Origin of the sequence: Thauera linaloolentis 47Lol = DSM 12138 (genome assembly GCF_000310205.1) — a bacterium.
Taxonomy (GTDB): Bacteria; Pseudomonadota; Gammaproteobacteria; order Burkholderiales; family Rhodocyclaceae; genus Thauera; species Thauera linaloolentis.
This window is the reverse complement of sequence record NZ_AMXE01000001.1, coordinates 1-57,671: the sequence shown is the minus strand read 5'-3', so window position 1 is coordinate 57,671 and position 57,671 is coordinate 1. Positions and strand designations below refer to the sequence as shown.

Here is a 57,671-nt window from a genome sequence, read left to right as displayed (position 1 = left end):
CGATGGAACTCGATTACACCGTCCTGCTCGTGGATGCCGACGTGTCGCGCCCCTCCGTGCTCAGGCAGCTCGGACTGCCGCCGGAAAAAGGGCTGATGGACGTGCTTGCGGGCGACGTGACCGACCTCAGCGAGGTTCTGCTGCGGACCAATATCGAGAAGCTCTCTATCCTGCCCGCAGGTATGCCGCATCAGCGGGCGACGGAACTGCTGGCCTCCGAGAGCATGACGCGCCTGCTCGAGCAGATGGCGAGCCGCTATCCGGACCGCATCATCATCTTCGACTCGCCGCCTTTGCTGGTGACCACCGAGTCCCGCGTCGTGGCCACCCACATGGGGCAGATCGTCATGGTCGTGGAGGCCGAGCGCACGACGCACGCCATCGTCAGGCAGGCGCTTGCCACCATCGAGAGTTGCCCCATCAAGCTCATGGTGCTGAACAAATCCCGCGGACAAGGTCCAGGCTCGTATTACGGCTATGGCTATGGTTATGGCGACGCCCCGCGCGAACAGGCGGCCTGAGGTGTACGTACGCATGAGGACGATGCCGGCGCTGTCGCTGCTCGCGCTCGCCGTGCTTACGGCCGCGCCGGTGGCTGCGCAGACGGTGATCGTGACGCCCAGGCTGGATACCCGTCTGACATGGACGGACAATGTCGATACCTCGGATGACGATCCCCAGAAGGACTGGGTCGCCGAAATATCGCCTGGAATCGGAGTGTCGCGGGAGTCCGGACGGTTTCGCGGCTACTTGAATGCCAGTCTGCGCAACCTGGTTCATGCCCAGGAAACCGACGAGAACGAGACGTATCTGGCCTTTCGCGGCAATGGTGAATTCGAGGCCATCGAGGACGCGGTGTTCATCGCGCTGGCGGGCTCGATCAGCCGTACCGATACTTCGGCATTCAGCCGCCGCGGCGGAGGCGACTCGCTCAGCGCGGACAAGGCTGACGAAACGCGCATGTGGTCGATTGCGCCGCGTTACCAGTTCAGGTTCGGCGATGGGGGTACAGGCAGCCTGGGCTACGAATCCCGCTGGCTGCAGGGCGGCAGCGGAACGCTGGCAGATACTCGGCAGGGACGCTGGACGCTGGCGGTATCCGATCCGGGTGCCTTGCGTCTTTTCGGATGGGGCATCGATCTGGCACGCACCGACACGACCTTCGAACAAGGTTTGGGTCGGGAGGTCACCCAGGAAATCGGCCGTGCCACGCTGTTCGTTAACGTCGATCCGCAGTTCCGGGTGAGGCTGATCGGCGGTTATGAATCCAACGATTACAGCCTGGTTGATGGAGAAGAAGGGGCGATCTGGGGGGCGGGTTTCGACTGGTATCCGACCGAACGCACCAGCATTTCCGCCACAGGTGAGGACCGGGTGTTTGGTACCGGTTACGACGTCCTGTTCCGTCACCGTATGGCCAGGTCGACATGGAGTTTCTCCGCTAGCCGTGACATCTCTTCCAACCTCGATGAGTTTGGCAACGATGGAATGGATTGGCTGGGAGGGTTGTATGACCTCTATAAGACCATTTATCCGGGCGGCACGGAGTCGGAGTGGAGACGGCTGGCGCAGGAGGCATATGACCGCGCCGGAGGTTTCGGTATCCGAACCAACGAATATTATCTGCAGCGAGCGATTAGTGCCGGCCTTACTCTGACTGGCGCCCGTAACACGTTGACGTTCCTCTTGAGGAATACCGAACGTGAGCGCCTCAATACGATGTCGGGTGTCCTGGTAGGCGATTTCGCTGAGTTCGATTACACCGAGACCCGCTCGGCATCGGTCGCGTTTACCCATCGGCTTTCGGGTCTGTCGACGCTGAACAGTACGGTCATGCGATCGAAGTCCGAGGGGCGGGGGACCAGCAGCCGCGACATAGACCGCACGGTTTTCAGCATCGGAGTGACCCGCAGGCTCAGCCCGGACACGACTGCCGGTCTCAACTACCGGTACCAGAAGGCCGAGGGGTCGGACGACTACACCGAAAACGCCGTCAGCGCCACGCTCGGCATGCGTTTCTGAGCGGACCCGAGATGTACGAATCATTCTTCAAGTTCAAGGGCAAGCCCTTCCAGCTCAATCCCGATCCGACCTTCTTCTACGGTAGCCGCGGGCACAAGCGCGCGATGGCCTACCTGGAATACGGCCTGCATCAGAGCGAAGGTTTCATCGTCATCACCGGCGAAATCGGTGCCGGCAAGACCACGATCGTACGCAGCCTGCTCGAGCAGCTCGATCCCAGCCACGTCATCGCGGCCAACCTCGTCAGTACCCAGATCGACGCCAGCGACATGCTGCGCATGGTCGCCGCGGCATTCGGCGTGCCGGGCCGCAACCTCGACAAGGCTGGGCTGCTGCTCGCGCTGGAGACCTTCCTCGTTTCGGTCGCTGCGTCCGGCAAGCGTGCGCTGCTGATCGTCGACGAGGCGCAGAACCTGACGCCGGCCGCGGTCGAGGAACTGCGCATGCTGTCCAACTTCCAGCTCGAAGACCACGCCCTGCTGCAGAGCTTTCTCGTGGGCCAGCCCGAGTTCCGCGACATCATGCAGCGCGGCGAGATGCAGCAGTTGCGCCAGCGCGTGATTGCGTCCTACCATCTTGGTCCGCTCGATTCGCAGGAAACGCGCGGCTATATCGAGCACCGCCTCGGCCATGTCGGCTGGAACGGCGATCCGATCTTCGAGCCTGGGGCCTACACGGCCATCTATGGTCATACCGGCGGCATTCCGCGCAAGATCAACACCTTGTGCGACAGGCTGCTGCTCGGGGCTTACCTGTCCGAGCGCTACACCGTCAGCGAGACGGACGTGCGCGAGACCATCGACGAACTGAAGGAAGAGTTCGCGACGTCGCGTTCGGTGAATGGGGAGGGGCGCGTGCAGCCCGCCAGTGGACTGGTGCTCGACCAGCTTGCGCTGGAGCGCCTGCAGGTCTCGCCCGAACTTGCGAACCAGGTTGCCGGGCTGGCGGCTGGAGTCGATGTCCAGCGCATCGAGGCGCGGCTGACCAGCCTGGAGCAATCCGTTTCCGCGACCTTGAACGTACTCAATCAATTACTGCAGGCGGCGCGCCGCGATGCGCCCGCCGAAGAGAAAGCTCCATGACCGTTCCGGCCCCCTCCGCCGTGCTCCTCATCCGTGCCGCGGCCCTTCCTCTGCATGGTGAGCCGGCGGGGCGGAACATCGTCACGCCATCCTTCCGGAATGCCTGACATGAACACCCGCATCACCAACGCCTTTACTTGTGACGTCGAAGACTATTTCCAGGTCTCCGCGCTGGCGCCCCACTTCCCGCGCGAAGGCTGGGATGCCGTGCCCTGCAGGATCGAGCGCAACGTGGACCGCATCCTCGAAATGCTGGATGGCCATGATGCGTGCGGGACTTTCTTCACGCTGGGATGGATCGCCGAGCGTTTTCCGCAACTCATCCGACGCATTGCCGACAACGGGCACGAGGTGGCCAGCCACGGCTATGGCCACGAGCGTGCCAGCGCGATGACCCCTGAGGCTTTCCTGGCCGACATCCGTCTGGCCAAGGCGGTGCTCGAGGACATCACGGGCAAGAACGTCAGCGGCTACCGCGCGCCGAGCTTTTCCATCGGCACCGCCAACCTGTGGGCGCACGACTGCATCGCCGAGGCTGGCTATGGCTACAGTTCCAGTGTCTACCCGGTCAAGCACGACCACTATGGCATTCCCGACGCACCGCGCTTTCCGTGGCGGCTCGACAATGGTTTGGTGGAAGTGCCCGTGACCACGGTGCGAGCGTTCGGCCGCAACTGGCCGGCGGGCGGCGGCGGCTTCTTCCGCCTGCTGCCGTACTCGGTGTCGCGCTGGCAGATCGCACGCGTCAATGCCGACGACAAGCGCCCGGCGATCTTCTATTTCCATCCGTGGGAAATCGATCCCGAGCAGCCTCGTGTTCAGGAAGCCAGCGCCAAGACCCGCTTCCGCCACTACGTGAATCTCGAGCGCACGGCCGAGCGTCTCGATCGTTTGTTGTCCGACTTCGCCTGGGGGCGCGCGGACGAAGTTTTCCGTGACGCGGCCTGATGGCCCGCACCAGGACCGATGCATCGCATGCCAATCAAGATCAAGCCGCTTTCGCCTGAACACGCCACCCGCTGGGATGCCTTCGTGCGTGCCTGTCCGCAGGCGACCTTCTTCCACCTGTCGGCGTGGCAGGACATCGTGCGCACGGTGTTTCGCCATCGCACCTTCTTCCTGTTCGCCGAGCGCGACGGACAGATCGTCGCCGTGCTGCCGTTGGCCGAGGTCAAGAGCCGCCTGTTCGGCCACGCGCTGACGTCGTTGCCGTTCTGTGTGTATGGCGGCATTGCCGCGGACGAGGGCGCGGGCGAAGAGGTCATTGCGCTGCTCGAGCAGGAGGCCGACACGCTGGCGCGGCAACTTGGTGTGCAGCACCTGGAGTATCGCAACCTCGAACTCCGGCATGAAGACTGGCCACGGCAGGATCTCTACGTGACCTTCCGCAAGGAAATCCTGCCCGATGCCGAAGCCAACATGCTTGCCATTCCGCGCAAGCAGCGCGCCATGGTGCGCAAGGGCATCAAGAACGGACTCGTCAGCCACATCGATCCGGGCGTCGATCGTTTCTTTGCGTTGTATGCCGATAACGTATTGCGCCATGGCACGCCTGCGATGCCGAAGAAGTTCTTCCAGCGCCTGAAGGACACTTTCGGCGACGACTGCGAGGTGCTGACGGTGACCGATGCCGACGGCAGGCTGCTGTCGAGCGTGCTCAGTTTCTACTTCCGTGACGAAGTGCTGCCTTATTACGCTGGCGACGACACCGCCGCACGGGATCTCGCCGCCAACGATTTCAAGTACTGGGAGCTGATGCGCCGTGCCTGCGAACGAGGTTGCAAGGTGTTCGACTATGGCCGCAGCAAGATCGGTACCGGCCCGTACAGCTTCAAGAAGAACTGGGGTTTCGAGCCGCAGTCCTTGTCCTACGAGTACCGTCTCTACAAGCGTGACAGCGTGCCGCAGAACAATCCGATGAACCCCAAGTACCGTGCCTTCATCGCTCTGTGGAAGCGTCTGCCGGTGGGTGTGGCAAACGCCATCGGCCCGCACATCGTGCGCAACCTGGGGTAGGCGCGTGGCGGATTCGAAGGCGCTTCTGCCACCCGTCCTGTATTTGGCGCACCGTATTCCATATCCGCCCAACAAGGGCGACAAGGTGCGCTCGTTCAACATTCTGCGTCATCTCGCGCGTACTCATCGGGTGTTCCTGGGCACTTTCGTGGATCATCCGGACGACCGCCAGCATGTGGGCGGGCTCGCCGAATGGTGCGAGGACGTCTGCGCCATCGATCTCGATCCGCGCCGTGGCCGCATTGGAAGCCTGCGCGGTCTGCTGAGCGGTGAGGCGCTGAGCCTGCCGTATTACCGCAGTACCCGGCTTGCGAGCTGGGTACGTTCCACCGTCGCGGACCAGGGCATCACCCGGGCGCTTGCGTTCTCCGGTCCGATGGCCCAATACCTCGATGCCCCGGGACTGCAGAATCGGGTCATCGATTTCTGCGACGTCGATTCGGCCAAATGGACGCAGTATGCAGCCGACCGTCGCTGGCCGATGTCCTGGCTTTATCGAAGGGAAGGCGAGCGCCTGCTGGCTTTCGAGCGCAAGGCGGCGATGGCGAGTGATGCCAGTCTGTTCGTCACCGAGGCCGAAGCGGCTTTGTTTACGCGTGCCGCACCCGAGGCGGTCGGGCGCACGCATGTCATGCAGAACGGCGTCGATGCCGGCTTCTTCGCGCCCGAGAATGCGCCGGATTCGCCCTATCCTGCGGGGGGGCCGGTCGTGGTCTTCAGCGGGGCGATGGACTACTGGCCGAACATCGATGCGGTGACCTGGTTTGCAGAAGAACTCCTGCCGCAGATCCGGCGCCATGTTCCGGAACTGCGCTTCTGGATCGTCGGCATGAATCCGGCTCCGGCTGTTCTTGCGCTGGCGGGGGAGCGCATCCATGTCACCGGCACGGTGCCGGACGTGCGGCCCTACCTTGCGCACGCCGATGTGGTCGTGGCGCCATTGCGCATCGCGCGCGGCATCCAGAACAAGGTTCTCGAAGCCATGGCGATGGCGCGGCCCGTCGTGGTGTCGGCCGACTCTGCCGCCGGGCTCAAGGCCGAGCCCGGCCACGAGTGTGAGATCACGCGCGATGGTGCCGAGGTCGTCCACGTGGTGACGGACCTGCTGCGCGATCCGCAGCGCCGTGCCGCAATGAGCGTGGCGGCGCGTGCGCGGGTCGTGAATGAATATAGTTGGGAGGCCCACTTGCGTCAGCTTGACCGCTTGCTGGCACCTGCCCGAGGATTGGATGGGGGCGCAGCATGAGTACGAGTGTTTCCGTGAGCCCCCGTTCGGGTTTCCCGGCCGTGATGCTGACGATCTTCCTGGGCTTGGTCTGGACCGTCGGGTGGTATTGGCAGACAGCACAGGAAATGGCCGGCATCTGGTGGCGGTCCGATACCTATGCGCATGGCCTTGCCGTACTGCCGATCTTTGTCTGGCTCATCTGGCGTGCCCGTGATCGCATGGGCGGCCTGCAACCGCAGCCGGTGGCCTGGCTGGCCTTGCCGGCGGCAATGGCCGGGCTGCTCTGGCTGGTCGGCGGTCTGGTGAGCGTTGCCGCCGCTCAGCATTTCGCGCTCGTGGCGATGCTGTTCTGCGTCCTCGTCGGATGCCTGGGCTGGAAGCTGGGGCGGATCCTGTTGTTCCCTCTGCTCTTCCTGTTCTTTGGCGTGCCGATCGGCGACTTCATGCTGCCGACGCTGATGCACTACACGGCGGAGTTCACCGTCTGGGCGCTGCGCCTATCCGGTGTCCCGGTGTACCAGGAGGGGCTGCATTTCGTGGTGCCGAACGGACGGTGGTCGGTCGTCGAGGCATGCAGTGGCAGCCGCTATCTGATTGCCTCGTTGATGGTCGGAGCGCTTTACGCCTATCTCAACTACCGCAGCTTGCGGCGGCGACTGCTTTTCATGCTGGTTGCGGCCATCGTACCCATCCTCGCCAACTGGCTGCGGGCCTACATGATCGTGATGATCGGCTATCTCTCCGACAATACGCTGGCGGTCGGCGTCGATCACCTGCTCTATGGGTGGGTGTTCTTCGGTGTGGTCATCTTCCTGCTGTTCTGGATCGGGGCCCGCTGGCACGAGGAGCCGTTCCATCCTGCGCCGGCCGCGGTGGTGGAGGCTGCGCCCGCACGGGCCAGGGCGCTGGGGGCGGGGCTGGTCCTGGCCTTCGCCGTGCTTCCGTTTCCTCCGCTTCTGCGGGCGCTGGACGTACCGGTTGCTGCCTTCCCCGTCTCGCTTGCGATGCCGGCGCCTGCGCAAGGCTGGGATGCGGTGGACAGGGCGGCCATCGCCTATCGGCCGGTCTATGCCGGGGCTCGGGCGGAAGCCTTCGAAGCGTATGCGGAAGGGGGCGGGACGCCGCCCGTCGGACTGTTCGCTGCTTGGTATTACGCGCAGCGCGACGACAGCGAGATGCTGAGCTGGGGCAATGGCCCGGTGCCGCTACGGGAGCAGGGCATCGATGTCCTTCGTCGCGAGGTGCATACGGCATCGAGCGGCGTCACGCTGGTGCAGTCGCTGATGACTTCGCCACAGGGGCAATTGCTGGTGTGGCATGTCTATCGCCTGGATGGCCGCAACGTTTACCGCGACAGCGAAGTGAAGATCCAGCTCGCCATCGAGCGGCTTTTCGGCAGGGAAGATGCCTCGGCCGCCATCGTCCTGATGACGCCGGCGGGGGACGATGCCGCCCGCGCGGCGCGGCGGCTTGACGATTTTCTCCGCGCCCACTTGTCCGCCATCGAACAGGGGGTCGATCGGGCGTCGCAGAGCATTCCGCAATGATCATGGGGTCTGATTCGAAACCGCCGGGGGGAGATCCGCGTCCATTGGTGATGCACGTGCTGTACAGCTTCGACGTTGGCGGGCTCGAGAATGGGGTGGTGAACATCATTAACTGTATGCCGGCGGAGCGTTTCCGGCATGCGGTCGTCGCACTGAGCCATTGCGCAGACGGCTTCTGCAAGCGTGTGCAGCGCGACGACGTCCCGTTCATCTCCCTGCACAAATCGCCCGGTCATGGCATCAAGCTGTATCCGCGTCTCTACCGGCTGTTTCGCGAGTACCGGCCGGCGATCGTGCATACGAGAAACCTTGCAGCGCTGGAGGCTGCGGCCCCCGCGTGGGCGGCGGGCGTGCCGGGGCGAGTGCATGGCGAGCATGGCTGGGACGTCTCGGATCCCGGCGGCATGTCGCGCAAGTATCAGCTCATACGCCGCGCTTACAGTCCCTTCGTCGCGCGCTACGTTGCCTTGTCAGGGCAGATCGAGCGCTACCTGGTCGAGCGTGTCGGTGTGTCGTCGCGGCGCGTGGAGCGTATCTGCAACGGTGTGGACACGACGCGGTTCCACCCCGATGCGCGACGGTCCCTCCCCGGCTCTCCGTTCAATGCCGCCGAGATGCTCGTGGTGGGCACCGTTGGCCGTCTGCAGGCGGTCAAGGACCAGATCAATCTCGTCCGTGCTTTCGGCATTGCGCGCCGGAATGGGGGGGAGGCCGCTTCGTGCCTTCGCCTCGTCATCGCCGGCGACGGCCCGCTCAGGCCCATGGTCGAAGACGAAATCCGGCGGCTCGAACTGGAAGATGTGGCATGGCTGGCGGGTGAGCGCAAGGACGTGCCCGAAGTGATGCGCAGCCTCGATGTCTTTGTGCTGCCGTCCAGGGCGGAAGGCATCTCCAACACCATCCTGGAAGCGATGGCCACCGGGCTACCGGTCGTGGCGACCGATGTCGGCGGCAACGGAGAACTGGTCGAGGCGGGCAGAACGGGCGTTCTGGTGCCGTCCGAGAACCCTGCCGCGATGGCGGAGGCGCTGATGTGCTACGCTTCCAATGCTGCGCTGCGGCATTCGCACGGGCTGGCCGGCCGCCACAGGGTCGAGCAGGGTTTCAGCCTCGGTGGCATGGTGGCGCGCTACACCGACCTGTACGAGCGCTTGCTGCGGCAGGGCTCAAACTGATCAAGGATTATTGACCATGTGCGGCATTGCCGGCCTTTTTGATACCCGTGGCAAGCGTGACTTCGACCGTATGCTGATGCAGCGCATGAACGACATCCAGCACCACCGCGGTCCGGACGAGGGGGGCTACCACTTCGAACCGGGCGTCGCGCTCGCGCATCGCCGCCTGTCCATCATCGATATCGCCACCGGCCAGCAGCCGCTGTTCAACGAGGACGGCTCGGTCGGCGTCGTGTTCAACGGTGAAATCTACAATTTCCAGGAACTCGTGCCCGAGCTTGAAGCGCTCGGCTACGTGTTCCGCACCCGCAGCGATACCGAGGTCATCGTCCATGCCTGGCAGGCTTGGGGCGAGGATTGCGTGCAGCGCTTTCGCGGCATGTTCGCCTTCGGTTTGCACGACCGCAAGCGTGACACATTCTTCATGGCACGTGACCGCCTGGCGGTTAAGCCGATGTTCTATGCGCTACTGGATGACGGCACCCTTGCCTTCGGCTCGGAACTGAAGGTGCTGATGCAGCACCCCGGGCTCGATCGCCGCATCGATCCACTGGGCGTGGAAGAGTATTTCGCCTTGGGCTATGTCGCCGAACCGCGCACCATCTTCCTGGGGGCGAAGAAGCTCGGGCCGGGTGAATCGCTCTGCATCCGCCGTGGGCAGCCGATTCCCGAGCCCAAGCAGTACTGGGATGTCCGTTTCTCGCTCGACAACGACATCGGCCTGGTCGATGCCACTGCCGAGCTCAACGAGCGCCTGCGCGAATCCGTGCGTCTGCGCATGATCTCCGAGGTGCCGCTGGGGGCCTTCCTGTCGGGCGGGGTCGATTCCAGCGCCGTGGTCGCGACCATGGCCGGTTTGTCGGACGAGCCGGTCAACACCTGTTCCATCGCCTTCGACGATCCCAAGTTCAACGAGTCCGCGTTCGCGAAGATGGTTGCGGACCGTTACCGAACCAATCATTTCGTCGAGACCGTCAAGTCGGACGACTTCGATCTCATCGACACGCTGGCGGCACTGTACGACGAACCCTATGCTGACAGCTCCGCCATCCCGACTTATCGCGTGTGCCAGCTTGCGCGCAAGAAGGTCACGGTGGCGCTGTCAGGGGATGGCGGCGACGAGAGCTTCGGCGGTTACCGCCGCTATCGCATGCACCTGATGGAAGAGCGCATGCGCTCGGCGCTGCCGCAGGGCTTGCGCCAGCCGCTGTTCGGCCTGCTGGGCCGCGTCTATCCGAAGGCCGACTGGGCGCCACGCGTGCTCCGTGCCAAAACAACCTTCCAGGCCATGGCGCGCGATTCGGTCGAGGCCTATTTCCACAGTGTGTCGATCTTGCGCGGCGACATGCGCAGCAAGCTCTTCAGTGCCGATTTCCATCGCAAGCTTGGCGGCTACGATGCGCTCGACGTCTTCCGCCGCCACGCGGCCAAGGCCGACACCGATGATGCGCTGGCGCTGATCCAATACCTGGATCTCAAGACCTATCTCGTCGGCGACATCAACACCAAGGTCGACCGTGCCAGCATGGCCCATTCGCTGGAAGTGCGCGAGCCGTTGATGGACCACAAGCTCGTCGAGTGGCTCGCCACGCTGCCGTCCGGGCTCAAGATCCAGGGCAACGAGGGCAAGTACCTGTTCAAGAAGGCCTTGGAGCCCTTGCTGCCCAATGACGTGCTCTACCGGCCGAAGATGGGGTTTGCCGTGCCGCTTGCGCGCTGGTTCCGCGGCCCGCTCAAGCAGCGCGTCCGTGACGCAGTGCTGGGAGATACGCTGGCATCTACCGGTATATTCAACCGCGAGTACCTGCAGCATCTGGTCGATGCCCACCAGTCCGGTGCGCGTGACTATAGTGCGCCGCTGTGGACATTGCTGATGTTCGAAGCGTTCATGCGGAACCTGAATGGTAATGGAGTGCTTGTGCCATCTGTTGAGCCTGATGCCGCAGCGCTCGTTTGATTGGGTGATATTCATATGGTGAGGGGCTGCTCGGACGATTTGGCCGATGGCCGACAGTTTCCCGCCGGGCTTCTGCATTTCCCCCGGATGTCTGAGACTACTCGATTCGCATCCTCCCGTCCTTGGTCGGCCTAATCCGCCGCATAGCGGCGGTATGTGCTGAATTACGGTATTGCTGTACAGAGCTTGTGCATCATAGAGAGCATTTTCATGAAGCATCAGAACGAATACCAACAACACATCCATGTCTTTCGTGGCGTTGCGATCATCTTCATCGTCTTTGCTCACACCATCCCCTCGCTTGACTGGAGTGGCTGGCCGTTGACCGGCAGAGTGATCGACGCGATCGCAAACCAGAGCTCGATCTTCTTCTTTTTTATTGCAGGCTATCTCTTTCAGCACCTGAGCGCCCGCTTCTCCTTTTCGAAGTACCTCAAGCAGAAATTCAAGACGGTCATCCTTCCCTACATCCTGCTGTCCATTCCGGCGCTTTTTGTGTTTACCGTGCTCACGCAACGCACGGGAATGTGGCACTGGTTCTATGATCTCGAAATCTGGCAGCAACTGGTTCTGTTCATGCTGACAGGGAAGCATCTTGCTCCGCTCTGGTTCGTGCCGACCATTGCTCTTTTCTACTTGTTCGCTCCGCTGCTGATCTGGATGGACCGCAAGCGGCCAGAAGGCTATTGGCTGATCGTTCCGCTTCTCGTCCTTTCGACCTACCTCGGGCGCGATGGACCCTATGGGCCGATCGACAAGGCGATCTACCTTTTTCCTGTCTATCTGATGGGCATGGCGTTTTCACGCTTCAAGCAGCAGGCCATGTCTCTGGTGATGCGATGGTGGTTTGTCCTGCTTGTCGTCGCGTCGGTGTCGATCGCGGGCGTGGTGCTCGGTTGGTCCTCGCCGCCGTACTGGCAGATGCCGATGAAGGCGAGCCTGGCGCTGATCATGACCTGGCAGTTGTACCGCTACCATCACCTCTTCGGCCATCGCCTCGACTACATTGCCGAGGTCAGTTTCGGCATTTTCTTCATTCATGCTTATTTCATTTCGGCCATCAAGGTCGCGACTGTGTATGTGCTTTACGGAAAGGTCTACGACGGCCAGGGGGCTGAAGAAATTCCCGGAAATCTCTTGACTTTCGGTCTTTATGCCGCCCTTGTCATCGTTCTTACCGTTTCTGCGATCTGGCTGGCGAAGCGCATCCTTGGAAAGAATAGCCGTATGTTCATAGGCGCCTGAATGATGCGTATCCTCCATATTCTCGACCATTCCATTCCTCTCCACAGCGGCTACACTTTCCGTACCGCGGCGATTCTGCGTGGGCAGCGGGCGCTGGGCTGGGATACTTTCCACCTCACATCGCCCAAGCAGGGGGCGACCGCGGCCGATATCGAAGATGTCGACGGTCTACGCTTCTACCGTAGCCCGGTGCCTGAAACGGGCCCGGCAGGCATCAACGAACTGAGGTTGATGCGTGCCACCGAAACCCGCCTCGAGCAGCTCGCTCGCGAACTCAAGCCCGACGTCCTGCATGCCCATTCGCCCGTGCTCAACGCCATTCCCGTGATTCGTGTCGGCAGGCGTCTGGGCATTCCGGTGGTGTACGAGATCCGGGCATTCTGGGAAGACGCTGCCGTCGACCACGGCACGACCGCGGAAGGCAGCCTGCGCTATCGCGCCACGCGCGCGATGGAGACCTGGGCACTCAAGCGCATCGACCATGCGTTCACCATCTGCGAGGGCTTGCGCGCGGACATCGTGGCGCGGGGTATTTCCCCGACCAAGGTAACCGTCATTCCCAACGCGGTCGATGTCGACGGGTTTCAGCTGTCCGGCGAAGCCGATACCGGGCTGCGGCATGAACTCGGCCTGGAAGGCTGCACCACGGTAGGCTTCGTCGGCTCCTTCTATGCCTACGAAGGCCTCGATCTGCTGCTGGATGCTTTTCCCGCGCTGTTGCAGAAGCGCCCCGATCTGCGTTTGCTGCTGGTCGGCGGTGGGCCACAGGATGCCAATCTCAAGGCTCAGGCACAGCGGCTCGGTGTGGCCGACAAGGTCGTCTTCACCGGCCGTGTGCCGCATGGTGAAGTCAGCCGCTATTACGATCAGATCGACCTGCTGGCCTATCCGCGCCATTCGATGCGCCTCACCGAACTCGTTACTCCGCTCAAGCCGCTGGAGGCGATGGCGCAGGGGAGGTTGTTCGTGGCGTCCGATGTCGGTGGGCACAAGGAACTTATCAGAGACGGTGAGACCGGCAAGCTGTTCAAGGCCGGCAGTGCCGATGCGCTCGCTTCTGCGATCGACGAAATGCTGGCGCATCGCGAGCGCTGGCCGGAGATGCGCGCCGCGGGGCGGACCTTCGTGGAGAAGGTTCGCAACTGGAAAAACAGTGTTGCCAACTATGTGCCTGTCTATCAGGCACTCACGCAACGGAAAGGCGCATGACATTCGACGGGTTGCGCATCGTGCTTGTCGGCCCCCTGCCGCCGCCCGCTGGCGGCATGGCGAATCAGACGCGCCAGCTTGCCGAACTGTTGCGCGGCGAAGGTGCCACGGTCGAAGTGGTGCAGGTCAACGCACCTTATCGACCTGCCTGGGCGGAGCGGCTCAAAGGAATACGTGCGGTGTTTCGCCTGCTTCCCTATCTGGGCCGGTTGTGGCAGGCGTGCGGGCGTGCGGACATCGTGCATGTGATGGCCAACTCGGGCTGGTCGTGGCATCTTTTCGCCGCGCCAGCCATCCGGATTGCTGCCCTTCGGGGGAAGTCCGCACTCGTCAACTACCGTGGGGGTGAAGCCGGCTCTTTCCTCCGGACGGCGGCTGCCAGTGTGCGCCGTACGATGCGCCTTGGTGCTGGGCTGCTTCTGCCCTCGGGCTTTCTGCTTGAAGTTTTCGCGTCCCACGGCATGAAGGGCAGGGTTGTACCCAATATTGTCGACCTGCAGCGCTTCCATCCTGCGGAGGTCTATCCACCGCGATCCGCTGGCCCGCATATCGTTGTCGCACGCAACCTCGAACCGATCTACGGGATCGATGTCGCTCTGCGCGCCTTCGCCGTGGTGGCCGAGCAGGTGCCTGCGGCGCGTATGTCGGTGGCGGGCAGCGGCCCCTTGCGCGAGGAGCTTGGCGAACTGGCGGTGGCATTGGGCATCGCCGCCAAGGTGAGCTTCACAGGGCGCTTGGACCGTGACCAGATGGCCGCCCTCTATCGCGAAGCGGATCTCAGTCTAAATCCCAGCCATGTCGACAACATGCCCAATTCCGTTCTGGAGTCGTTGGCATGCGGTGTGCCGGTCGTCAGCACCAACGTGGGGGGGGTGCCGTTCATCGTCGACAACGAACGCACGGCGCTGCTGGTTCCTGCGCGCGACCATGTCGCCATGGGGCAGGCTGCGTTGCGTATCCTTACCGATGCCATGTGCGCCACGCGCCTGCGGACGGCCGGGCTTGCCGAAGTGCAGCATTATCGCTGGGAGGCCGTCAGGGATGTGCTACTGGCAGCCTATCGTGATGCGCTACCTGCGTCCGCGCCATTGACCGGCCCTGCGGCCTGATCGAGTACCTTGCCATGTCCGATTTCTACACTCGCATCGTTTCCGATGTTCTGTTTCCCCTGCAGGAGCGGCTGAAGAAACACGATACCGCGCGCGTGCATCGTCAGATGGATGCCTCGCAATGGTGGCCGCGCGAACGTATTCTCGCGTTGCAACTGCAGCGCCTGCAGGCGCTGCTGAAGTATGCAGACGCGCATGTGCCCTATTATCGCGGGCTGTTTGCGCAAACTGGCTTCGATCCGGCCAAGGTGCGAAGCGTGGCCGACCTGCAGTCACTGCCTTTCCTGACCAAGGCCGACATCCGTGCCAACAGCGATGCACTGCGCGCTGACAATGCCGTCGGCCTTGCCCGTTTCAATACGGGCGGGTCGAGCGGCGAACCGTTGATCTTCTTCATCGGCACCGAGCGTGTCAGCCACGACGTTGCCGCCAAATGGCGTGCCACGCGTTGGTGGGATGTCGATATCGGCGACCGTGAGATCGTCGTGTGGGGATCGCCGATCGAACTCGGCACCCAGGACCGCGTCCGGCTGATACGCGATGCGTTGATGCGGACCGAGTTACTGCCAGCCTTCGAAATGTCGGACGAAAAAGTCGATGGCTTCATTGCCCGTATCCGCGAGCGCCGTCCAAGGATGCTTTTCGGTTACCCTTCCGCCATCAGCCACATCGCGCTACGCGCCGAGCAGCGCGGAGTGAGGCTCGACGACCTCGGGATCAAGGTGGTGTTCTGCACGTCCGAGCGGCTCTATGACCACCAGCGCGAGACGATCACCCGCCTGTTCGGCTGCCCGGTGGCCAACGGCTATGGTGGACGGGACGCCGGTTTCATCGCGCATGAGTGCCCGAGCGGCAACATGCACGTCACGGCCGAAGACATCGTCGTCGAAATCATCGACGAGGCAGGCCGCGTGCTGCCGCATGGGCAGTCCGGAGAGATCGTCGTCACCCATCTCGCCACGCGGGACTATCCTTTCATCCGCTACCGGACCGGCGATATTGGCACTCTCGGCGACGAAGCCTGCCCCTGCGGACGCGGGCTCCCCATACTCAAGGACATCCAGGGGCGCAGTACCGATTTCGTCGTCGCCGAGGATGGCACCGTGCTGCATGGTCTATCGCTCATCTACGTGGTGCGTGACCTGACCGGCGTGCGCGCTTTCAAGATCGTGCAGGAAAGCCGCTCCCTTACACGGGTGCTGCTCGTGCCCGAGGCCGGAGCGAATACCGCGGGCATGGATGCCATCGTCATTGAGGGCTTCCGGCGCAGGTTGGGGGCAGGGGTGGACGTGGCGGTGGAGTTCGTCGAGAGCATTCCGGCCGAGAAGTCGGGCAAGTTCCGCTACGTGGTCAGCCATGTAGCGGTGCGTTGAGCGAGGCGTAAGCGATGCGTGATCTGCTGATCCTTGCCATTGTCGGTGTTGCTGCGGTTCTCGCTTTGCGCCGCCCCTGGGTTGGCGTGATGCTGTGGACCTGGCTCAGCCTGATGAATCCACACCGCTTCAGCTGGGGGATTGCCTATTCGGCGCCGCTTGCGGCCATTGCTGCCGGTGTCACGCTGGTCGGCCTGATGACGACGAAGGAGCGCCAGAGTCCGTTTCAGGGGCCACCGATCGTCTGGTTCTTCCTGTTTGCCTGCTGGATTACCCTTTCCTGGTTCTTCGGGATGGATCCTGGTGGGGATTACACGCAATGGAACAAGGTCATGAAGATCTATTTCATGACCTTCGTTGCGGGAATGCTGATCATCAACAAGATGCACATCATGGCCTTTGCCTGGGTCACGGTGGGGTCGATGGCCATCCTGGGCGTGAAGGGGGGCATATTCACTGTGCTTACCGGGGGCAATTTTCGGGTATGGGGGCCACCGGGGTCGTTCATCTACGACAACAATGAGTTCGCGCTGTCCCTGATCATGACGATTCCGCTGCTGCACTTCCTGCAATTGCAGGTCAAGTCGGCGTGGATGAAGCATGGCCTTTCAGCTGCCATGCTGTTTTGCGCCGCCGCGGCCATCGGAACGCATTCGCGCGGGGGGTTCCTCGCTATCGGCGCCATGTCGCTCATGTTCTGGTGGCGGAGCAGCCGCAAGGGGCTCATCGGGGGAATGCTGTTGTTTGCCGTGCTGATCGCCCTGCCGATGATGCCCGAGCATTGGTGGGAGCGCATGAACACCATCAGCGATTACCAGGAGGATGGGTCGGCGATGGGCCGCATCAATGCCTGGCATGTCGCCTATGGCGTTGCCAAGCACAACTTCTTTGGGGGGGGGATGACCTACCAGCACGAGGTGTTCTTCCTGCTGTACGGCCAGCACGAAACCATCGTGCGCGCTGCGCATAGCATCTATTTCCAGGTGCTTGGCAACCATGGTTTCCCCGGGCTGTTCCTCTTTCTCATGATCTGGTTCTCGACCTACCGGGTGGCAGGATGGCTGCGCAGCAATGCCCGAAGCCAGGAAGAAACGAGATGGGCTGCTGACCTGGGGGCGATGGTCCAGGTCAGCCTGGTCGGCTACGCGGTTGGCGGGGCCTTCCTCAGCCTGTCGTATTTCGATTTGCCCTACAACATGATGATTCTCGTCGTCGCTGCGAAAAAATGGGTCCAGACCCGCGGCTGGGAGCGTGATCCACAGGTACCGTGGCTTGAGTACATCGGCCTGCGGAAGCCTGCCAAAGCGCCGGCTGGGGCGAGGCAGCCGGGCACCGATCCGGCTCACGATGGTGTGAGGTGAATCCAGATGTTGATCCGTACCGTCCTATCCGCAGTGTCGCCCGCCGGTCGGAGAGCACGCCTCTCCATCCTGATCTTCCATCGCGTGCTGACCGAACCGGATCCATTGTTTCCCGGTGAAGTCGACCGCCAGCGTTTCGACGAACTGATGCGTTGGGTTGCCGGCTGGTTCAATGTCCTGCCGCTCGATGAGGCCGTCGGGCGTCTCGAACGGGGAGAACTGCCCGCACGTGCTGCGGCGATTACTTTCGATGACGGTTATGCGGACAACTGGCTCAATGCCGTGCCCATCCTGCAGCAGCACGGTCTGCATGCGACCTTCTTCATCGCTACCGGCTTTCTAGACGGGGGGAGGATGTGGAACGACACCCTGATCGAGTCGGTGCGTCATGCCGCCGTGCAGCAGATCGATCTGTCCTGGCTCGGGCTGGGGCTTCGGCCGCTGGTTTCGGTGGCGGACAAGCGGGCTGTACTCGAGGCATCGATTCCTGCCATCAAACACATGCCGGCTACCCAGCGGGCAGAGTCCGTCGCGTACGTGGCGGAAGCCTGTAAGGCAGCGCTTCCGGACGATCTCATGCTTACCTCCGCACAGTTGCGTGAGCTTCGCGCGGCAGGCATGGGGGTGGGCGCACATACGGTCAGCCACCCGATTCTTGCGCGGCTCGATGCGTCGTCGGCGTGTCGGGAGATGGCCGAGAGTCGTGACATCCTGCAAGGACTGCTCAACGAGCGCATCGGCCTCTTTGCCTATCCCAATGGCAAGCCTGGTCAGGACTATCTTCCGGAGCATGTCGAAATGGCCCGTTCCATCGGCTTCGATGCGGCCGTTTCCACGCATTGGGGGACGAGCAGCATGGGCGCCGACATGTTTCAGCTGCGGCGCTTCACGCCCTGGGATCAAAGGCGGAGCCGGTTCGGGATGAGGTTGGTACGCAATGCTGCCAGCCGTGGATGATGCCGTAGGTGTGTCCCTGCCGCTCGTCAGGAGGCGGATTTGCGCCGGGCCGCAATCAGGGCCCTGATCTTCTCGAGCACATAGGCTTCGGCTCCACGGCCGCGGCCGAACAGGGCCCAGAGTGCCAGGACCGTCAGCGTGTAGACGACGACACCAACCACCAACTTCGTGATCAGCAGCGGTAGAGCGCCCGCGGAGAGAGATTCGTCCAGAAGGTGCAGGGCACCCGCCATTGCTGCTGCGCCAAAGATGGGACGGCTGATCGTTGCGGCCATGTCGATTGCGGACAGACTCTCGAGAGCACGTGTCAGCAGCCAGAAGATCGTGAAAAGTCCAATGGTCACCGTTGCGAGCCTCATCATGGCCAGGGCGGATGCGCCCGCGTCCGGCAGGATTGTGAATGCGCCAATCACGAAAACGCCGATCTGCGCCCAGGAGATCAGGGCAATCTGGCGGACACGGCCGAGTGTGATCAAGACGTAGCCGCCGCTGGTCGTGATGGCCTGGATGGAACCGACCAGAGCGAGAATCTGGACGAATGGCACCGCGGGCAACCATTTTTCGCCGAGGAGCAGGCCGACTATCTCGGGGGCGACCATTGCAAGCCCGATGCCGGCAGGTATGCCGATCAGCGTCTGCACGCCTTGTGCCATCAGGAAGAGGCGCTTCAGTTCGGCGATGTTCTCCTTCGCCGCGACGAAGGCTGGGAACAATGCCCGGTTGATGGGCGCGAGCAACTCCGTGGAGGGCATGGCAGAAATCTCGTCCGCCAGGGTGTAGCCGCCCAGCACCGCGCTGTCCGCGCGCCGTCCGACGAGGATCTTGTGCAGATTGGTGTCCAGATACTGGCCGCTGCTGCGTACCAGCATCCACTGCGATACAGCAAAGATCTCGCCGAACTTCTCCACGCTGATACGCGGCCGCATCGGGTGCATGCGGTAGCTGACCAGCATGCCGATCACTCTGCCTGTCAAGGTGCCGATGACCAGAGCCCAATAGCTTTGCATCAGGAAAGCGGCGCTGATCGTCGCGATGAAGCCGACGATGCGTTTCAGGAACATGAACCGGAAATCCAGTCCGAATTGCATCTTCTTCTGGAACTCGATGATGCCGATGTTCTCCAGGCCGGCGATGATGATGCTTGCCGAAAGAACCTGCATGACGGGAATCACGCGGGCGTCGCCGAAGTACTCGCCCGCCAGGGGGGCACCGAGAAAAATGATGCTGGCGGCGACGGCTGACTGCAGCAACCGGAGCGTCCATGCAGTGTCGTAGTGTGCGGATGTCGCCTTGGGATTCTGGATCAGGGCGACGTTTACGCCGAGATCGAGCAGGACGTCCAGGAGGCCGATGGCCAGGGAGGCCATGGCGATGATCCCGAAATCCTCGGGGGCCAGCAGTCGGGCAAGGATCAGGGTGCTGACCAGGCCAATGAGCCGGTCTGTCCAGCGCATTGCTACGGAGAGCATTGCGCCCTTGAATACGGTTGTCTGGCCGGGTACTGGTGGCATGGTGATGATGGGGTATCTAGGTGATGGGGCAGAGGAGGGCAGCCACTTGCCGGAGGACGATGGGTGATTTCGCCGAAAAAATCATGTCGCCTCTGAACGGGAGGGAGCCTGGAGTCGTATTACCGGGGTTTTGGCGCCATCAGCACTGACGTGGATGTAGGGCGGTGCAGGCAGAAACGAGACTTGCAGCCTGCCGACCACCACGAAAGTGGCAGAACAGAGTTTCGTTATCCCAAGACGCTTGTGCGCGGCAATGGATGCGACATTGAACGAGGAAATGCGGGACAGGCTCCAACGCACGCCTTGCTCGGCGAGATGAGCGTTTGCAGCATCCCAGAGGCGTGCGAAGGTGCGGCCGATTCTGTATCGGGGCTCCACGTAAATATCGTAATCCCATGCGCACGACGCTTGTGGTTCGAGTTCATAACGGCAGCGCACTTCGTCTTCATCGTAAGCGTTGCGTGCTAGCCACAGGAAACCGGAAAACTGTCCGTCATGCTCTGCTGTGAAACAGGTCGCACCGTTTCGGAAGCGCTGGACGATTACATGGGGGGGGCGCGGAAAAGCCTTTACGATGGGGTCATCCAGATTGATCGCACGCACCAGCGACTTCGACGAAGCACGGACGGCAGGCTCCGTATGGGCCCGGACAGGCTGGGCAAAAAAATGATAACGCGCGATGAGCGCGCGGTTGCCGCTGGCTTTCTGAAGAGTACGATTCACCAGATAGAGCAAGCCGTTTGCGACGCCCAGGGTACTCAGCGTCTTGCATACGCTAGATGGGCTCACGCGTTCTTGTCGGATACGTTGCTCGCAGCATGCAGAATGCGAGCCAGTTCCTGTGTACGTCCTTGGCGTGACGCATTGATTATTGCAGCCTCGGATGCATGTGTTCCCGAGTTTGGGTTCTTGTAGAAGCGTGTCAACAGTGCGGCAATGGCATGCCTGTCGTCGAGTGGCGCAATGGCATCGATGCCCGCATTGCGGCAAGTGATCCCGGTATCTCCAGCAGGATCGGTCAGTGCGAGCATTGGTCGTCTAGCCCGCATGTATTCGTAAAGCTTGGCGGGGATCTGCGCGTTGCAATTGCCTGCTTGCAGGATGAGCAGCGCATCGGCCTGCAACATCTCGGCGAGGGCCTCACGATAAGGGATCGCGGGAAAAACTTCGATTGCGTCTTCCACGCCGTGGTGACGTGCGAGCTCATGCAGAAGAGCATCGTGCACTGGGGCGCGGAAGCGGATTCGCAGCTGGGCATAGGTTTCAAGGTCGGATTGCTTGAGCCATTCAAGCGCAGCAAAAAGCGTTCTGGGATCACGTTCGCTGGGATAGACGATCCCGCTGTGAAGCAGGGTGAGCCTGCCTGGGTTCAGCACACCGCTAGCTTGCCCACTTGTTGCCGAGAAGGTTTCCTCGTCGTAACCGTTCTCGAGCAGATGTGTGCTGTTGACGAGTTGTGGATAGCGCTGCCTATAAAGAGCAAGGGCGGAAGGTGTCGTAAACGTGCTGGCTGTGGCCGCGGTGAGAGCCTGCGATTCGATCCGTGCGAAGCTGTGCCACGTGGCGGGGTCTTTCGGATAGCCGTCCTGGGCCATCGGGTCGCGAAAATCGGCCACCCAGGGCAGGCCGCTGCGCCGATGAAGCGCGAGGCCGATGAGATGGGCGGTTGCGATCGGGTAGGTGGACCAGATGGCGTCCGGCCGCAGTTCGCGGATGAGGCGCATGCCTTGGCGTACGGCGTCGTACTTCCAGCTCAGCCAGCGATCGGGGCGGGCGAGGGCGCCGATGTAGCGGCCGCCGATGGCGAAGTGGCGGGCGGTATCCCAGGCTTGGGCGCGTACCACTCGCAGGCCTGGCGCCATGTCCTGGAGCTGGTCGTCGCTGGTGCGCTCATAGGCGCGCGGATGGGCGCTGAGGATGATGGGCTCCCAGCCATTGTCGGGCAGGTAGCGGGCGAAGCGCAGGGTGCGTTGGATGCCGCTGCTTCCCGCAAGAGGGGGAAAGTGGAAGGCGATCATCAACAAGCGCTTCATCGTGTGACATCCGTAATAAAGTATGGCCCCGGTGGTGGCTTAGACTTTCGCCCACCGTGGATTAGGGGTAAGCCCCTATAATAGCAATCCGTTGAGGGGCGGTGATGTCGATTCCGTCACCCTCGTCGCCTATGAGGCATATGGCAGGAGAGAGTTTTGGATATCAGTAAAGAGGTTCTGGCAGTCATCGACGAAGTCTTGAGTCTCGGCGGGCGGGCGCTCGCGTACGATCGCGACACCCCTCTGCTGGGGGCAGTGCCCGAGCTCGACTCGATGGCGGTGGTCGGGGTCATCAACATGCTCGAGGAGCGTTTTGGCTTCATCGTCGAGGATGACGAGATCGATGGTTCGTCGTTTGCCACCGTTGGCACCCTGGTGGATTTCGTCGAGGGCAAGCTGGCTTGACGGGGCTTGCTGCGCTTCGGCGCGATGCATTCTTCATGCCCGCTCCGGGCGGTGGCCGTTTCTGCTTGCTGACCATGCCGTCGAGGGCGCCGCGTGGGGCTCTTTTGTTTGTGCATCCGTTTGCCGAAGAGCTGAACAAATCACGCCGTATGGTAGCGCTTGCCACGCGTGCTTTCGCCGAGAGCGGTTGGGCCGTGCTGCAACTCGATTGCTTAGGGTGTGGAGATAGCGCGGGGGATTTCGGCGACGCTTCGTGGCAGGCCTGGGTGAACGACGTCGGGTTGGGATACGGCTGGCTGAAGGAGCGGTTTGGCTTGATGCCGGCTTTGTGGAGCCTGAGGGCCGGAAGCCTGCTGGTGAGTGATTGGCTTGCGTCGAGTGGAACGCGCGCAGCCTGGTTGGGATGGCAGCCGGTGACCAATGGCAAGCAGCATCTCACCCAGTTTCTGCGCCTGAAGGCCGCGAGCGAGATGTTGGCCGAATCCGATGCCCGTGCTGCGATGGCCGCACTGCGCGATGCAATGCAGCGCGGTGAGACGGTGGAAGTGGCTGGTTATGCACTTGCCTCCGGCCTTGTGGCAGGCATGGAGCGAGCGGCAGTGTGCCTGAATGCTGCTGCCATCGCTGAGCCAGTTGTGCTACTGGAAGTAGTAAGTGGTGACCGACAGGCTGTGTCGCCCGGGCTTGCACGCCTGGTCGAAAGCGGAGTGCAGGCCGGCGCGGATGTGACGGCCGACGTGGTCGAAGGAAGCGCTTTCTGGCAGACGCAGGAAATCGAAGAAGTCCCCGCGCTGATCGAACGTTCACTAGTGGCTTTGGAGCGGTTCGTATGACAGCGGTACGTGATGAGGCTTTCCTCTTCGAATGCGGCAAGGATGAACTCGTGGGCGTGGTATCGCGGCCCGAGGGGGAGGCTGGGCCGCTCGGGGTACTCGTGATCGTTGGCGGCCCGCAGTATCGGGTGGGAAGCCATCGCCAGTTCACTTTGCTGGCGCGTGCTCTTGCAGGGCATGGGATGGCCTGCATGCGCTTCGATTACCGAGGAATGGGTGACGCCTCCGGTGCCCCCAGCAGTTTTGAAGCGCTGAATGACGATGTGCGTGCAGCGGTGGATGGGTTCTGCCGCCAGGTGCCCGAATTGCGCGGCGTAGTCCTATGGGGGCTGTGTGATGGTGCCAGTGCGGCATGCTTCTATGCTCCGACCGATGAGCGTGTCCGCGGGTTGGTGCTGTTGAATCCTTGGGTGAGGACAGCCCAGGGTGAGGCTCAAACCTATCTCAAGCACTACTACCTGAAGCGGCTCTTCTCCCGCGCCTTTTGGCTCAAGCTGCTGAGTGGTGGCGTTCGTGTCGGGCAGTCGGCTGCGAGCCTGTCGGCGGCGCTGGGGCGGGCGCGTGCGTCTGGTGACGCAGACGGAGCCGCGGGAGGTGATTTGCCCCAACGGATGTTGGCAGGGCTGCGGCAGGCTGGGTTATCGGTGCTGTTCGTGCTGAGCGGGAGGGATTATGTGGCCCGCGAGTTCGAGCAGGTATGGCGTGGCGATGCTATATGGGCGCAACTGCTCGATGCGAACACGGTCAAGCATCTTGCGGAAGCCGATCACACTTTCTCCAGCGCAGAGTACAGGGGGCAAGTGGCCGACCTGTCGGCTGATTGGTGCGGCAGGATCGCCGGACAGTTCTGATTGTCGTTCGAATGGGAGATGGACTGAAATGAAGTACGGTTTGGCGATGCCTTTGGCGCTTGTGCTTTGTGTCTCATGTCCGGTCGCCTATGGGCAGATGCTTTCGCCCGAATGCGGCGAGCTTGCGAATGCGTACGGGCCGTTCGACTATCGTACTCAGACCCGCGAATTGGTGATCGTTGAAAGAGTGCACTTCACGCCTCAAATCGAGAGTCTGGAACGTGGCCGGACGAGTACGACTGCTGGGGGCGACATCGATTACACACTGCGTGCCTCGCCAAATCACCATCGTGCATTGAAAGCGATGATGGACTTGGGCAGAAAGGAAAAGAGAAGCACTCCAGCAGGGTCTCGCTATTCGATTTCATGCTGGTTTCAACGCGCCGAGGTTTTTAGGCCGGATGATGCAATGGTCAAGGTGCTGCATGGAATCTTCCTGCTAAGAAGCGGTAAGAGCGGAGAGGCCATTGCAAAGCTCGAGCAGGGTGCTGCTCTCGATGAGAGCGATGCAAATATTCAGTACAATCTTGGGCTTGCTTACTTGGATGCCGGGCAGCACGAGAAGGCGCTGCAAAGCGCGCACCGTGCCTATGCGGCGGGTTTTCCGCTGCTAGGACTAAGGGATAAGTTAAAGCGCATGGGCAAGTGGCGGGAAGCTCAATGAATATCCGGGCTTCCCGCGGGTGTCAGGCGTTTTGCTTGTCTGCCCGGGGTGCTCGGACTCACAGGCGTGCGCATTGCATTCGGCTCACCCTGGATTCCTGAGTATGCGTAATGAGCGACGAATGGCCCGTTTAGGGATGTCCGCCAGGAAGCGCCACGCTGAAATGAGAAATGGACCTTTGTCGTGAAAGTCGAAGTAGACTCCTTCTATCCTCTTGCCGACAAGGTATTGAGGAGCCTTGAATAATAGCCAGAATAAGGCTCCAGGGTCGCGCTCGCCGTTTACCCAAAGGTGGGTTTTGCGCTGCATTGTTGCAGGTAGCGGCAGCTTCGCAGTGGACGCGTATTCAAGTAGTGTGAGGTCCACACCATTTGCCGCGCACAAACCTGCCCAGAAGTCTGTTCGCCCCACTGTAGGTTCGATGACCCAATACTGGCCTGCAGGATCACGCTTGAGTTCCAGTGACACTGGGCCGGATAAATTCAGTCCCTCGAAGAATTTGCAAACCAGAGAATGAACTTCATCGTTGGGCTCCGAGACTGCGATCGTAGTATGGCCCATCGGGCGAGAGCGCAACTTCCGGCCTTCAAAGCGCGCCAGTATTCGCCCTGCATCGAGATAGAGTGCTCCGAAACGGATCGTCGTATCATCGCCTTCGATGAACTCCTGCGCAATGATTGGCATGCTGGCTTCCATGCGTGTGCGTGCGCTCATGAAAGCATCTGTTGAGTCGGAAACCTGTGTCTTGAAGGCGGATACGGGGCGGATGGGTTTGGCAATGACCGGAAATCCAAGGCTGGCCAGTTTTTGCGGCGCCTCGTCAAAATCAGTCAGGAGTATGGACGCCGGGTAGTTCAGGCCCGTGTCGTGGCACCGGGCCTCGATTTGATCTTTTGCCAGTAAGGGAACAAGCGATGCCGTGGCATGACACCAACTCAACTTGAAGTGACGAGAAACAACTTCTGCATGTCTGCCGACCACTTCGACCATTTTGTCGTTTGTGAGCAGCAGGACGTCGCCTTGGCTGTCAGGTTTGTCCTTGGCTAGCGCGACCAATGCATCGATAAGCCCTTCGTTGTTTATGTCAGGAACGATGCGTATTTCAGCGCAATGGGTGCGCATGCCCGGCAAGGTCGGATTTGCTTCTAGTGCGATGACGCGCACTCCAGCACGATGCAGGCTGCGAACCATGCCAATGCCATGGGCGCACAGGCCCACAACGATGGCGCCGGGGGGGGAGTGGGTATTCGACATGCTTTTCCGTTGGTATCAGTCAGAGTGGAGTATCTCTTATTCTGTCACGGGTGTCGTGATCGGAGCGACTTCAACTGGTGTGGAAGAAAACTATGCTGTGCCTGGTGGGCGCATCAGGGGACTGACTCAGCTCTACCGTGCCGGGGAGGCCTGGGGATCTGGCCAGCCTGAACGAAGTCTGGCGAGATGCTGTTCGAGCCCTTCGGCGGACAGGCGCGTGCCAGGAGAGGACATGAGGTCTTCAGTTGCACAGTTTCTTCCCAGCAACTTCGCCAACATTAACTCCCCCATTTCGCGCTTGTAGTGGGCGGGTTCCCAGTACCAGTGGATGCTTGCGCCACGTTCGCCGCGTCCTGGGGGTGTTTCGCTGGAATAGGCGTCTACGCTATTGAAATCCCACAATGGGGTGCCGAATTCGTTGGCGATCCGGGTGATGTGCCGTTTCCAGTCATCGAATGCAGGCCATAGGCCCGCAGCCTGAATGGTCCGCAGATAGTCCAGGTGATAGGGGTTGATGAACAGGCTTACTTCAACGTCTTCGCGCTGTGCCCAGGCGAGAAAGTTTCTCAGCGCTTCCAGGCTCTCAGAGTGTGCTCGGCCGGCAATGAAGAGCCCGAGCCCCGGTCTGCTTAGACGTGCAATGAGTTCGGCGTTTTTTTGCTGGAACAGCACGTATTGCCCTTCGCTGCGGATGATTGCCTCGTAGTCATGTCCGGGGTTGAATCCGTCGGCACGGCGGTCGGTTGTGAAGGGAGCGCGCTGTTGGACGGTGGTGAAGAGTGAGTCGGCGAGAGTGTTGAGCGAAAAGAGGGCACTCAGCTTGTCCTGTGCCTGGGTACTGATCTCTTGCCAGGCACCTGCACTTTCGTTGGGAATGTCGAGCCGGCCGGCATAGCTCGTTGCCAGGCTCGCCCAGTCTGTCGGGGGCATGGAGGACTGGGTAGAGGTGTCAATGAGGAAATCGAGGAAATCAACACCAAGTAGCACTTTCTTTCCTCTGCCCGCCGAGAGTGCGTGTTTGGCGTACTGTGTTTGCATATAAAAGCTGGCGCCGGGGATGCCGGTATTGAAGACGGGTTGGTCGTCTTCCTGCCAGCATGGGCTCTGGGGGTCGAGGCCGAGTTCCGGGCGTGAATTGCCTGCGATGACGGTCATCGGGCCAAGGGCTGTCGCCATGTAGGGTTTGGTTGTGCGAACACGCTCTCCTGCTGCGGGCTTTCGGGCGTTCAGGCCGTCGATGCGGGCCGTCCCGAATAGCCCATAGGGATCGATGACGTAGTTGATCCCGGCAGCCAAGGAACAGATGGCAACGAAGCTGCCGATGAGCCAGGTCAGGAAGCGGCGATACTGAGGTGCATGATCCATGGCAGCTTCAGAACTGGAAGTAGAGGAATTCGGAAATGCTCGTCATGGCAAGTACGCCGAGGCCCGCCAGTACGCCGAGGATGACTGCCCAGCGTGAGTTGGGACGCCAGATGAGCTGGTTCTTGATTACTGGCAGGGGATGGACTTCATTCTCGGGTCTTGCGTGATGGAGGTGCATGCCTGGAAAGAAGTCGCGCATGATTTCCTGTGTGTTCGGCATGACGACCACGATGGGGAGTAGGGCGAGGACCCACAGCCAATTGAGTATGAAGTGTGTGCCGCCACCAAGGTAAGTCTGCATGCCTAGGCTCTCGAGGACTGGCCAGATGCTACCGAGCCGGGCTGCGAGGGCATTGGGAAGAGCGATGCCGTTCAGGCCGGCCATACCCTTGAGTATCGCTGCCGCCGCATCGACGCTGCCGGCGCGAAAGAACACCCAGCCGATGACGACGGCAAGGAAGGTGAGTGCCCATGAAAGTGATGCCGAGAGTATTCGGGGTAATAGAGGAGCCGGAAACATGTGGCTGACCAAGTGCCGCCATGCGTGATTGATACAGAGGTAGAGCCCATGGAGCGCTCCCCAGGCGATGAAAGTCCAGCCCGCGCCGTGCCATAGCCCGCCAAGTAGCATAGTAAGCATGAGATTGCGATAGCGCTTGAGTTTGCCGCTGCGATTGCCGCCGAGCGCGACGTAGAGGTAATCGCGCAGAAACGTGGATAGCGTCATGTGCCAGCGACGCCAGAACTCGATGATGTTGGTTGCCTTATAGGGCGAATGAAAGTTGACCGGCAGCACGATGCCGAATAAGCGAGCCGCGCCGATCGCCATGTCGGAATAACCGGAGAAGTCAAAGTACAGTTGCAATGTGTAGGCTAATGCGCCGCCCCATGCCTCGAAAAATGTGAGCGAATCGCCTGCGGCGGCGGCACTGAAGGCCGGAGTAGCGTACTGGGCGACACCATCGGCCAGCACGGTTTTCTTGAACAGGCCTAGGGCGAAGATGCTGAGCCCGATCGCGATGTGCTGGGTCCGTGGGCTGAGTGCGCCGGGCTGCATGAATTGCGGGAGCATGTCGCGGTGGTGCACGATTGGCCCGGCGATGAGTTGGGGGAAGAATGTGACGAATAGTGCGTAGTGAGCGAAACGGTACTCTCGTGCCTGGCCTTGGAAGGCGTCTACGAGATATGCAATCTGTTGAAAGGTGAAAAATGATATTGCCAGTGGCAGAATGACTGTTTCCAGATGGAAATGGGTATTCGCAATAGCGTTCAGGCTGTCGACGGCAAAATTTGCATACTTGAAATAGCCCAGTAATGCCAGGTTGAAGACGACGCCAGTGGTCAGCCAGAATCTGCCCGCAGCGGGTTTGCGAAGTCGGTGAGATTGCCCCAGAATCAGGCCGAAGCCAAAGTTGGCGGCCGTTGATGCCAGTAGCAGCAATAGATAGGCCGGCTTCCACCATCCATAGAAAAACAGAGATGCCAAAACAAGCCAGACGATGGCGGGCTCGCGTCCTTTGCGCGCAACCCAGAAATAGACAGCGAAGGTGACAGGCAGGAACAGGAAAAGAAACTCGTAGGAGTTGAACAGCATCAGCCTGTGTCTCGATGGTTACCGTACTTGGGTGGTGGGCAGGTGATGATCGCCGATGGGGATTTATTTGTCAGTAGCTTTGCGGCGGGCGTCGTGTGTGGTGTGCCGACCGCTTTGATATGCCAAGCTGAATCACGAACCCCAGGATGAGCGCGAGAACCGGGTCGGTCGTCTCCGCCGTTCTGCCTGCAATGAAGATCTGGGCCGCCTCGACCGCGATGAGGCAGCCTGCAACGGCGATGGAGGCCGGAACCGGGTGGGCGCCGTGCCTGGCCATGAGCAGGATCAGTGCGCCGTAGAAGTACGTCTTCTCGATCAGGTTCATGAGGTTGTTGCCCATGTCGCCTTCGAGCATGCCGGTGAATGGAATCCAGTGGAATGCTTCGGGTGTGCTCTGGATGGCAAAGGGGGCCAGCCCTGACAGAAAGAGGCTGAGCAGCATGGCGATGAGCAGCACGGGCAGGGCCGAGGGCGCATTGCGCCAGCGCAGAAAGGCAAGGGCGAGCCCCAGCCCGAGGACATTATTGAGTGAGATGCCTGCACCGACGATGAGCACTTTTGCGCCGACAATGAATACGCCCACAGCGGCGAGCATCAGGCTGGATGTTCTACCGGCTGCAATGATGTCCCACAGTTTGAAGAACGCGAGCCAGGCGACGGCTGTATGCAGCGTGCGTGGTGCATCGAACTGTGGCGAAAGCAGCAGCGGCTTCAGCGCGTTGGTGATGTTCTGCAGATCGAGCGTCGGCACGAACGGGAACCACTGATAAGCGAGCCACGAAAGCGCCAGCCCCAGGGGGATGAGGGGTTTTCGGTTGCCGGGCAGCGACGGCATGAGGCGGCGTGCCAGCCCCGCGGCGGTGACGCCAAGCAGCATGCCGGCGATGTTGACGAATACGTCGCCAAGTGCAGGGACGCGGCTTGGCAGCCACAGTTGGGCGATCTGTAATGCCAGTGCCAGCGATCCTCCAAGCCCAAGCAGGACCGCGAGCGCTGAGGCAGGGTGGTGCTTGCGCGTTCCGGCCATCGACGCCGCTACGAAGCCGTAGGGTGCGAACAGAAGTAGGTTCCCGACCAGATCGCCGCGGCTCATCTGTAGATCCGGCTGGGTGAAGAAGGTACTGACCTCGGTCAGCCCCCTCTCGCCCAGGGAGAAATCGAAGGGATATAGCGAGCCATAGCCGATCAATACGGAAATGAGTATCAGGAGAGCCAGCATCCCTGTCGTCCGCTTGTGTCCCGTGTCCTGGCCCGGCAGAGCTTCAGATGAGCACTTCCGTCACTGCCGGGTGCCCCAGGAAGCGCTGCGGGCTGGCGCTGGCGCCATAGGCGCCTGACTGGTAGATGGCGACCAGGTCGCCTGGCTCGGCGCTCGGCAGGTTCATGCGGTCGGCGAGCAGGTCGAGCGGCGTGCACAGCGGGCCGACCACGGAAACGGGTTCCAGGACCACGGCATTCATCCGGTTGGCGATTGCCGCGGGATAGTTCTTGCGGATGACCTGGCCGAAATTGCCCGATGCCGATAGGTGATGGTGCAGGCCGCCGTTGGTGACGAGGTAGACATGGCCGCGCGAGATCTTCTTGTCGAGCACCCTGGCGACGTACAGGCCGGCTTCGCCGACGAGATAGCGGCCGAGTTCGATGACGATCTCTGCCTGGGGCAGGGCGCTGCGGGCTTCTTCGGCAATGGCGGCGAGGTTGGCGCCGATGGGGGCGAGGTCCAGCGGCTGCTCGCCGGGGAAGTAGGGAATGCCGAAGCCACCGCCGAGGTTGAGGAATTTCACCGGGGAGGGCGCGTGCTCCGCCAGCCGGCAGGCGAGCGCAAAGCTCTTCTGCTGGGCTTCCACGATGGCTTCGGGTTTGAGGTTCTGCGATCCGGCGAACAGGTGGAAGCCCTCGAAAGCCAGCCCGGCGCTGCCGATGGCGGCGAGCAGTTCCGGCACTTGTTCGGCATCGACGCCGAACTGCTTGGGGCCACCGCCCATCTTCATGCCCGACGACTTGAGTTCGAAGTCCGGGTTGACACGCACCGCGACGCGCGCAGGCAGGCCCAGTGCGTGCTGGGCTGCGGCGAGGAGCGGCAACTCGCGGAAGGATTCGATGTTGATGAGGATGCCGGCGGCAACGGCCTGAAGCAATTCGGTTTCCGTCTTGCCTGGGCCCGCGAAGCTGATTTCGTGGGGGGCGGCGCCGGCATCCAGCGCAACCAGCAGTTCGCCCGCCGAGGCCACGTCGATGCCATCGACCAGCTTTGCCATGTGGCACACCAGCGCCGGCATGGGATTGGCCTTCATCGCGTAGTGCAGCTTGACCGCCTTGGGCAGCGCGGCGCGCAGTTGCGCCACGCGGGCGTCTAGCAGGCCGCGGTCGTAAGCGTAGAACGGCGTGCGTCCGACGCGCGCGGCGATGCGGCTGATGGGCTGGCCGTTGATGAGGAGTTCGTTCCCTTCGGTCCGGAACTGCGACATCGGGGTGTGGACGGGGGCTTGGCGGGCTTCGGTCATGTCGGCATTCGTGTCGTTGCTGGGAGGCAGGAAATCAATCGGGTACGTGCTCACGCATCCAGAATTCCATCATCATCAGGATCCACACCATCTCGCCATAGTAGCCGGGGTGGGCCGGAAGGTGCGTCGAAATGAGCGCATCGATGAAGGCCGGACGGACGATCCCGCGATTGCGGAAGCTGCCCAGGGCGTCGGTGGCAAGCGCCTTCAGGCCTGCATGCTGGCAGGCCCACACGCCGAAGGGCAGGCCGAAGCCATGCTTCTTCTTGGCGATGATCTCGTCGGGCAGGAAGCCGCGCAGGGCCTCCTTGAAGAACCAGCGCAAGGTCAGCCGCTTGAGCTTCCATTCCGGCGGCAGGGTAGTGGAGAAATCCGTGAGTTCGTCACTGAGCAGCGGGAAGGCCACATCGACACCGGCCAGTTGCGTGGTGCCGATGACCTTGGGCAGGTCATTGTCGGCGAGCGTGTACTTCCAGTCATAGTTGAGCAGGCGGTTGATGTGCGAGCGGGCGTTGGTCGCCTGCCAGACTTCGCGCTGTTCACGTTTCGGCTGTTCGAGATCGATGCGGGCGAGGAAGTCGGGTTCGAATACGGTGTCCATGCCGAGGCGCACCAGCATGTTGTACATGTGGATGCGATCGGGCATCGGAACGCGCGCCTGCTCGACGTAGCTCGCGCCCTTCTTCACCAGCGGGATGCGATCCATGCCCGGCAGCGACAGCGTGGGTTCGAGCAGGCCGCGGCGCAACAGGCCGGGCACGCCTTCGTACCAGCCGAACACGCGCTGTTTGGCATAGCGGGTGTTGCCGCCGAAGAGTTCGTCGCCGCCATCGCCGGCGAGCATCTTGTCGATGCCATCCTCGCGCGCGCGCGTGGCGCAGATCCATCCCGGCAGGGCCGAGGAGTTGCCGAAGGGCTGATCGTAGTGCGTGGCTACCAGCGGAATGCCACCGACCAGGTCATCCGGCGTGACGTAGTATTCCCGATGGTCGGCGCCGAAGCGCCTGGCCGCGATGCGCGCATATTCCATCTCGTCGTAGCCGCTGGCATCGAAGCCGATCGAATAGCTGCGGGCAGGCTGGCCGAGCACCTTGCACAGCATGCCGGTGACCGTGGAGCTGTCGGTGCCGCCGGACAGGAAGCAGCCGACTTCGACGCCTTCGGCCTCGTGGCGCACGCCATCCTCGATGATCTGCAGGAAGCGCGCCTTGGATTGCTCGAGATCGGGGCTGGTGCTTTCTTCGAAGACCGGCTGCCACCAGCGCCGGCATTCCGCCTTGCCGTCCTGCCACTTGAGCAGATGACCCTGAGGCAGCCGGTAGATGCCCTCGAAGATGGTCGTGGGCGCAGGAATCATGTGGAAGAAAAGGTAGTCGAACACCGCCTGTGGCGAAACCTGCCGGCGAACGCCGGGGACGGTGTCGGCACGGTCGGAGAAATGCAGGCGTCCATCATGTTCGGCATAACACACGGGCCAGGTGCCGAAGCGGTCGGTGGCGAGCAGTGCCTGCCGTCCGTCCGACTCCACCAGAATGACGCTGAAACGACCGCTCGCCTGTTTCAGGGCGTCGTCGCCGTGCGTGCGGAAGGCCTGTACCCAGGCGGCGGCCACGCCGCGCTGCTCCCGGAGCTGCTGCAGGGCGGCGTCCTTGAAGCGGGGGGTGCCGAGCGCGAGGCAGAGGCGCCCGTCTTCCTGGAACACCGCTACGTCGGCTCGGTAGCCGATTGCACCTTGCGGAAACTGGACCCGTGCCAGTTGATCGGGGAAACCGTTGGTTGCGCCGGTCGCTGCATCCGACGTGTGAAGTACTCCACAGAACCGCTCTAGCACACAGAACTCCGTTGGCCACCTGGGCCGAGAAAGACGAAACGCTGCGGATGATGCCGCATGGAACACGAATTGTCAGTGATACGTGTCACTTCATCATGACGCGAAGGCCGGATTTTCGCCCGGTTCGAGCAGCCAGGCCGATCAGTCGCCGCTTTGCAGTGCGCCGGGCAGCCAGTGGCGCAGGGGCGGGAGAGGCCGGGTTCCCCGTGGCAAGGCGAATTCGGCTTCGGGGGCCAGTGATATGGAGCGGACGCTGCCGGCAGGTTTCGTGGCCCAGCGCAGCAGGCTGCTCCCGCGGGGGAGGAAGTCGAGCGTGTCCGGGTCGCGCAGGCCGCCGGGAGGAAGTGGAACGTTGCCCGTGAATGTGCCGCTGGCCGTGAGCGTGAATGCGCCGATACCCGCCGTGATGTTGTTGATGCCGAGGATTTCGGCATCGGGCGGCAAGTGGTCGGAAAAGGTTCGCAGAAACCACGTGCCGGCCAGCCGGTCGCTGAGCAGCGTGTTGTGCGACAGATACAGGGCGCTGTCGGGCCAGATATTGCCCTCGGCACCGTAGGCAATGACGATCGGATTCTGTGTGTTGGCGCTTTGGCCGATGATGTTGCCCACGACGAAGGCCACACCGCCGTTGGGCAGTTCGAGTTCGTAGGAGGCTTCGCCGTGCGGCCCGTCGTAAAGCAGGTTGTAGCGTATGTCGTTGTAGCGCGCGCGCGACTTGAGCAGATGGCCATGATAGCCCTGGTGGAAACGGCTGCCGCTGATCTCGAAGCGCGCGATGCGGCCCACGTAGAGCAGATGGGGAAGTGGCCGCTCCTGGCGTGGAGCCTGGGCGAAGAGGCTGTCGTGGATCGTGAGTTCCGCATCCTCGAAATTCGCCGTGAGGATGCCGATCTGGTTGTCGATGAAAGTGCTGTTGCGCACTTCGAGGCGGCCGCGCTCGAAGCGGATACCCGCGCCATTGCCGTCGCCGGCTCGCGCGCCGCGAAATTCGATGTTCTCGACCTGTATGTCGCCGTTACGGATGACCCAGATGGCCTTGCCTTCGGCGACCCTGCCGTCCGCGATCAGGACCGGGCGTTCGCCGAGGCCGCGGATGAGCAGACGTTCTTGCTTCCAGACCGCGACATCGCCACGGTATTCGCCGGGCATGATCTCGACGATGTCGCCGTCGCGCGCGGACTTCGCCGCATCGGCAATCCGCACGAACGTCTCGCCGGGGCCGACGCGGAGGACCGCGGCGGCCAGGTCGAGAGACAGGACGGCACCCAGGGCGAGCAGCCCGGCGCGGAGCGCGGTAGTCTTGCTGGAACCGGTTCGCAAGCCTGCAGATAGCGCGACGCTTCCTTTGTCGGTGGGCATGGCCAGGAGCAGGCTTCAGATTTCGCTCGACAAGGTCTTGCGGTCGATTTTGCCGTTGGGGTTGCGTGGCAGCGGCCCGTCGCGCACTTCGATGCGGTGCGGGACCATGTAGGCCGGCATGCGCAGGCGGCATTCCGCGAGCAGCGCTGCGCCGTCGAGCGTGCCGCCCTGCGGCGGGGTGGCGATGACGGTGATGCTCTGCCCGAGCGTGTCATGCTCGACGCCGAAGGCCGCGCATTCGCCGACCAGCCTGGTGGCGTAGAGGATTTCTTCCACTTCCGTGGGGCTGACGCGGTAGCCGGAGGTCTTGATCATCTCGTCCCGGCGTCCGATGAAGTACAGGAAGCCTTCGTCGTCACGCCGCACAGTATCGCCGGAAAACACGGCCAGCTCGGGCAGCACGAGGCCGCTCTGGCGGCCAGGCGCATGGCTGGGCAGCGGCTTGAAGCGCTCGGCGGTTTTTTCGGGGTCGTTCCAGTAGCCCATTGCCACCAGTGCGCCGCGCTGGACGAGTTCGCCGGGTTCGTTGGGGGCGCATTCGCTGCCATCGTCGCGCAGTACGACCACGTCGGCATTGGGGATGGCCTTGCCGATGGAGTCGGGCCGGCGGTCGGCTTCTGCCGGCGGCAGGTAGGTCGCGCGGAAAGCCTCGGTGAGGCCGTACATCAGGAACGGCTTGGTCTTCGGCAGCATGCCGCGCAGCTTGGTCAGCGTTTCCAGCGGCATGCGTCCGCCGGTGTTGGCGATGTAGCGCAGGTGTTCGGTGATGGTGTCCGGCCATTGCAGTTGCGAGAGCTGGATCCACAATGGCGGAACGGCGGTGAGGCCGGTGACCTTCTCCTTGTCTACCGCCTTGAGCACGTCGCGTGGCATCAGGTAGTTGAGCAGCACTACGCGCGCACCGCTGTGAAAGGCGGTGGTCAACTGCGAGAAGCCGGCGTCGAAGGACAGTGGCAGCGCGGCCAGCAGCGTGTCGCCGGCATGGTTGTCGAGATACTGGGCGACGCTCTTCGCGCCCGCGACCATGTTGCGATGGGACAGCACGACGCCTTTCGGCCGGCCGGTGCTGCCCGAGGTATAGAGGATGGCGGCCATGTCGGCGTCGATGACGCGATGGCCGGGTGTCGCCGTGGCGGCGAGGAGATCGGTCAGGCGGTGAACCGACGCGCCAGGTAGCGTCGGCAGCTCGGCAGGCATGCCGGTCAGGACGACATGGCGCAGGTCGTGGCAACTGGCCAGCGTGCCGGCGAGCGCCGTGAAGCGCTCGGGCGAGGTCAGCAGCACGCGCACGTTGCAGTCCTGCAGGATGTAGCCGACCTGCTCGGCCTTGAGGATGGGGTTCACCGGCACGAACACGCCGCCCGCCGTGGTGGCGCCGAACATGCCGATGACGGTCTCGATGCGCTTGTCCAGATAGATGCCGATGCGTTCGCCGCGTTCAAGGCCCAGTTGGCGCAGGCCCGAAGCGAATGCATGAATGTCGGTTGCGAGCTGGGCATAGCTGCGATGCTCGTTGCCGAAGGTCAGGGCGGGGGCGTCCGGATCGCGTTGGGCGGAAGCGAGAATGAGTTGGTGCAGCAGATGGGTATGGTTCATGTCGGGTCGATTCGTGCAGAGTGATGCGTGTTCAGGCAATGCGCTAGGTTAGCGCCTCGGCATGGGTGACACAACGCGTGGCCTGGCGCGCTATGGAGTTTGCTGCTAGCTTCGGCAAGCTCCGTTGTGCGGACGGGTTGGCGGGAGAGCGTCCGCCATTCTTGACCAGGATCGCCGTGAACCCCGTGAATCTTTTCCTGCCTTCGCCCAATTTCGACATGCGTCCCGAAGGGGAGCCCGTCCGTCTGATCGTTGTGCACGCGATCAGCCTGCCGCCCGATCAGTTCGGAGGGCCGGGAGTGGCGCAGTTGTTTACCAATACGCTCGATCCGGATGAGCACCCGTACTACGCTTCGATCCAGCACTTGCGCGTGTCGGCGCATTACTACATCCGCCGCGACGGCCTGGTGATCCGCTTCGTCGATCCGCGCCTGCGCGCCTGGCATGCAGGCGCGTCGAGCTGGAAGGGGCGGGAGCGCTGCAACGATTTTTCGATCGGGATCGAGCTGGAAGGGTGCGACTCCTTTCCGTTCGAGGATGCCCAGTACGAGCGGCTTGCCCATCTGATCGTCGAACTGCAGAAACGCTATCCGATCGAGGATGTCGTGGGGCACTCGGACATTGCGCCGGGCCGCAAGACCGATCCAGGGCCGTGTTTCGATTGGCGGCGGCTGGATTGTCGCGTGCGGGCCCTGAAGACTTGATCGAAGTGTCAGCAGACGTGTCAAGTTTTGACAAAATGTTTTCGCAACAATAGAATTCGGTCCCTGCTGCTTTGCAGCAATTTTATTCATCGACCGATTTCGGTGCGGCGCCTTCCTCAAGGGGAGACGCAGTTTCATGGACGCACGCACCGCGGGGCCCGTCGTCTGGTTGCGGCGACTGGCTTGAACACCTACTGGCGACCGAGCGTGACTGCATGCAGGCGCGGCTGACCCGCCGTACCTGACTCCGCTTCTGCACACCATGCGGAAGCCCCGGATGCCCCATCGCGGCAATCCGCCCGCAGTCCCTCAGGCCACAGCATGGAGGACACCATGGAACGCGCAACTCGAATCAAGGCGCTTGCGCGCCGGACAAGTGGTGCCGTGCTCTGTATCGCACATGGCGCCGTTCTCGCCTTTGGCCTTGCGGGCATGGCCTACGTCGCCCATGACGGTGCCGCACCCCAGGCCGTCGGCTATGCCGCCGTGCGCATGCAGGACAGGGCTGTGCCGACCGTGGGTGAAGCGGCGATGGCACTAGCGGATGCGCATCGCGTCCAGCCGGGGCTGGTCGTGCCTCATAAGCCAGCGCAGGGGTTTTCGGCATCGACGTCCAGGCAGCCGTCGGCTGCGCTGGCCGCGCTCGGCCTGCCACTCTTCGACCTGAGTACCGGGGACGATGGGTTGTCGCCCGAAATGGCCCGGGTACGCGACTGGATCTCCGATACCTACCGGGTGTCGGATGAGGTGCTGGAGCCTGCGCTGATGGCTGCCGAAGAGTCGGCCGAAGAGCATGGTTTCGACCCGCTGCTGATCGTCGCGATCATGGCCGTCGAATCCAGTTTCAATCCGCGCGCCGTCAGCAACATGGGGGCCCAGGGCCTGATGCAGGTCATGCCGCGCTACCATCAGGACAAGATCGGCCAGGGGCGGGACAAGTACGCTCTGTTCGATCCCGGACTCAATGTGCGTGTGGGTGCCCTGGTGCTGCAGGAAGGCTTGCAGCGCTACGGCAGCATGCAGCGTGCCCTGCAGTATTACAACGGTTCCCTCAAGGATCCGAACGCACGCTATACGCGCAAGGTCATGGCGATCAAGAAACGCCTCGTGGCCGCTTCGGGCCGCGAAACGCTGGTTCAGAACGAGACGTCGGCATCCGCAGGCTGATGTCCGCGCTGCAGTTCGTCCATGCTTCGGCGTGTACTTGATTGCGCGTGGCTCACAGCCTGAGGCGAGCGATGCGTTCCACGGCTTCCAGCAGGCGCTCGCGCCGTGTCGTGTACGCGATGCGCAGGTGCCGGCGCGGCAGGTGGTGGCCGAAATCCAGCCCCGGCGTGGCGGCTACGCCAGCTTCCTCGATGAGACGGTGTGCCAATGTTTCGGCATCGTCCGCCACTTTCGATATGTCCGCATAAATGTAGAACGCGCCCTGCGGCTCCGTTGCCACCGTGAAGCCGAGGTTGCGCAGGGCCGGTAGCAGGGTGTCGCGGCGGTTGCCGAATTCGCGCCGGCGAGCTTCGAGAATCTCCCGTGTCTCCGGGCGGAAGGCTGCCAGCGCGGCGTGCTGTGCGGGTGTCGACGGCGAGATGAAGAAGTGCTGCGCGAGCTTTTCGATGTCCCGCACGATGCCGGCTGGTGCCACCAGCCAACCCAGGCGCCAGCCCGTCATGCCGAAGTATTTCGAGAAGCTGTTGACCACGAACAGGTCGTCGGCGGTATTCAACACGGGGTGGGAGAGGGCGGTCGAGGCGTCCACGCCGTAGCTCAGGCCCTGGTAGATCTCATCGACGATCAATAGGCCGCTGCGGCGGTGCGTCACGGCATGCAGGGCGGCGATTTCATCGACGTGCAGCAGCGTGCCGGTGGGGTTGGAGGGCGTCGCCACCATCAGGCCGCGGCTGCGGCTGTTCCACGCGGCATCCACCTGGGCGGGGGTGGGTTGGTAGCGGCTCCCCGCGTCCACCGGCAGTCCTTGCGCCTTTCCTTCGAAACTGCGCACAAGGTGGCGGTTGGACGGATAGCCCGGGTCGGGCAGCAGCCATTCGTCTCCCGGTTCGGTCGCCGCCGCCAGGGCCAGCATCAGCGCGCCCGATGCGCCAGCGGTGATGATGATGCGCTCAGGGGCGATGTCGGCGCCGAAGCGGTCGTGGTAGAAGCGGGCGATGGCTTCGCGCAAAGCCGGTAGGCCCAGCCCCGCGGTGTAGTGCACCTCGCCACTGGCGATGAAGCGGGCCGCGGCGTCGATGACCGGCCGCGGTGTCGGGAAATCAGGCTCGCCGACTTCCATGTGGATGATGTCGCGGCCCTGTGCTTCCAGCTCGCGCGCGCGGCGCAGCAGTTCCATGACGTGGAAGGGCTGTATGTCGTTGAGGCGGGTCGAGCGATGCATGGCCTGATTGTCCGGACGAGGAGTGGTGGCGGAGGGGGAGCCGAATCATCCCCGAAAAGCGAAAAAGCGCCGACCTGCGGCGCTTTTTCGTGTGTGGAGCAGGCTGGTGTTCAGTCGGCGTTCAGCGCCAGTTCGAACAGTTCGCGCTTCAGCACGAGCTGGCGCGGCAGGCGGTCCTGCAGCTTGTCGAACCACTCCTTGTGCGAGTTCAGTTCGGTGCGCCAGGCTTCGGCGTCGACCTGGGTCAGGGCTTCGAACTCTTCGCGGCTGATGTCGGTGCCGTTCCAGTCGAGATCCTCGAAGCGCGGCATCCAGCCGAGGGCGGTTTCCTTGGCGGAGATTCTGCCCTTGCAGCGGTCGACGATCCACTTCAGCACACGCATGTTGTCGCCGAAGCCGGGCCACATGAATTCGCCTTTCTCGTTGGTGCGGAACCAGTTCACGCAGAAGATCTTGGGGGTGTCTTCGACGACGTGGCCCATCCGCAGCCAGTGGTTGAAGTAGTCGCCCATGTGGTAGCCGCAGAAGGGCAGCATGGCGAACGGATCACGGCGTACCACGCCCTGTGCGCCGAAGGCCGCGGCGGTGGTCTCCGAACCCAGCGTGGAGGCCATGTAGACGCCGAAGTTCCAGTTGAAGGCCTGGTACACCAGCGGCACGGTGGTGGCGCGGCGGCCGCCGAAGATGAAGGCCGAGATCGGCACGCCGGCGGGGTCTTCCCAGGCCGCGTCGATCGACGGGCACTGGCCTGCCGGCGCGGTGAAGCGCGAGTTCGGGTGAGCCGCCTTGCGGCCGGTTTCCTTGGCGATCTCGGGCGTCCAGTCCTTGCCCTGCCAGTCGACCAGATGAGCGGGTGCCTCCTTGCTCATGCCTTCCCACCATACGTCGCCGTCGTCGGTCAGCGCGACGTTGGTGAAGATGATGTTTTCCTTCAGCGTCGCCATGGCGTTGAAGTTGGTCTTCTCGGAAGTGCCGGGGGCGACGCCGAAGAAGCCGGCTTCGGGGTTGATGGCGTAGAAGCGGGTGCTGCCGTCGGCTTCCTTGCGCGGCTTGATCCAGGCGATGTCATCGCCCACGGTGGTGATCTTCCAGCCGCCGAAGCTCTTGGGCGGGATCAGCATGGCGAAATTGGTCTTGCCGCAGGCCGAGGGGAAGGCGGCGGCGACATAGGTCTTCTCGCCTTCGGGCGACTCGACGCCGAGGATCAGCATGTGCTCGGCCAGCCAGCCTTCGTCGCGCGCCATGGTCGAGGCGATGCGCAGCGCGAAGCACTTCTTGCCCAGCAGCGCGTTGCCGCCATAGCCCGAGCCGTAGGACCAGATTTCGCGCGTTTCGGGGAAATGCACGATGTACTTGGTGGTCGGGTTGCATGGCCAGCGGCTGTCTTTCTCGCCGTGCGCCAGCGGGGCGCCGACCGAGTGCACGCAGGGGACGAATTCGCCGTCGGTGCCGAGCACGTCGAGCGCACCCTTGCCCATGCGCGTCATGGTGCGCATGTTGGTGACGACGTAGGGGCTGTCGGAGATCTCGATGCCGATGTGGGCGATCGGGCTGCCGAGCGGGCCCATCGAGAACGGGACCACGTACATCGTGCGGCCGTGCATCGAACCCTTGAACAGCCCGTTCAGGGTCTCGCGCATCACGGCGGGGTCTTCCCAGTTGTTGGTGGGGCCGGCGTCGACCTTGTCGTTGGAGCAGATGAAGGTGCGGTCTTCGACGCGGGCGACGTCGGACGGGTCGGACCAGGCGAGGTAGGAATTCTTGCGCTTTTCCGGGTTGAGCTTGATCAACATGCCGGACTCGACCATTTCTACGCACAGGCGGTCGTATTCTTCTTGTGAGCCGTCACACCAGACGACGCTGTCGGGCTCGGTGAGGGCGGCGATCTCGCCGACCCACTGCTTGAGGCCTTCGTGGCGGACGTATTCGGGGGCAGCGGCAATGGCCGCCTGGGCGTGGTTCTGAGACATATGTACAGCTCTCCCGTGCTGTGATGCGAAACCATTCCCGTCGGTCGGCCATCGTCGAGGCGTGTTGCTGCCTGGCCGGCGGGCTGCGTGGGCGCAAGGTCGCGGCGCCCGATGTCCGATAGCGGTTCATCCGGAAATGGACCGCTATCGGCGAAAGCTCATAATTATGCCACGACCGATACCCGGACATGGATGGAATGTCGCCGCGGAACGCCGCCGCAGCTACCGGCATGCCTGGGGGCGTCTATGATGGGATCGAGGGTTGCGGCGCTTGTTTTCATATCGCAAATCAGTTTTTCGTAATGCGAGAAATGACGATTCGCGGTATCCTGCGTGTGTTCGCGCAAGGGCCGTTCGGCCTGCTCTGTCGTCGGGAGCGGTCGGCGGTGCGTGCCGCGCACTCCACACCGAAGATGAGACAGGAAAGAGACCATGGATGAACTGATCCGCAGCGCCGCCCTCGACTATCACCGCTATCCGCGTCCGGGCAAGATTTCGGTCATGCCGACCAAAGTGCTGTCCAACCAGCGGGATCTGTCGCTGGCGTATTCGCCCGGCGTCGCAGCGGCCTGCGACGCGATCGTCGAGGACCCCACGCAGGCGGCCGAGCTCACCGCGCGCTCGAACCTGATCGGCGTCGTCACCAACGGCACGGCGGTGCTCGGCCTGGGCAACATCGGCCCGCTGGCGTCGAAGCCGGTCATGGAAGGCAAGGGCGTGCTGTTCAAGAAGTTCGCCGGCATCGACGTCTTCGACCTCGAGGTCGACGAGCCCGACGCCGACAAACTGATCGACATGATTGCCGCGCTCGAGCCCACTTTCGGCGGTATCAACCTCGAGGACATCAAGGCGCCCGAGTGCTTCTACATCGAGAAGAAGCTGCGCGAGCGCATGAAGATCCCGGTCTTCCACGACGACCAGCACGGCACCGCGATCGTGGTCGGCGCGGCCATCCTCAACGGCCTGCACCTGCAGGGCAAGGGTCTCAAGACGGTCAAGGTGGTGACCTCCGGCGCCGGCGCCGCGGCGCTGGCCTGCCTGGGCCTGCTCGAAAAGCTCGGTGTGCCGGTCGAGAACATCTGGGTTTCCGATATCGAAGGCGTGGTCTATGAAGGCCGTACCACGCTGATGGATCCGATCAAGGCGCACTACGCCAAGAAAACCGATGCCCGGACGCTGGGCGAGGTCATCGAAGGGGCGGACGTGTTCCTCGGCCTGTCGGCGGGCGGCGTGCTCAAGCCGGAAATGGTGGCGAAGATGGCGCCCCGGCCGATGATCCTGGCGCTTGCGAACCCGACGCCCGAGATCCTGCCCGAGCAGGTGAAGGCGGTGCGTGACGACGCCCTGATCGCCACCGGCCGTTCGGACTATCCGAACCAGGTCAACAACGTGCTGTGCTTTCCGTTCATCTTCCGCGGCGCGCTCGACGTCGGTGCCACCACGATCACCGACGAGATGCAGCTTGCCGCGGTGAAGGCGATCGCCGAACTGGCGCGCGTCGAGCAGAGCGACATCGTCGCCGCGGCCTATGGCGAGAAGGTCGGCGGTTTCGGCCCCGAGTACATCATTCCGCGCCCCTTCGACCCCCGCCTGATCGTCAAGATCGCGCCGGCGGTGGCAGAAGCTGCGGTGGCCTCCGGTGTGGCGACGCGCCCGATCGCGGACTGGGACGCCTATCGCGCCCAGCTCAACAACTTCGTGTGGCATTCGGGTCTGATCATGAAGCCGGTGTTCGCCGCCGCGCGTAAGAGCCCGAAGCGCATCATCTTCGCCGAGGGAGAATCCGAAAAAGTGCTGCGCGCGGTGCAGCAGGTGGTGGACGAAGGGCTGGCGCGCCCGATCCTGATCGGCCGTCCGGTCGTCGTGACGGCCAACATCGAGCGCTTCGGCCTGCGCATGGTGGCCGACCGCGACTATGAACTGGTCAACCCCGACTCCGATCCGCGCTTCAACCAGTTGTGGCAGCACTACCATGAGCTGATGGAGCGCCATGGCGTGTCGGTGGAATACGCCAAGAAGGAGGTCCGTCGCCGCACCACGCTGATCGGCACCTTGCTGCTCAAGTTCGGCTATGGCGATGGACTGATCTGCGGCACCTACGGCATGCACCGCCTGCACCGCGAATTCGTCGAGTCGGTGCTCGGCCGCCGCCAGGGGGTCGATCATCTTTATACGGTCAATCTGCTGAGCTTGCCGGGCCGCACGTTGTTCCTGGCCGACACCTACGTCAATTACGATCCCACGCCGGAACAGATCGTCGAGATGACGCTGCTGGCCGCGGAAGAGATGAAGCGCTTCGGCGTCGAGCCGCGCGTGGCGCTGCTGTCGCATTCGTCCTTCGGTTCGGCCGACTCGCCGACGGCGGAAAAAATGCGCACCGCGCTGCGCGTGCTGCACGAACAGCATCCCGATCTCGCGGTCGAGGGCGAAATGCATGGCGACTCGGCCCTGGATGCTACGCATCGCCTGCAGATCTTCCCCAACGCGAAGATGCGCGAGGACGCGAACCTGCTGATCTTTCCGACCCTGGATGCGGCCAACATCGCCTTCAACCTGCTGAAGAATGCGGCCGGCGAGGGCATGACCGTGGGGCCGATCCTGCTCGGCGCGTCCAAGCCGGTGCATATCCTGACGCCGTCGGCCACCGTGCGCCGCATCATCAACATGACCGCATTGACGGTCGTCGAGGCCGGCCAGGAGGACTGAAGGCGCTTGTCGGTTCCCGCCCTCATCGTTCATCCTCCGCACATCGGAATGCGCGGGTGCAATGAGCGATGACGGACGGGAGGCCGCAGACGGCACTGGTATTGACGGGCGGCGGCGCGCGAGCGGCCTACCAGGTCGGCGTGCTGGCCGCGATCCGCGAGCTGCGCGGCCGTCGTTCGGGCAATCCCTTTCCCATCCTTTGCGGTACTTCCGCGGGCGGCATCAACGCCGCGGCGCTGGCGGTATATTCGCGCAGCTTCAACCACGCCGTGGGCCAGATCGAGCACATCTGGCGCAATCTTCACGTCGACTGCGTCTATCGGGCCGATGCCGCAGCCATACTCGGCAGCGTCGGACGCTGGGGGCTGGCGCTCACGACCGGTTGGGCCGTGCGCCAGACGCCCCGTTCCCTGCTCGACAACACGCCCTTGCGCGGACTGTTGACGAGGGTGCTGGATTTTTCGCAGGTCGGCCGCAGCATCCGGCGCGGCCATCTGCGCGCGCTCAGCATCACGGCATCGGGCTATGCCTCGGGCGAAAGCCTCGCCTTCTTCGAAGCCGCAGCCGACATTCAACCCTGGCGGCGGACGCATCGCATGGGGGTGCGCGCGTGCATCGGCGTCGATCACCTGATGGCGACCAGTGCGCTGCCCTTCGTCTTTCCGGCGGTACATATCCACCGAGAGTTCTTCGGCGATGGTTCGATGCGCCAGCTGGCGCCGGTCAGCCCGGCGATTCATCTCGGTGCCGACCGCATCCTCGTGGTCGGTGCCGGGCGTCTCGCCGAGGAAGTGCGGCAGCGCACGGAAACCTACCCGTCGCCTGCCCAGATCGCGGGCCATGCGCTGTCGAGCATTTTTCTGGATACGCTCGCAGTCGACCTCGAACGGCTCGATCGCATCAACCGGAGCGTGGCTGCGATGACACCCGAGCAGCGGCGGGCCTCGGCAGGGCTGAAACCGATCGACGCCCTGGTGCTGCTGCCCTCGCGCCGGCTCGATGCCATTGCCGGCCGCCATCGAGAGGCGTTGCCGGGCATGCTGCGGATGGTGCTGCGCAGTTTGGGGGCGATGCGAAGCGAGGGGTCGGCGCTGCTGTCCTACCTGCTGTTCGAGCCGGCGTTCATCGGTGCGCTGATCGAGCTGGGCTATGAGGACGTGATGGCAAGGCGCGGCGAAGTGAGCGATTTCCTGCGCCTTTAGCCCGCGCAGCGGATGAGCGTGGGGGGCATTTTTTGTATCAAGCGATGCCAGGACTCCGGGTTCGTGTGACAATTTGCGGGCATTCCGCGAATTCGCTTCAAAAAACCTTGCTATCTGTTTATTTTTGCTACAGATTCAAGCAAGGCAATTTCCAGTTGCACTTTCAGCCATGAAACCTCGCTCCCTGCTTGCCGCCGCCGTCATCGGCCTGTTCATGTTGCAACCGGTTTCGAATCTTGCCGAGGCTGCCGCCAACAAGGCAGCACGGGCCAGTGTCAAGCCCGCGCCGAAGAAGCCGGTCGCGAAGGCGGCCGTCCAGAAGAAGAAAGCCGCGGCCAGACCGTCTGCCCGCAAGGCGGTGAAGAATGCCAAGGCCAAGCCGGCGGCGAAGAACACGCGCCGCGTTTCGGTGCGCATGGCGCCGGCAGCCGCGGGGGTTGCTGCGGCCGCGGTGGCTCCGGCCATGGCGGAGAGCGATGTCGCGCTGACGCTCGACGCCAATGGCCTGCCGCAGCTCGGTTCGAGCGCCTTCTACATCGTCAACCCGGCCAATGGCGAAGTGCTGCTCGAGCGCAATGCCAGCACGGTGGTGCCGATCGCCTCAATCACCAAGCTGATGACCGCCATGGTCGTGCTTGATGCCGGGCAAGGCCTGTCCGAACCGATCAGCGTCGCGAACGCCGATATCGACACGCTCAAGGGCACCGGCTCGCGCCTGGCCATCGGCACCACGCTGACGCGCGAGGAAATGCTGCATCTTGCATTGATGTCGTCCGAGAACCGCGCGGCATCCGCTCTCGCACGCCATTATCCGGGCGGGGAGGCAGCCTTCATCGAGGCGATGAATGTCAAGGCGCGGCTGCTCGGGCTCTGGAACACCCGTTTTCATGACAGTACGGGCCTGAACCCGGCCAACGTCTCCAGTCCGCGCGACCTGGCCAAGATGGTGTCCGCGTCGGCTTCCTATCCCCTGATCCGCGAATTCTCCACTTCGCCCGAACGTTATGTCGACGTGCGCGGCCGCATGACCCGTTTCGGCAATACGAACGGCCTGGTGAAGAGCCCGGAATGGTCGATCAGCGTGTCGAAGACCGGCTATATCTCCGAGGCGGGCCGTTGCCTGGTCATGCAGGCCTGGCTGCACCAGCAGCCGGTCGTCATGGTGCTGATGGATTCCAACGGCCGCTATACGCGAACGGCCGACGCCAAGCGTGTACGCAAGTGGCTCGAGCAGGTGGAAACCCCGCGCATCGCTACGGCGCCGATCCGGCGCGAGGGCTGAGGCACGCCTCCGCCGCCGGCCGCAAGGACGCTAGCGGGCCGCGCGTGCAGCTGAGTATCCCAGCGCACGCGAGATTTCATCGGCCGTCTCGCGCACGAGTGGCGCCCAGTCGGGGTTGAAGCGCTCCGACGGGGTGGAAAGCGACAGGCCGGCAACCAGCTCGCCGCCGTCGTTGCGGATGCCGGCTGCAATGCAGCGCACGCCGGCTTCGACTTCGTCCAGGTCGAAGCCCACGCCATGGCGGCGCACGCGCTCGAGTTCCTTTTCCAGTGCGGGCAGGCTGGTGATGGAGGCCGGGGTCGAGGGCGGCAGCCCGGTGCGGCGGGCATAGTCGCGGATGCGTTCGAGGCCGTCTTCCACCAGGAACAGCTTGCCCGTCGCCGTCGTGTGCAGCGGCGCGCGCGCACCCACGATGTGTACCACGCGCACCGAAGAGCGGCCGCTCGATGTCCGTTCCACGTAGACGATCTCGTCGCCCGCGCGGATGCCGAGGTTGACGCTTTCGCCCGTGGCCGCGTGCAGCTTGAGCATCATCGGCATGGCGGTGTCGCGCAGCGAGATGCGCGATTTGACCAGGCTGCCCAGTTCCAGCAAGCGGATGCCGAGACGATAGATGCCCGCGTCCGTGCGGTCGACGAAGCCGCTGTGGGTCATCGCGCCGAGGATGCGGTGCGCGGTCGAAGGATGGAGGCCGGTTTCCAGCGCAAGCTGCTTGAGCGGGACGGGGTCGGCATGCTGGGCAAGAACATCCAGGAGTTTCATCATGCGTTCGATGACCTGAATGGAGTTCTTGCCTTCGGCGGCGGGTGCTGGATCGATCTTCTTGGCGGACACGGCGGCGCTCTATATGAGCATTCGATAAGGAACGGGGATCTTACCTGCCCGGTCCGATTTCGCCTAGTGAAACGAAGCCCCGGTCCGTGGCGCCTCCAGCCCAGCAGCGCCGTCACGCCGTCTGATTGTGGGCGATAATGCTGGCCCTATCTCATCGGGAACAGCCTTGAACACCTTCCGCCGAAAGCCCCCCGAACCCGCGCCCTCGCATATCAGTGGCACGCTCAAGCTGCGCCCGCGCAATACCGCGGCAGCCGACGGCGATGAGCACGGTGACGGCGCCGTCGAGAAGAGGAAACCTGCGCCTCCGGCCCGGCCCGCCGCGGCGGCCAAGCCCGCGCCTGCAGACCGGCGCTCCCCCGCCGGCGGAAAACGGCCTGGCGGCAAGGCGACGGAGCGGCGGCCGGCGTCCCGTTCCGAGCCGGACGTGCGCAAGCAGCGCGGCGCGGACACCACGGCCCGGACAGAGGTGCCGCCTCCGTCCGGGCAGGTGGCGGTGGAGGCGGGGCCGAAGCCCGAAGGCGTGCGCCTGTCGAAGGTCATGGCCGAGCGCGGTATCTGCTCGCGCCGCGAGGCCGACGAGTTCATCGAGCGCGGCTGGGTCTTCGTCGATGGCAAGCGGGTGTCCGAACTCGGCATCCGCATCCAGCCCGATGCGCGCATCGACCTCGCGCCCGAGGCCGCGCGCACCCAGCGCCAGCGCGTGACCATCCTGCTGCACAAGCCGGTCGGCTACGTATCCGGCCAGCCGGAGCCGGGCTACGTCCCGGCCGTGAGCCTGATCGGCGCGGACAACCAGTTCGACCGCGATACCGCGCAGCGCTTCCATCCCAGCCAGCTCAAGAACCTTGCGCCGGCGGGGCGGCTCGACATCGACTCCACCGGGCTGCTGGTGCTGACACAGGATGGCCGCGTCGCGCGCCAGTTGATCGGTGATGATTCCAAGGTGGAAAAGGAATATCTCGTGCGCGTGGAAGGCAGCCTGCAGGCCGATGGACTGGCGCTGCTGAGCCATGGCCTGGAACTCGACGGCGTGCAGCTGCGACCGGCCCGGGTGGAGTGGATGAACGACGATCAGCTGCGCTTCCGGCTGCGCGAGGGGCGCAAGCGCCAGATCCGCCGCATGTGCGAAATGGTCGGCCTGAAGGTGGTGGGCCTCAAGCGGGTGCGCATCGGAGAGGTGAAGCTCGGCGAGCTGCCGCTCGGGCAGTGGCGCTACCTGCGCGAGGACGAATCGTTCTGATCCTCGCGCCGCCCAGCGCTCAGGCGGGGGCAGGCACGCGTTTCCTCGCCCCAGGCTGCTTCATGCATTTGCCAGCCTGCTTGAGCGCAGCCGCGTGCTCGTCGCTCAAGCCGCTCACCTCGGCGAAACAGCCAGCCAGCGGGCAGTCGAAGCCTGGCGGACAGCCGTGTTCGCATGCGCACTCTTGTTGCGTTTCATCGAGTAGAACCATCTCGTGGACGGCTTCGCACCGGCCGATCGGGGAGTCGATGATGCTCATGACAGTCTCCTTCAAACGTGCCCATCATCCTGGAGGCTTGGAACCTTCTTGTTTTCTGCGTGAAGCTCGGCATCGAACCGAAACCGAGCCTCGGTCAATTCCAGTCTAGTGTGCCCCGGACGTCTTGCCGGGCGATCTGGACGAAGATTGACCTGAGTCAATGGATTGAGGCGGTGCAACGGTGGAGGTGTCACGGGCAGCCTGCGCCCGTTTGCTGCAGTGCGGGTCGCTGAAGGGGCCGCGCACGGGTTCCCAGCCGGGGCCGGGCGAGGTCTGGGCGCAGAACTCACGGCCGTCGAGCTTGCTGCGCCATACATGCCAGGGCGCCGGGGCGGCGCCGGCCGATGCCGCCAGCAGCATGGCCAGGGCGAAAAGGCCCCGCCGCAGGTTCATGGCCGGCTTGCTCGTAACCGGAGAGGCGTGCGGGGCTTCGTTCGGCATGCGGGGCCTGCGTGGGCTTCAGGCCAGCGGCGAATCCGGGGCGTGACTCATTTTCCGCCCTTGGCCCATGAGTCCTTCAGCGTGACCGTGCGGTTGAACACCGGTGTGCCGGGCTTGGAGTCGACGCGGTCGGCGACGAAGTAGCCGTGGCGTTCGAACTGGAAACGCTCTTCGGGCCGCGCGCCTTGCAGTGCCGGCTCCAGCCAGGCGGCGACGGTGCGCTTGCTGTCCGGGTTGATGTCGTCAAGGAAGTCGCGCTCGGCGTCGGGGGCGTCGCCTTCGCGGCGCTGTCCGGGATGAGGATGGGCGAAAAGGCGGTCGTAGAGGCGCACTTCGGCCTGGTAACCGTGCGCGGCCGATACCCAGTGCAGGTTGCCCTTGACCTTGTAGTTGTCGGCGCCAGGCGTGCCGGACTTGGAGTCGGGCATGTATTCGGCAAGCACTGCGCTGACCTTGCCCGCTGCGTCTTTCTCGTAGCCGGTGCATTTGACGACGAAGCCGTAGCGCAGGCGCACGGTGTTGCCCGGATAGAGGCGGTGGAAGCCCTTGACCGGTTCTTCCATGAAGTCCTCGCGCTCGATCCATAGTTCGCGGCCGAAAGGCATGTCGCGCTTGCCCAGTTCAGGCTTGAGCGGATGGTTGGGAGCCTGACACAGCTCGGATTGCCCTGCGGGGTAGTTGGTGATGACCAGCTTGAGCGGATCGAGCACCGCGACGCGGCGCTCGGCGGTTTCGTTGAGGTCGTCGCGCATGCATTCTTCGAGCACGCTCATGTCGATCCACGAGTCGGCCTTGGAGACACCGATGCGGTCGGCAAAGCGGCGGAAACCCGCAGGCGTGAAGCCGCGGCGGCGGGCGCCGATCAGCGTCGGCAGGCGCGGGTCGTCCCAGCCGGCGACATGGCCTTCGTTGACGAGCTGGATGAGCTTGCGCTTCGACAGCACGACGTAGGTCAGGTTGAGGCGGGCGAACTCGATCTGCTGCGGCAGCGGGCGCGGAAAGTGGCCTTCGGTCGCCAGCGCGTCCAGCAGCCAGTCGTAGAAGGGGCGCTGGTCCTCGAATTCGAGCGTGCACACCGAATGGGTGATGTTCTCGATCGCGTCCTCGATCGGGTGGGCGAAGGTGTACATCGGGTAGATGCACCACTTGTCGCCGCTGCGATGGTGGCTGGCGTGGCGGATACGGTAGATCGCCGGGTCGCGCAGATTGATGTTGGGGCTGGCCATGTCGATCTTCGCGCGCAGGATGTGGCTGCCCTCGGCGAACTCTCCGGCGCGCATGCGCTCGAAGAGCCCGAGGTTCTCGTCGATGCTGCGGTTGCGCCACGGGCTGTCCTTGCCGGGCTCGGTGAGCGTGCCGCGGTTGGCGCGCATTTCCTCGGCCGACTGCGAGTCGACGTAGGCCTTGCCGGCCTTGATCAGACTGAGCGCGCAGGCATGCATGGTGTCGAAGTAGTCCGAGGCGAAATACAGATGCTCGCCCCACTCGAAACCGAGCCAGCGCACCGACTCGACGATGGCGTCGACGTATTCCTGCTCTTCCTTCTCGGGGTTGGTGTCGTCGAAGCGCATGTGGCAGACGCCGCCATAGGCTTCGGCCAGGCCGAAGTTCAGGCAGATCGACTTGGCATGGCCGTAGTGCAGGTAGCCGTTCGGCTCGGGCGGGAAGCGCGTTTCGACGCGGCCGCCCCATTTGCCATGGCGGATGTCTTCGTCGACGATGTTACGGATGAAATTGCTCGGTGCGGCGGCGTCGGTGCCGGTCTTCCTGTCGGGGTGATTCATCGGGCTCAAGAATGGACGGTATGGTTGGGGGCGGCCTGTCGGCATGGCCCGTGGATGCTTGTGGTCGGGGTGGATTGTAGCCGATCGGCCGATCCCTTCGGCCGTCCGCCCCGGCGCCCGGAGGGCGTGGCGGCCGTGTGGCTATAATTTGTGCCAAATGGAACACTGCGGAAATGACGGCCGGACTGCCGGCCCGGCGGAGTTTTCTGGAGAAGGAATGGAACAAGATCTCAGTGTCGCCATCGGCTTGCTGGAGCAGCATCCGCCGCTCTATACCCTGGTTGCCGTCGGCGGGCTGGTGGCCGTTGCCTGGCTGGCGAACTGGCTGACCAGGCATGTCCTGCTGCGTGGCCTGCGCAGGCTGCTGGGCGCACGCGTACTCATGGAAGGCGCCGCGCGGGGCGAAGTCACGCCGCTGCGTGTGGTGTCGAGGTTGTCGCACATCGTACCCGCGCTGGTGCTGATGATCGGGGTCGGTGCGGTGCCGCATCTCCCGGCGGCGCTGGTGACGGTGATCGAGAACGTGTGCAGCGCCTTCATCGTGCTGACGGTGGCGCTTGCGCTGAGCGGCACCCTGAACGTCCTCAGTGCGCTCTATCAGCGCCGCCCCGATGCGCGCCTGCGGCCGATCAAGGGATATGTCGAGGTATCGAAGATCGTCATCTACTTCGTCGCCGCGATCCTGATGGTGGCAAGCCTGATCGACCGCTCACCGCTGATCCTGCTGTCGGGTCTGGGGGCGATGGCGGCGGTGCTGATGCTGATCTTCCAGGACACCTTGCTGTCGCTCGTCGCCAGCGTGCAGCTCAGTTCCAACGACATGGTGCGCATCGGCGACTGGATCGAGATGCCGCAGCTCAATGCCGACGGCGACGTCATCGACATCGCGCTGCATACGGTGAAGGTGCAGAATTGGGACAAGACCATCACCACCATCCCGACCAAGCGCCTGATCTCGGATTCGTTCCGCAACTGGCGCGGCATGCGGGAGTCGGGCGGGCGGCGGATCAAGCGCAGCCTGTACATCGATCAGCACAGCATCCGTTTCCTGACCGACGAGGAGCGCCACCGCCTCGACCGCTTCGCCCTGCTCGACGGCTACCTGCCGGCGAAGGAGGCCGAACTGGAGGCCTGGAATACGACCCTGCCGCGCGGCGAGCGCGACATCGTCAATCGCCGCCGCGTCACCAACATCGGCACCTTCCGTGCCTACGTCGATCGCTATCTGCGCCATCATCCGGGCGTGCATCAGGGCATGATGCTGATGGTGCGCCAGATGGCACCGACTTCAGACGGCTTGCCGCTGGAGCTGTACTGCTTCGCCAACACCATCGTGTGGGCCGAGTACGAGAGCACCCAGTCCGACATCTTCGACCACCTGCTGGCGATCCTGCCGGAGTTCGGCCTGCGCGTGTTCCAGCATCCCAGCGGTGCCGACATGCGGGCCTTGGGCAGCGGCCTGCGGGGGGCGGAGGCGCCGGGCGGTCGTGGCCGCCATGCAGGCGTGGCGGGAGAGTTCAAGGTATGAGCACGGGTCTTGCCGCCTTTGCGGCGGTCGGCATCGGTGGGGCCTGCGGTACCTGGCTGCGCTGGGGACTGGGTGTATGGCTGAATCCGATGTTTCCCCTCGTGCCACCCGGCACCCTGGTCGTGAACCTGGTCGGCGGGCTGCTGATGGGGGGCGTGCTGGGCCTGGTCCAGGCCTGGCCCGAGATGCCGCCGGCGCTCAAGCTGTTGCTGACGACCGGGCTGCTGGGCGGGCTGACGACGTTCTCCACTTTCTCGGCCGAAGCTTTCCATCTGCTGCAGCGTGGCGCCCTCGGCTGGCTGGTGCTGCACCTGGTCCTGCATGTCTTGGGTTCTGTCCTGGCGACCTGGGCGGGCTATTCCATTTTCAACCTGCTGAGGGGATGATCGGCTCGGTGCCGGTCATGCTTTGTTGCACACCGGGCGGGCCGTCGCGCCGTGTTCCGCGTGGATAATCACCCCGCCTGTTACAAATCCGGAGGCTCAAGACCATGAAGAAGATCATCGTTTCCCTGACCGCATTCACCTTCGCCGCCGGCGGGCTGGTCGGTTGCGCCAACATGAGCGAGACCCAGCGCGACACGGGGGTCGGCGCCGGCATCGGTGCGGTCGCGGGCGCCGTCATCGGCCGGGCGACGGCGGGCGGCAACAAGAGCAAGAGCACCACCACCGGCGCGGCGGTGGGCGCCGCGGTGGGCGCTGCGGGCGGCTACCTGTGGTCGCAGCACATGCAGAAGCAGAAGGCCGAGATGGAGCAGGCGACCGCGGGCACCGGCATCGGCGTCAGCCAGACCGCCGACAACCAGCTCAAGGTCGACATCCCGAGCGACATTTCCTTCGATACCGGCCGCTACGACATCAAGCCGAACATGCGCCCCGTGCTCGACAGGCTGGCGAGCGGCCTGAACCAGCATCCGGTCACCACGATCACGATCATCGGCCACACCGACAGCACCGGCAGCGATGCGATCAACAATCCGCTGTCGGTCAACCGTGCGGCTTCCGTTCGCGACTATCTGACCGCGCTCGGCGTGTCGGCACAGCGCATCGCCATCGACGGCCGCGGCTCGCGCCAGCCGATCGCCGACAACTCGACCGCTTCGGGCCGTGCGGTGAACCGCCGCGTCGAGATCTTCGTCGCCGAGGCCGCGCAGCAGTAAGGCCGCCCGCGCCCCGTTCCCACGGCCGGCGGTTTCGTCCGGCCTGAAAGTGAAAACGCCCGCCGGGGGGCGGTCCCCGGCGGGCGTTTGCCTGTCCGATCACGGTTGCGTTCAGACGTTCCGGTAAACCTCGGCGCCCGATTTCACGAACTCCACCGCCTTGACCTGCATGCCTTTCGTCAGCGCCTCGGCCTCGCCGATGCCCTGGGCGGCGGCGAAGTCGCGCACGTCCTGGGTGATTTTCATGCTGCAGAAGTGCGGACCGCACATCGAGCAGAAGTGGGCGACCTTGGCCGAATCCTTGGGCAGGGTTTCGTCGTGGAATTCGCGTGCCTTGTCGGGGTCGAGGCCGAGGTTGAACTGGTCTTCCCAGCGGAACTCGAAACGCGCCTTCGACAGCGCATTGTCGCGGATCTGCGCGCCCGGATGGCCCTTGGCCAGATCGGCCGCGTGTGCCGCCAGCTTGTAGGTGATGATGCCTTCCTTGACGTCCTGCTTGTTGGGCAGGCCCAGGTGCTCCTTGGGCGTCACGTAGCACAGCATGGCGGTGCCGTACCAGCCGATGGTGGCCGCGCCGATGCCGCTGGTGATGTGGTCGTAACCCGGCGCGATGTCGGTGGTCAGCGGCCCCAGGGTGTAGAAGGGGGCTTCGTGGCACTGCTCGAGCTGCAGATCCATGTTCTCGCGGATCATGTGCAGCGGCACGTGGCCGGGGCCTTCGATCATGACCTGGACGTCGTGCTTCCAGGCGATCTGCGTTAGCTCGCCCAGGGTCTTGAGCTCGCCCAGCTGCGCCTCGTCGTTGGCATCGTAGATCGATCCCGGACGCAGACCGTCGCCCAGGCTGAAGGCCACGTCATAGGCCTTCATGATGTCGCAGATGTCCTCGAAATGCGTGTAGAGGAAGCTCTCCTTGTGGTGCGCCAGGCACCACTTGGCCATGATCGAGCCGCCGCGGCTGACGATGCCGGTCATGCGGTTGGCGGTCAGCGGCACGTAGCGCAACAGCACGCCGGCGTGGATGGTGAAGTAGTCCACGCCCTGTTCGGCCTGTTCGATCAGGGTGTCGCGGAAGATCTCCCAGCTCAGTTCCTCGGCCTTGCCGTTGACCTTCTCCAGCGCTTGATAGATCGGTACCGTACCGATCGGCACCGGGCTGTTGCGGATGATCCATTCGCGCGTTTCGTGGATGTTCTTGCCGGTGGACAGATCCATCACCGTGTCGCCGCCCCAGCGGATCGCCCAGGTCATCTTGTCGACCTCCTCGTTGATCGAGGAGCCGAGCGCCGAGTTGCCGATGTTGGCGTTGATCTTCACCAGGAAGTTGCGGCCGATGATCATCGGTTCGGTTTCGGGGTGGTTGATGTTGTTGGGGATGATGGCCCGGCCGCGGGCGACTTCGTCGCGGACGAACGCGGGGGTGATCTCGGCCGGAATGGCGGCGCCGAAGCTCTGGCCGGGGTGCTGGCGAGTGAGCAGCGCGGCCATCTTGCGGCCGGTGGGGCCGGCGGCGAGCAGCGATTCCATGTATTGCTGGCGCTGCAGGTTCTCGCGGATGGCGATGTATTCCATCTCGGGCGTGATGATGCCGCGGCGCGCATAGTGCATCTGGGTCACGTTGCCCCCCGCCCTTGCGCGCCGGGGCTTGCGGTGCAGGCCGGGGAAGCGCAGTTCGTCCAGCGCCTTGTCGGCGGCGCGCTGGCGGCCGAATTCGGACGACAGGCCGGGCAGAACCTCGGTATCGCCGCGTTCCTCGATCCATCCCTGGCGCAGCGCGGGCAGGCCGGAGCGGATGTCGATCCGCGCCGCCGGGTCGGTGTAGGGGCCGGAACAGTCATAGACGAAGATCGGCGGGTTCGGCTCGGCGCCGAAGGATGCCGGGGTGTCGCTCTGGCTGACCTCGCGCATCGGCACGCGGATGTCGGGGCGCGACCCCTCGACATGGATTTTGCGCGAATTGGGCAGCGGGGCGATCGCGGCTTCGTCGACCTGCGCGGCGGCGGCGGTGAATTTCTCGGGGGCGTTCATGGGGTGGGGTCTCCGTGGGCGGTATCGTTTCGTTGCGGGCTCTCGCCGCCCCTTGGCGCGGCCTTGCCTGGCTTGCCGGCGCGGGAAAGAGGCGTGAGGGGAGGGGCCGTCTCAGCGCGGGGCGGCCTGGGGGCGCCACAGCGCGTGGAAGTGGTGGACCGGTCCGTGGCCGTTGCCGACCGCGAGTTCGTCCGCGTGCGCGATCGCGTTCAGCATCCATTGGCGCGCATGGCGCACGGCCGCTTCGGCCGCCCGGAAGTCGCCGGCCGTCTGCGGCAGCAGTGCGGCGATGGCCGAGCTCAGGGTGCATCCCGTGCCATGGGTATTTCTGGTCTGGATGCGGGGGGCGGGCAGTTCGACCATGCGGTCGCCGTCGAACAGCAAGTCGGTCAGCGCGTTGCCGGGCAGATGGCCGCCCTTGAGCAATACCCAGCGTTCCGAAGACAGCGGCAGCAGTTCGCGCAGGCGTTCCGCCGCACGGTACATCTCCCTGAGCGATTCGGGCGTGCGCTGTTCGAGCAGCACGCCGGCTTCAGGCAGGTTGGGGGTGATCATGAAGGCCTGCGGGAACAGCGCTTCGCGCATCATCGCAATGGCGTTCTTCGCCAGCAGGCTGTCGCCGCTCTTGGCGACCATCACCGGGTCGAGCACGACGTTGACGGCCTTCCAGTGCGCGAGGCGGTCCGCGACCGTGGCGGTGACCTCGGCGCTGCCGAGCATGCCGATCTTGGTGGCATGCAACTGGACGTCGGCGAACAGGGTATCGATCTGCAGGCGCAGGAAATCGATGGGCGGTACATGCACGCCGGTGACGGCCCGTGTGTTCTGGGCGGTCAGTGCCGCCACCACGCCGCAGCCGTATGCGCCGAGCGCGGAAAAGGCCTTGAGGTCGGCGAAGACGCCGGCGCCGCCGGACGGGTCGATGCCCGCAATCGAGACGACGTTCGGGATGCGGGACGGAACGGAGGATGCGCTGCCGGCGGCGGCAGCGCTTGAAGCGGATGGATTCATGTGTACGTTTCCCTACGCCGGTGCGAGCCGGATCAGGTTCCAAGGGTGTATCTCAGCCCGTGCGCCACGGGCACCCCCAACGAGAACGGCAGACGATACTGTATGCACCCAGGCGTGGCAAGGCCCTCAAGATTTCCGCGTTGCCGCCGTTTAGCATTGCATCAATCCCGAATCCGGCTGCTTCGATGAAACCGTCCCGTCTGGCTGTCCTGGCCATGTTGATCGCCATGCCCTTGCAGGAGGTGCTCGCCGCCGATTGGCAACTGGTGCTGAGCGACCGCGACCGGCGTGTGGAAATCGATCGCGCCAGCATCTTTTCGTCCGACCGAGGCACCAAGGTGTCGTGGGGCAGGGTCGTGCTGAGCAACGCGGAAGCTGCATCTTCGGGCTATGCCACGATCAAGGCGCTCAACCGCTACGACTGCCAGAACCGGACTTTCGTCACGGTCAAGCGCGTCTATCTCGACATCGGCGACAACATCTTGCGCGAGGAGGCGGTCGCGGACCAGGCACCGCTGCGCGTCACGCCCAATTCGGTGGATGAGCGGATGTGGCGCGAGGTGTGCAGTCCTCCGTCCGCGGCCGACGTGCAGAAGGTCGCGAGCGAAATCCAGAAGCTGGCCACGGCCATGCAGCCTGCGGGTGGCGCTGCCGCGGCGGCGCCTGCGAAGGCTGCTCCCGCGGCCACACCCGCCGGGGCCCAAGCACCGGCGGCGTTCGGGCAGGCTGCGGAGACGGCGCGTCCGGCTCCGATCGAGGCGCGCGACACCGCGGTGCGTCCGATCCGTACGGCGGACGTGCCGCCGGCGCCGGCGCCTTCCGCCGGCGATGCGTCGCAGGCATCGATCGTGCCGACCCTGCCGCGCATCAGGCCCCCCAGGCCCGATCCGGAAACCTTGGAGCGCGAGGCGCCGAGCGCTGCGGCGGAGCCGCGCAAGGCCGGGAGCCCGGCGCCCGTGGCTGCGCGCCCCGCATCGGCGCAGAAGGCGGAGGTTCCGCCCAGGCGGTCTGCGCCTGAGGCGGCCAGGCCGCGCCGCGTGCCGGCGGCGG

The 57,671-nt window shown here is 63.6% G+C and carries 47 protein-coding genes and 1 riboswitch (1 of these 48 running past the window's edge); of the genes, 29 read left to right on the top strand and 18 right to left on the bottom strand.

Annotation, left to right across the window (positions count from 1 at the left end; all coding sequences use genetic code 11):
* The 15 genes from C666_RS00230 to C666_RS00160 all read left to right on the top strand — a co-directional run.
* A protein-coding gene (locus C666_RS00230; protein ID WP_028792190.1) for an XrtA-associated tyrosine autokinase crosses the window boundary here: on the top strand, nucleotides 1–521 show its 3' portion. It extends 415 nt beyond the left edge of the window; the window shows 521 of its 936 coding nt (coding positions 416–936); its start codon lies off the left edge, out of view; the stop codon is at nucleotides 519–521.
* 13 nt (nucleotides 522–534) lie between these two features.
* Nucleotides 535–2,022, top strand: a complete 1,488-nt coding sequence (locus C666_RS00225) for a TIGR03016 family PEP-CTERM system-associated outer membrane protein (protein WP_154666175.1) — start codon at nucleotides 535–537, stop codon at nucleotides 2,020–2,022.
* Between the two features lie 11 nt (nucleotides 2,023–2,033).
* Nucleotides 2,034–3,104: an XrtA/PEP-CTERM system-associated ATPase gene (locus tag C666_RS00220; RefSeq protein ID WP_004332316.1), complete on the top strand. Its 1,071-nt coding sequence runs from the start codon at nucleotides 2,034–2,036 to the stop codon at nucleotides 3,102–3,104.
* A 108-nt stretch (nucleotides 3,105–3,212) separates the two neighbouring features.
* The gene (locus C666_RS00215; RefSeq protein ID WP_004332314.1) at nucleotides 3,213–4,052 is read left to right on the top strand and encodes an XrtA system polysaccharide deacetylase; all 840 of its coding nucleotides are present in this window, start codon (nucleotides 3,213–3,215) and stop codon (nucleotides 4,050–4,052) included.
* Between the two features lie 18 nt (nucleotides 4,053–4,070).
* Nucleotides 4,071–5,120, top strand: a complete 1,050-nt coding sequence (locus C666_RS00210; RefSeq protein WP_004332312.1) for a FemAB family XrtA/PEP-CTERM system-associated protein — start codon at nucleotides 4,071–4,073, stop codon at nucleotides 5,118–5,120.
* 4 nt (nucleotides 5,121–5,124) lie between these two features.
* Nucleotides 5,125–6,366: a TIGR03087 family PEP-CTERM/XrtA system glycosyltransferase gene (locus C666_RS00205; RefSeq protein WP_004332310.1), complete on the top strand. Its 1,242-nt coding sequence runs from the start codon at nucleotides 5,125–5,127 to the stop codon at nucleotides 6,364–6,366.
* A gap of 14 nt (nucleotides 6,367–6,380) precedes the next feature.
* Nucleotides 6,381–7,895 carry an exosortase A gene (xrtA, locus tag C666_RS00200; RefSeq protein ID WP_004332308.1) on the top strand — a complete coding sequence of 505 codons (1,515 nt, stop codon included), beginning with the start codon at nucleotides 6,381–6,383 and terminating at the stop codon, nucleotides 7,893–7,895.
* 50 nt (nucleotides 7,896–7,945) lie between these two features.
* Nucleotides 7,946–9,070 (top strand): TIGR03088 family PEP-CTERM/XrtA system glycosyltransferase, encoded by a 1,125-nt coding sequence (locus C666_RS00195; RefSeq protein WP_004332307.1) that lies wholly within the window; start codon nucleotides 7,946–7,948, stop codon nucleotides 9,068–9,070.
* A 16-nt stretch (nucleotides 9,071–9,086) separates the two neighbouring features.
* Nucleotides 9,087–11,027, top strand: a complete 1,941-nt coding sequence (locus tag C666_RS00190; RefSeq protein WP_004332305.1) for an XrtA/PEP-CTERM system amidotransferase — start codon at nucleotides 9,087–9,089, stop codon at nucleotides 11,025–11,027.
* A 210-nt stretch (nucleotides 11,028–11,237) separates the two neighbouring features.
* Nucleotides 11,238–12,272 carry an acyltransferase family protein gene (locus C666_RS00185; RefSeq protein ID WP_004332303.1) on the top strand — a complete coding sequence of 345 codons (1,035 nt, stop codon included), beginning with the start codon at nucleotides 11,238–11,240 and terminating at the stop codon, nucleotides 12,270–12,272.
* Nucleotides 12,273–12,275: 3 nt separating this feature from the next.
* Nucleotides 12,276–13,481 (top strand): TIGR04063 family PEP-CTERM/XrtA system glycosyltransferase, encoded by a 1,206-nt coding sequence (locus tag C666_RS00180; RefSeq protein WP_028792188.1) that lies wholly within the window; start codon nucleotides 12,276–12,278, stop codon nucleotides 13,479–13,481.
* Nucleotides 13,478–14,590, top strand: coding sequence for a glycosyltransferase family 4 protein (locus tag C666_RS00175; protein ID WP_004332299.1), 1,113 nt, complete (start codon nucleotides 13,478–13,480; stop codon nucleotides 14,588–14,590). The genes C666_RS00180 and C666_RS00175 overlap by 4 nt, the downstream gene beginning before the upstream one ends.
* Nucleotides 14,591–14,604: 14 nt before the next feature.
* Nucleotides 14,605–15,963 (top strand): phenylacetate--CoA ligase family protein, encoded by a 1,359-nt coding sequence (locus C666_RS00170; protein WP_004332297.1) that lies wholly within the window; start codon nucleotides 14,605–14,607, stop codon nucleotides 15,961–15,963.
* A gap of 14 nt (nucleotides 15,964–15,977) precedes the next feature.
* The gene (locus C666_RS00165) at nucleotides 15,978–17,324 is read left to right on the top strand and encodes a putative O-glycosylation ligase, exosortase A system-associated (protein ID WP_004332294.1); all 1,347 of its coding nucleotides are present in this window, start codon (nucleotides 15,978–15,980) and stop codon (nucleotides 17,322–17,324) included.
* A gap of 6 nt (nucleotides 17,325–17,330) precedes the next feature.
* Nucleotides 17,331–18,281 carry a polysaccharide deacetylase family protein gene (locus C666_RS00160; RefSeq protein WP_004332292.1) on the top strand — a complete coding sequence of 317 codons (951 nt, stop codon included), beginning with the start codon at nucleotides 17,331–17,333 and terminating at the stop codon, nucleotides 18,279–18,281.
* 26 nt (nucleotides 18,282–18,307) lie between these two features.
* On the opposite strand, the gene C666_RS00155 is transcribed toward C666_RS00160, so the two are convergent.
* From C666_RS00155 to C666_RS00150, 3 genes are all read right to left on the bottom strand, one after another.
* Nucleotides 18,308–19,750, bottom strand: coding sequence for a lipopolysaccharide biosynthesis protein (locus C666_RS00155; RefSeq protein ID WP_086013340.1), 1,443 nt, complete (start codon nucleotides 19,748–19,750; stop codon nucleotides 18,308–18,310).
* Nucleotides 19,751–19,873: 123 nt separating this feature from the next.
* Nucleotides 19,874–20,527, bottom strand: coding sequence for a GNAT family N-acetyltransferase (locus tag C666_RS19435; protein WP_211206693.1), 654 nt, complete (start codon nucleotides 20,525–20,527; stop codon nucleotides 19,874–19,876).
* 50 nt (nucleotides 20,528–20,577) lie between these two features.
* The gene (locus tag C666_RS00150; protein ID WP_004332286.1) at nucleotides 20,578–21,825 is read right to left on the bottom strand and encodes a glycosyltransferase; all 1,248 of its coding nucleotides are present in this window, start codon (nucleotides 21,823–21,825) and stop codon (nucleotides 20,578–20,580) included.
* A gap of 156 nt (nucleotides 21,826–21,981) precedes the next feature.
* Here C666_RS00150 and C666_RS00145 point away from each other — a divergent pair, with 156 nt between their 5' ends.
* The 4 genes from C666_RS00145 to C666_RS20235 are packed head-to-tail and all read left to right on the top strand — an operon-like array spanning nucleotide 21,982 to nucleotide 24,578.
* Entirely contained in the window at nucleotides 21,982–22,230 is a 249-nt protein-coding gene (locus C666_RS00145) for an acyl carrier protein (protein ID WP_004332283.1), read from the top strand.
* Nucleotides 22,227–23,063 carry a hydrolase 2, exosortase A system-associated gene (locus tag C666_RS00140; protein WP_028792185.1) on the top strand — a complete coding sequence of 279 codons (837 nt, stop codon included), beginning with the start codon at nucleotides 22,227–22,229 and terminating at the stop codon, nucleotides 23,061–23,063. Before C666_RS00145 ends, C666_RS00140 begins: the two co-directional genes overlap by 4 nt.
* Entirely contained in the window at nucleotides 23,060–23,914 is an 855-nt protein-coding gene (locus C666_RS00135) for a hydrolase 1, exosortase A system-associated (protein WP_004332279.1), read from the top strand. The genes C666_RS00140 and C666_RS00135 overlap by 4 nt, the downstream gene beginning before the upstream one ends.
* Nucleotides 23,915–23,942: 28 nt before the next feature.
* The gene (locus tag C666_RS20235) at nucleotides 23,943–24,578 is read left to right on the top strand and encodes a tetratricopeptide repeat protein (protein WP_028792184.1); all 636 of its coding nucleotides are present in this window, start codon (nucleotides 23,943–23,945) and stop codon (nucleotides 24,576–24,578) included.
* An 84-nt stretch (nucleotides 24,579–24,662) separates the two neighbouring features.
* On the opposite strand, the gene C666_RS19430 is transcribed toward C666_RS20235, so the two are convergent.
* From C666_RS19430 to C666_RS00095, 8 genes are all read right to left on the bottom strand, one after another.
* Nucleotides 24,663–25,832, bottom strand: coding sequence for a carboxylate--amine ligase (locus C666_RS19430; protein WP_004332274.1), 1,170 nt, complete (start codon nucleotides 25,830–25,832; stop codon nucleotides 24,663–24,665).
* Nucleotides 25,833–25,964: 132 nt separating this feature from the next.
* Nucleotides 25,965–27,197 carry a hypothetical protein gene (locus C666_RS00125; protein WP_004332271.1) on the bottom strand — a complete coding sequence of 411 codons (1,233 nt, stop codon included), beginning with the start codon at nucleotides 27,195–27,197 and terminating at the stop codon, nucleotides 25,965–25,967.
* A 7-nt stretch (nucleotides 27,198–27,204) separates the two neighbouring features.
* Nucleotides 27,205–28,791, bottom strand: coding sequence for an MBOAT family O-acyltransferase (locus tag C666_RS00120; RefSeq protein WP_004332269.1), 1,587 nt, complete (start codon nucleotides 28,789–28,791; stop codon nucleotides 27,205–27,207).
* 70 nt (nucleotides 28,792–28,861) lie between these two features.
* Complete coding sequence (locus tag C666_RS00115; protein ID WP_004332267.1) at nucleotides 28,862–30,010, bottom strand: VanZ family protein; 1,149 nt, start codon at nucleotides 30,008–30,010, stop codon at nucleotides 28,862–28,864.
* 43 nt (nucleotides 30,011–30,053) lie between these two features.
* Nucleotides 30,054–31,295, bottom strand: a complete 1,242-nt coding sequence (locus C666_RS00110) for a pyridoxal-dependent decarboxylase, exosortase A system-associated (protein ID WP_086013341.1) — start codon at nucleotides 31,293–31,295, stop codon at nucleotides 30,054–30,056.
* 34 nt (nucleotides 31,296–31,329) lie between these two features.
* Nucleotides 31,330–32,997, bottom strand: coding sequence for an asparagine synthetase B family protein (locus tag C666_RS00105; RefSeq protein ID WP_004332263.1), 1,668 nt, complete (start codon nucleotides 32,995–32,997; stop codon nucleotides 31,330–31,332).
* Nucleotides 32,998–33,267: 270 nt separating this feature from the next.
* Entirely contained in the window at nucleotides 33,268–34,485 is a 1,218-nt protein-coding gene (locus tag C666_RS00100; RefSeq protein ID WP_028792181.1) for a right-handed parallel beta-helix repeat-containing protein, read from the bottom strand.
* 15 nt (nucleotides 34,486–34,500) lie between these two features.
* A complete protein-coding gene (locus C666_RS00095; protein WP_004332259.1) occupies nucleotides 34,501–36,081 on the bottom strand; it encodes an acyl-CoA ligase (AMP-forming), exosortase A system-associated in 1,581 nt (526 codons plus the stop codon).
* A gap of 161 nt (nucleotides 36,082–36,242) precedes the next feature.
* Here C666_RS00095 and ampD point away from each other — a divergent pair, with 161 nt between their 5' ends.
* Both ampD and C666_RS00085 read left to right on the top strand, forming a co-directional pair.
* Nucleotides 36,243–36,785 (top strand): 1,6-anhydro-N-acetylmuramyl-L-alanine amidase AmpD, encoded by a 543-nt coding sequence (gene ampD, locus C666_RS00090; protein ID WP_004332256.1) that lies wholly within the window; start codon nucleotides 36,243–36,245, stop codon nucleotides 36,783–36,785.
* Between the two features lie 333 nt (nucleotides 36,786–37,118).
* Nucleotides 37,119–37,952, top strand: a complete 834-nt coding sequence (locus C666_RS00085) for a lytic transglycosylase domain-containing protein (RefSeq protein ID WP_028792179.1) — start codon at nucleotides 37,119–37,121, stop codon at nucleotides 37,950–37,952.
* A 52-nt stretch (nucleotides 37,953–38,004) separates the two neighbouring features.
* Here C666_RS00085 and C666_RS00080 read toward each other — a convergent pair whose 3' ends face one another.
* Both C666_RS00080 and C666_RS00075 read right to left on the bottom strand, forming a co-directional pair.
* A complete protein-coding gene (locus C666_RS00080) occupies nucleotides 38,005–39,174 on the bottom strand; it encodes a pyridoxal phosphate-dependent aminotransferase (protein WP_004332252.1) in 1,170 nt (389 codons plus the stop codon).
* A gap of 110 nt (nucleotides 39,175–39,284) precedes the next feature.
* A complete protein-coding gene (locus tag C666_RS00075; RefSeq protein WP_004332251.1) occupies nucleotides 39,285–41,144 on the bottom strand; it encodes a phosphoenolpyruvate carboxykinase (GTP) in 1,860 nt (619 codons plus the stop codon).
* A gap of 432 nt (nucleotides 41,145–41,576) precedes the next feature.
* Between C666_RS00075 and C666_RS00070 the strand changes: the two genes are divergently transcribed.
* The 3 genes from C666_RS00070 (at nucleotide 41,577) to C666_RS00060 (ending at nucleotide 46,334) form a co-directional block, all read left to right on the top strand.
* Complete coding sequence (locus C666_RS00070) at nucleotides 41,577–43,850, top strand: NADP-dependent malic enzyme (protein WP_004332249.1); 2,274 nt, start codon at nucleotides 41,577–41,579, stop codon at nucleotides 43,848–43,850.
* 68 nt (nucleotides 43,851–43,918) lie between these two features.
* Nucleotides 43,919–45,052 carry a patatin-like phospholipase family protein gene (locus C666_RS00065; RefSeq protein WP_004332248.1) on the top strand — a complete coding sequence of 378 codons (1,134 nt, stop codon included), beginning with the start codon at nucleotides 43,919–43,921 and terminating at the stop codon, nucleotides 45,050–45,052.
* 169 nt (nucleotides 45,053–45,221) lie between these two features.
* Entirely contained in the window at nucleotides 45,222–46,334 is a 1,113-nt protein-coding gene (locus C666_RS00060) for a serine hydrolase (RefSeq protein ID WP_004332245.1), read from the top strand.
* 30 nt (nucleotides 46,335–46,364) lie between these two features.
* Here the strand turns inward: C666_RS00060 and C666_RS00055 are convergent, their stop codons facing one another.
* On the bottom strand, nucleotides 46,365–47,168 hold the full coding sequence (locus tag C666_RS00055) for an IclR family transcriptional regulator (protein ID WP_004332242.1): 804 nt from the start codon (nucleotides 47,166–47,168) through the stop codon (nucleotides 46,365–46,367).
* 427 nt (nucleotides 47,169–47,595) lie between these two features.
* On the opposite strand from C666_RS00055, the gene C666_RS00050 reads away from it, so the two are divergent.
* Nucleotides 47,596–48,411, top strand: coding sequence for a pseudouridine synthase (locus C666_RS00050; RefSeq protein ID WP_004332240.1), 816 nt, complete (start codon nucleotides 47,596–47,598; stop codon nucleotides 48,409–48,411).
* 19 nt (nucleotides 48,412–48,430) lie between these two features.
* On the opposite strand, the gene C666_RS00045 is transcribed toward C666_RS00050, so the two are convergent.
* A complete protein-coding gene (locus C666_RS00045) occupies nucleotides 48,431–48,670 on the bottom strand; it encodes a hypothetical protein (protein ID WP_004332238.1) in 240 nt (79 codons plus the stop codon).
* A gap of 488 nt (nucleotides 48,671–49,158) precedes the next feature.
* Entirely contained in the window at nucleotides 49,159–50,895 is a 1,737-nt protein-coding gene (locus C666_RS00035) for a glutamine--tRNA ligase/YqeY domain fusion protein (RefSeq protein WP_004332234.1), read from the bottom strand.
* 217 nt (nucleotides 50,896–51,112) lie between these two features.
* Between C666_RS00035 and C666_RS00030 the strand changes: the two genes are divergently transcribed.
* The 3 genes from C666_RS00030 to C666_RS00020 all read left to right on the top strand — a co-directional run bounded on the left by C666_RS00030 (nucleotide 51,113) and on the right by C666_RS00020 (nucleotide 53,582).
* Nucleotides 51,113–52,423: a mechanosensitive ion channel family protein gene (locus C666_RS00030; RefSeq protein ID WP_004332232.1), complete on the top strand. Its 1,311-nt coding sequence runs from the start codon at nucleotides 51,113–51,115 to the stop codon at nucleotides 52,421–52,423.
* Nucleotides 52,420–52,809, top strand: a complete 390-nt coding sequence (gene crcB / locus C666_RS00025; RefSeq protein WP_004332231.1) for a fluoride efflux transporter CrcB — start codon at nucleotides 52,420–52,422, stop codon at nucleotides 52,807–52,809. The genes C666_RS00030 and crcB overlap by 4 nt, the downstream gene beginning before the upstream one ends.
* Before the next feature lie 104 nt (nucleotides 52,810–52,913).
* Nucleotides 52,914–53,582 (top strand): YiaD family glycine zipper/OmpA-like lipoprotein, encoded by a 669-nt coding sequence (locus C666_RS00020; RefSeq protein ID WP_004332228.1) that lies wholly within the window; start codon nucleotides 52,914–52,916, stop codon nucleotides 53,580–53,582.
* A 111-nt stretch (nucleotides 53,583–53,693) separates the two neighbouring features.
* Here C666_RS00020 and thiC read toward each other — a convergent pair whose 3' ends face one another.
* Together thiC and thiD are read right to left on the bottom strand one after the other, a co-directional pair.
* Nucleotides 53,694–55,610 (bottom strand): phosphomethylpyrimidine synthase ThiC, encoded by a 1,917-nt coding sequence (gene thiC / locus C666_RS00015; RefSeq protein WP_004332226.1) that lies wholly within the window; start codon nucleotides 55,608–55,610, stop codon nucleotides 53,694–53,696.
* Between the two features lie 111 nt (nucleotides 55,611–55,721).
* Entirely contained in the window at nucleotides 55,722–56,621 is a 900-nt protein-coding gene (gene thiD, locus C666_RS00010; protein WP_004332225.1) for a bifunctional hydroxymethylpyrimidine kinase/phosphomethylpyrimidine kinase, read from the bottom strand.
* Nucleotides 56,614–56,709: riboswitch (TPP riboswitch) on the bottom strand. It overlaps the preceding gene by 8 nt.
* A gap of 97 nt (nucleotides 56,710–56,806) precedes the next feature.
* Between thiD and C666_RS20085 the strand changes: the two genes are divergently transcribed.
* Nucleotides 56,807–57,671, top strand: an 865-nt coding sequence (locus C666_RS20085) for a surface-adhesin E family protein (protein ID WP_370701726.1), incomplete at its 3' end; no start/stop codon positions are given.

Coding starts and splice junctions, on each gene's coding strand:
- C666_RS00110 (WP_086013341.1), bottom strand. CDS start 31,295: ATGACCGAAGCCCGCCAAGCCCCCGTCCACACCCCGATGTCGCAGTTC.
- C666_RS00195 (WP_004332307.1), top strand. CDS start 7,946: ATGCACGTGCTGTACAGCTTCGACGTTGGCGGGCTCGAGAATGGGGTG.
- C666_RS00120 (WP_004332269.1), bottom strand. CDS start 28,791: ATGCTGTTCAACTCCTACGAGTTTCTTTTCCTGTTCCTGCCTGTCACC.
- C666_RS00185 (WP_004332303.1), top strand. CDS start 11,238: ATGAAGCATCAGAACGAATACCAACAACACATCCATGTCTTTCGTGGC.
- C666_RS00065 (WP_004332248.1), top strand. CDS start 43,919: ATGACGGACGGGAGGCCGCAGACGGCACTGGTATTGACGGGCGGCGGC.
- C666_RS00020 (WP_004332228.1), top strand. CDS start 52,914: ATGAAGAAGATCATCGTTTCCCTGACCGCATTCACCTTCGCCGCCGGC.
- crcB (WP_004332231.1), top strand. CDS start 52,420: ATGAGCACGGGTCTTGCCGCCTTTGCGGCGGTCGGCATCGGTGGGGCC.
- C666_RS00175 (WP_004332299.1), top strand. CDS start 13,478: ATGACATTCGACGGGTTGCGCATCGTGCTTGTCGGCCCCCTGCCGCCG.
- C666_RS00115 (WP_004332267.1), bottom strand. CDS start 30,010: ATGCTGGCTCTCCTGATACTCATTTCCGTATTGATCGGCTATGGCTCG.
- C666_RS00045 (WP_004332238.1), bottom strand. CDS start 48,670: ATGAGCATCATCGACTCCCCGATCGGCCGGTGCGAAGCCGTCCACGAG.
- thiC (WP_004332226.1), bottom strand. CDS start 55,610: ATGAACGCCCCCGAGAAATTCACCGCCGCCGCCGCGCAGGTCGACGAA.
- C666_RS19430 (WP_004332274.1), bottom strand. CDS start 25,832: ATGTCGAATACCCACTCCCCCCCCGGCGCCATCGTTGTGGGCCTGTGC.
- C666_RS00170 (WP_004332297.1), top strand. CDS start 14,605: ATGTCCGATTTCTACACTCGCATCGTTTCCGATGTTCTGTTTCCCCTG.
- C666_RS00165 (WP_004332294.1), top strand. CDS start 15,978: ATGCGTGATCTGCTGATCCTTGCCATTGTCGGTGTTGCTGCGGTTCTC.
- C666_RS00150 (WP_004332286.1), bottom strand. CDS start 21,825: ATGAAGCGCTTGTTGATGATCGCCTTCCACTTTCCCCCTCTTGCGGGA.
- C666_RS00075 (WP_004332251.1), bottom strand. CDS start 41,144: ATGTCTCAGAACCACGCCCAGGCGGCCATTGCCGCTGCCCCCGAATAC.
- C666_RS00135 (WP_004332279.1), top strand. CDS start 23,060: ATGACAGCGGTACGTGATGAGGCTTTCCTCTTCGAATGCGGCAAGGAT.
- C666_RS00210 (WP_004332312.1), top strand. CDS start 4,071: ATGCATCGCATGCCAATCAAGATCAAGCCGCTTTCGCCTGAACACGCC.
- C666_RS00100 (WP_028792181.1), bottom strand. CDS start 34,485: ATGCCCACCGACAAAGGAAGCGTCGCGCTATCTGCAGGCTTGCGAACC.
- C666_RS00035 (WP_004332234.1), bottom strand. CDS start 50,895: ATGAATCACCCCGACAGGAAGACCGGCACCGACGCCGCCGCACCGAGC.
- C666_RS00160 (WP_004332292.1), top strand. CDS start 17,331: ATGTTGATCCGTACCGTCCTATCCGCAGTGTCGCCCGCCGGTCGGAGA.
- C666_RS00060 (WP_004332245.1), top strand. CDS start 45,222: ATGAAACCTCGCTCCCTGCTTGCCGCCGCCGTCATCGGCCTGTTCATG.
- C666_RS00215 (WP_004332314.1), top strand. CDS start 3,213: ATGAACACCCGCATCACCAACGCCTTTACTTGTGACGTCGAAGACTAT.
- C666_RS20235 (WP_028792184.1), top strand. CDS start 23,943: ATGAAGTACGGTTTGGCGATGCCTTTGGCGCTTGTGCTTTGTGTCTCA.
- C666_RS00190 (WP_004332305.1), top strand. CDS start 9,087: ATGTGCGGCATTGCCGGCCTTTTTGATACCCGTGGCAAGCGTGACTTC.
- C666_RS00070 (WP_004332249.1), top strand. CDS start 41,577: ATGGATGAACTGATCCGCAGCGCCGCCCTCGACTATCACCGCTATCCG.
- C666_RS00080 (WP_004332252.1), bottom strand. CDS start 39,174: ATGCATCGCTCGACCCGCCTCAACGACATACAGCCCTTCCACGTCATG.
- thiD (WP_004332225.1), bottom strand. CDS start 56,621: ATGAATCCATCCGCTTCAAGCGCTGCCGCCGCCGGCAGCGCATCCTCC.
- C666_RS00085 (WP_028792179.1), top strand. CDS start 37,119: ATGGAACGCGCAACTCGAATCAAGGCGCTTGCGCGCCGGACAAGTGGT.
- C666_RS00155 (WP_086013340.1), bottom strand. CDS start 19,750: ATGCTCTCCGTAGCAATGCGCTGGACAGACCGGCTCATTGGCCTGGTC.
- C666_RS00225 (WP_154666175.1), top strand. CDS start 535: ATGAGGACGATGCCGGCGCTGTCGCTGCTCGCGCTCGCCGTGCTTACG.
- C666_RS00030 (WP_004332232.1), top strand. CDS start 51,113: ATGGAACAAGATCTCAGTGTCGCCATCGGCTTGCTGGAGCAGCATCCG.
- C666_RS00220 (WP_004332316.1), top strand. CDS start 2,034: ATGTACGAATCATTCTTCAAGTTCAAGGGCAAGCCCTTCCAGCTCAAT.
- C666_RS00125 (WP_004332271.1), bottom strand. CDS start 27,197: ATGGATCATGCACCTCAGTATCGCCGCTTCCTGACCTGGCTCATCGGC.
- C666_RS00180 (WP_028792188.1), top strand. CDS start 12,276: ATGCGTATCCTCCATATTCTCGACCATTCCATTCCTCTCCACAGCGGC.
- C666_RS00095 (WP_004332259.1), bottom strand. CDS start 36,081: ATGAACCATACCCATCTGCTGCACCAACTCATTCTCGCTTCCGCCCAA.